At 39.5% G+C, this 57,671-nt stretch carries 44 protein-coding genes and 1 tRNA gene (2 of these 45 running past the window's edge); 18 read left to right on the forward strand and 27 right to left on the reverse strand.

Annotated elements, in window-relative coordinates:
- The 11 genes from BLQ87_RS26600 to BLQ87_RS26650 form a co-directional block, all read right to left on the reverse strand.
- Nucleotides 1–11: the 5' end (the start) of a SusD/RagB family nutrient-binding outer membrane lipoprotein gene (locus BLQ87_RS26600; RefSeq protein WP_074611956.1), read on the reverse strand. It extends 1,702 nt beyond the left edge of the window; the window shows 11 of its 1,713 coding nt (coding positions 1–11); its start codon is at nt 9–11; its stop codon lies off the left edge, out of view.
- A gap of 30 nt (nt 12–41) precedes the next feature.
- Nucleotides 42–3,341, reverse strand: a complete 3,300-nt coding sequence (locus BLQ87_RS26605) for a SusC/RagA family TonB-linked outer membrane protein (RefSeq protein ID WP_074611957.1) — start codon at nt 3,339–3,341, stop codon at nt 42–44.
- A gap of 124 nt (nt 3,342–3,465) precedes the next feature.
- Entirely contained in the window at nt 3,466–4,677 is a 1,212-nt protein-coding gene (locus BLQ87_RS26610) for an ROK family protein (RefSeq protein WP_245723937.1), read from the reverse strand.
- Between the two features lie 500 nt (nt 4,678–5,177).
- On the reverse strand, nt 5,178–6,740 hold the full coding sequence (locus tag BLQ87_RS26615) for a SusD/RagB family nutrient-binding outer membrane lipoprotein (RefSeq protein ID WP_216857865.1): 1,563 nt from the start codon (nt 6,738–6,740) through the stop codon (nt 5,178–5,180).
- Nucleotides 6,741–6,799: 59 nt separating this feature from the next.
- Complete coding sequence (locus tag BLQ87_RS26620) at nt 6,800–10,129, reverse strand: SusC/RagA family TonB-linked outer membrane protein (protein ID WP_074611959.1); 3,330 nt, start codon at nt 10,127–10,129, stop codon at nt 6,800–6,802.
- A gap of 103 nt (nt 10,130–10,232) precedes the next feature.
- The gene (locus BLQ87_RS26625) at nt 10,233–11,441 is read right to left on the reverse strand and encodes an ROK family protein (protein ID WP_074611960.1); all 1,209 of its coding nucleotides are present in this window, start codon (nt 11,439–11,441) and stop codon (nt 10,233–10,235) included.
- A 196-nt stretch (nt 11,442–11,637) separates the two neighbouring features.
- Nucleotides 11,638–12,834 (reverse strand): signal peptidase I, encoded by a 1,197-nt coding sequence (gene lepB / locus BLQ87_RS26630; protein WP_074611961.1) that lies wholly within the window; start codon nt 12,832–12,834, stop codon nt 11,638–11,640.
- A gap of 5 nt (nt 12,835–12,839) precedes the next feature.
- Complete coding sequence (gene dapB, locus BLQ87_RS26635) at nt 12,840–13,580, reverse strand: 4-hydroxy-tetrahydrodipicolinate reductase (RefSeq protein WP_074611962.1); 741 nt, start codon at nt 13,578–13,580, stop codon at nt 12,840–12,842.
- Between the two features lie 45 nt (nt 13,581–13,625).
- Nucleotides 13,626–14,255 (reverse strand): DUF5683 domain-containing protein, encoded by a 630-nt coding sequence (locus tag BLQ87_RS26640; protein WP_074611963.1) that lies wholly within the window; start codon nt 14,253–14,255, stop codon nt 13,626–13,628.
- On the reverse strand, nt 14,255–15,175 hold the full coding sequence (locus tag BLQ87_RS26645) for a ParB/RepB/Spo0J family partition protein (protein ID WP_074611964.1): 921 nt from the start codon (nt 15,173–15,175) through the stop codon (nt 14,255–14,257). The genes BLQ87_RS26640 and BLQ87_RS26645 overlap by 1 nt, the downstream gene beginning before the upstream one ends.
- Before the next feature lie 10 nt (nt 15,176–15,185).
- Entirely contained in the window at nt 15,186–15,989 is an 804-nt protein-coding gene (locus BLQ87_RS26650) for a ParA family protein (protein ID WP_074611965.1), read from the reverse strand.
- Between the two features lie 183 nt (nt 15,990–16,172).
- On the opposite strand from BLQ87_RS26650, the gene BLQ87_RS26655 reads away from it, so the two are divergent.
- Nucleotides 16,173–16,694: an NADPH-dependent FMN reductase gene (locus BLQ87_RS26655; protein WP_074611966.1), complete on the forward strand. Its 522-nt coding sequence runs from the start codon at nt 16,173–16,175 to the stop codon at nt 16,692–16,694.
- A 6-nt stretch (nt 16,695–16,700) separates the two neighbouring features.
- On the opposite strand, the gene BLQ87_RS26660 is transcribed toward BLQ87_RS26655, so the two are convergent.
- The gene (locus BLQ87_RS26660) at nt 16,701–17,156 is read right to left on the reverse strand and encodes a hypothetical protein (protein ID WP_074611967.1); all 456 of its coding nucleotides are present in this window, start codon (nt 17,154–17,156) and stop codon (nt 16,701–16,703) included.
- 144 nt (nt 17,157–17,300) lie between these two features.
- Between BLQ87_RS26660 and BLQ87_RS26665 the strand changes: the two genes are divergently transcribed.
- Complete coding sequence (locus BLQ87_RS26665; RefSeq protein WP_317048296.1) at nt 17,301–18,833, forward strand: ABC transporter substrate-binding protein; 1,533 nt, start codon at nt 17,301–17,303, stop codon at nt 18,831–18,833.
- 59 nt (nt 18,834–18,892) lie between these two features.
- On the opposite strand, the gene BLQ87_RS26670 is transcribed toward BLQ87_RS26665, so the two are convergent.
- The 6 genes from BLQ87_RS26670 to BLQ87_RS26695 form a co-directional block, all read right to left on the reverse strand.
- Complete coding sequence (locus tag BLQ87_RS26670; protein WP_074612013.1) at nt 18,893–21,334, reverse strand: TonB-dependent receptor; 2,442 nt, start codon at nt 21,332–21,334, stop codon at nt 18,893–18,895.
- Nucleotides 21,335–21,507: 173 nt separating this feature from the next.
- Nucleotides 21,508–23,880, reverse strand: a complete 2,373-nt coding sequence (locus BLQ87_RS26675) for a glycoside hydrolase family 3 N-terminal domain-containing protein (protein ID WP_074611969.1) — start codon at nt 23,878–23,880, stop codon at nt 21,508–21,510.
- 4 nt (nt 23,881–23,884) lie between these two features.
- Nucleotides 23,885–25,315: an alpha-L-fucosidase gene (locus tag BLQ87_RS26680; protein ID WP_074611970.1), complete on the reverse strand. Its 1,431-nt coding sequence runs from the start codon at nt 25,313–25,315 to the stop codon at nt 23,885–23,887.
- 262 nt (nt 25,316–25,577) lie between these two features.
- Nucleotides 25,578–28,385, reverse strand: a complete 2,808-nt coding sequence (leuS, locus tag BLQ87_RS26685) for a leucine--tRNA ligase (protein ID WP_074611971.1) — start codon at nt 28,383–28,385, stop codon at nt 25,578–25,580.
- A 63-nt stretch (nt 28,386–28,448) separates the two neighbouring features.
- Entirely contained in the window at nt 28,449–29,726 is a 1,278-nt protein-coding gene (locus BLQ87_RS26690) for a chloride channel protein (RefSeq protein ID WP_074611972.1), read from the reverse strand.
- Between the two features lie 106 nt (nt 29,727–29,832).
- Nucleotides 29,833–30,249, reverse strand: coding sequence for a hypothetical protein (locus BLQ87_RS26695; protein ID WP_074611973.1), 417 nt, complete (start codon nt 30,247–30,249; stop codon nt 29,833–29,835).
- 309 nt (nt 30,250–30,558) lie between these two features.
- Here BLQ87_RS26695 and BLQ87_RS26700 point away from each other — a divergent pair, with 309 nt between their 5' ends.
- The 9 genes from BLQ87_RS26700 to BLQ87_RS26740 all read left to right on the forward strand — a co-directional run bounded on the left by BLQ87_RS26700 (nt 30,559) and on the right by BLQ87_RS26740 (nt 39,062).
- A complete protein-coding gene (locus tag BLQ87_RS26700; protein WP_074611974.1) occupies nt 30,559–31,437 on the forward strand; it encodes a cell division protein FtsX in 879 nt (292 codons plus the stop codon).
- The gene (locus BLQ87_RS26705; protein WP_074611975.1) at nt 31,437–31,661 is read left to right on the forward strand and encodes a DUF3098 domain-containing protein; all 225 of its coding nucleotides are present in this window, start codon (nt 31,437–31,439) and stop codon (nt 31,659–31,661) included. The genes BLQ87_RS26700 and BLQ87_RS26705 overlap by 1 nt, the downstream gene beginning before the upstream one ends.
- A 7-nt stretch (nt 31,662–31,668) precedes the next feature.
- Nucleotides 31,669–32,463 (forward strand): undecaprenyl-diphosphate phosphatase, encoded by a 795-nt coding sequence (locus BLQ87_RS26710; RefSeq protein WP_074611976.1) that lies wholly within the window; start codon nt 31,669–31,671, stop codon nt 32,461–32,463.
- A 77-nt stretch (nt 32,464–32,540) separates the two neighbouring features.
- Nucleotides 32,541–33,290 (forward strand): tRNA pseudouridine(55) synthase TruB, encoded by a 750-nt coding sequence (truB, locus tag BLQ87_RS26715; protein ID WP_074611977.1) that lies wholly within the window; start codon nt 32,541–32,543, stop codon nt 33,288–33,290.
- Nucleotides 33,291–33,295: 5 nt separating this feature from the next.
- The gene (locus BLQ87_RS26720; RefSeq protein WP_074611978.1) at nt 33,296–34,162 is read left to right on the forward strand and encodes a YitT family protein; all 867 of its coding nucleotides are present in this window, start codon (nt 33,296–33,298) and stop codon (nt 34,160–34,162) included.
- Between the two features lie 110 nt (nt 34,163–34,272).
- Nucleotides 34,273–35,208: a bifunctional riboflavin kinase/FAD synthetase gene (locus BLQ87_RS26725; RefSeq protein ID WP_074611979.1), complete on the forward strand. Its 936-nt coding sequence runs from the start codon at nt 34,273–34,275 to the stop codon at nt 35,206–35,208.
- A 59-nt stretch (nt 35,209–35,267) separates the two neighbouring features.
- Nucleotides 35,268–35,630 (forward strand): hypothetical protein, encoded by a 363-nt coding sequence (locus tag BLQ87_RS26730; protein ID WP_074611980.1) that lies wholly within the window; start codon nt 35,268–35,270, stop codon nt 35,628–35,630.
- Between the two features lie 58 nt (nt 35,631–35,688).
- Complete coding sequence (locus tag BLQ87_RS26735) at nt 35,689–37,914, forward strand: cation:proton antiporter domain-containing protein (protein ID WP_074611981.1); 2,226 nt, start codon at nt 35,689–35,691, stop codon at nt 37,912–37,914.
- Nucleotides 37,915–38,024: 110 nt separating this feature from the next.
- Nucleotides 38,025–39,062: a DUF2157 domain-containing protein gene (locus BLQ87_RS26740; protein WP_074611982.1), complete on the forward strand. Its 1,038-nt coding sequence runs from the start codon at nt 38,025–38,027 to the stop codon at nt 39,060–39,062.
- Between the two features lie 5 nt (nt 39,063–39,067).
- Here the strand turns inward: BLQ87_RS26740 and BLQ87_RS26745 are convergent, their stop codons facing one another.
- The gene (locus BLQ87_RS26745) at nt 39,068–39,688 is read right to left on the reverse strand and encodes a lysine transporter LysE (protein WP_074611983.1); all 621 of its coding nucleotides are present in this window, start codon (nt 39,686–39,688) and stop codon (nt 39,068–39,070) included.
- Nucleotides 39,689–39,702: 14 nt separating this feature from the next.
- Entirely contained in the window at nt 39,703–42,504 is a 2,802-nt protein-coding gene (gene uvrA / locus BLQ87_RS26750; RefSeq protein WP_074611984.1) for an excinuclease ABC subunit UvrA, read from the reverse strand.
- 258 nt (nt 42,505–42,762) lie between these two features.
- Here uvrA and BLQ87_RS26755 point away from each other — a divergent pair, with 258 nt between their 5' ends.
- From BLQ87_RS26755 to recA, 4 genes are all read left to right on the forward strand, one after another.
- Entirely contained in the window at nt 42,763–43,338 is a 576-nt protein-coding gene (locus BLQ87_RS26755) for an RNA polymerase sigma factor (RefSeq protein ID WP_074611985.1), read from the forward strand.
- Between the two features lie 101 nt (nt 43,339–43,439).
- The gene (locus tag BLQ87_RS26760) at nt 43,440–43,631 is read left to right on the forward strand and encodes a hypothetical protein (protein ID WP_074611986.1); all 192 of its coding nucleotides are present in this window, start codon (nt 43,440–43,442) and stop codon (nt 43,629–43,631) included.
- A gap of 152 nt (nt 43,632–43,783) precedes the next feature.
- Nucleotides 43,784–44,452, forward strand: coding sequence for an endonuclease III (nth, locus tag BLQ87_RS26765; RefSeq protein ID WP_074611987.1), 669 nt, complete (start codon nt 43,784–43,786; stop codon nt 44,450–44,452).
- A gap of 131 nt (nt 44,453–44,583) precedes the next feature.
- Nucleotides 44,584–45,597, forward strand: a complete 1,014-nt coding sequence (gene recA / locus BLQ87_RS26770) for a recombinase RecA (RefSeq protein WP_074611988.1) — start codon at nt 44,584–44,586, stop codon at nt 45,595–45,597.
- Between the two features lie 79 nt (nt 45,598–45,676).
- Here recA and BLQ87_RS26775 read toward each other — a convergent pair whose 3' ends face one another.
- Nucleotides 45,677–45,856 (reverse strand): hypothetical protein, encoded by a 180-nt coding sequence (locus tag BLQ87_RS26775; RefSeq protein WP_074611989.1) that lies wholly within the window; start codon nt 45,854–45,856, stop codon nt 45,677–45,679.
- A gap of 17 nt (nt 45,857–45,873) precedes the next feature.
- On the reverse strand, nt 45,874–46,875 hold the full coding sequence (gene tsaD / locus BLQ87_RS26780; protein WP_074611990.1) for a tRNA (adenosine(37)-N6)-threonylcarbamoyltransferase complex transferase subunit TsaD: 1,002 nt from the start codon (nt 46,873–46,875) through the stop codon (nt 45,874–45,876).
- Between the two features lie 116 nt (nt 46,876–46,991).
- On the opposite strand from tsaD, the gene BLQ87_RS26785 reads away from it, so the two are divergent.
- Nucleotides 46,992–51,374 (forward strand): translocation/assembly module TamB domain-containing protein, encoded by a 4,383-nt coding sequence (locus BLQ87_RS26785; protein ID WP_245723938.1) that lies wholly within the window; start codon nt 46,992–46,994, stop codon nt 51,372–51,374.
- Nucleotides 51,375–51,383: 9 nt separating this feature from the next.
- Here the strand turns inward: BLQ87_RS26785 and BLQ87_RS26790 are convergent, their stop codons facing one another.
- From BLQ87_RS26790 to BLQ87_RS26800, 3 genes are all read right to left on the reverse strand, one after another.
- Complete coding sequence (locus BLQ87_RS26790) at nt 51,384–52,595, reverse strand: bifunctional 3,4-dihydroxy-2-butanone-4-phosphate synthase/GTP cyclohydrolase II (RefSeq protein WP_074611992.1); 1,212 nt, start codon at nt 52,593–52,595, stop codon at nt 51,384–51,386.
- 158 nt (nt 52,596–52,753) lie between these two features.
- Nucleotides 52,754–54,193: an LptF/LptG family permease gene (locus BLQ87_RS26795; protein WP_074611993.1), complete on the reverse strand. Its 1,440-nt coding sequence runs from the start codon at nt 54,191–54,193 to the stop codon at nt 52,754–52,756.
- Between the two features lie 30 nt (nt 54,194–54,223).
- The gene (locus tag BLQ87_RS26800) at nt 54,224–54,604 is read right to left on the reverse strand and encodes an START-like domain-containing protein (RefSeq protein ID WP_073229621.1); all 381 of its coding nucleotides are present in this window, start codon (nt 54,602–54,604) and stop codon (nt 54,224–54,226) included.
- Between the two features lie 105 nt (nt 54,605–54,709).
- On the opposite strand from BLQ87_RS26800, the gene BLQ87_RS26805 reads away from it, so the two are divergent.
- Nucleotides 54,710–54,783 (forward strand) — tRNA-Met (locus BLQ87_RS26805).
- A 441-nt stretch (nt 54,784–55,224) separates the two neighbouring features.
- On the opposite strand, the gene BLQ87_RS26810 is transcribed toward BLQ87_RS26805, so the two are convergent.
- Nucleotides 55,225–55,767: a hypothetical protein gene (locus BLQ87_RS26810; RefSeq protein ID WP_143010559.1), complete on the reverse strand. Its 543-nt coding sequence runs from the start codon at nt 55,765–55,767 to the stop codon at nt 55,225–55,227.
- A 242-nt stretch (nt 55,768–56,009) separates the two neighbouring features.
- Between BLQ87_RS26810 and BLQ87_RS26815 the strand changes: the two genes are divergently transcribed.
- Nucleotides 56,010–56,966, forward strand: a complete 957-nt coding sequence (locus tag BLQ87_RS26815; RefSeq protein ID WP_074611995.1) for a hypothetical protein — start codon at nt 56,010–56,012, stop codon at nt 56,964–56,966.
- Between the two features lie 9 nt (nt 56,967–56,975).
- On the opposite strand, the gene BLQ87_RS26820 is transcribed toward BLQ87_RS26815, so the two are convergent.
- Nucleotides 56,976–57,671 carry the 3' end of a S8 family peptidase gene (locus BLQ87_RS26820; protein WP_074611996.1) on the reverse strand. 1,068 nt of this gene lie beyond the right edge of the window, so only the last 696 of its 1,764 coding nucleotides appear in the window; its start codon lies off the right edge, out of view; it ends in the stop codon at nt 56,976–56,978.

Genomic DNA, 57,671 nt, shown 5'->3' on the forward strand with positions numbered 1-57,671 from the left:
TTTATTTTCATTTTAATTTCTTTAAAATCTCGATTCAGTTACTATAAACTTCCTTTAATTGATAATGCGAACGTACGTGTATATGGAGCTCCTCCATATTCGGCAAAAGCACCGGCACTATTTGTGAATAGTCCCTCAGGGTTAATGTGATCAGGAAGGCTATTGTAGATATAGGTCAGGTTTCTGGCAATAAAGTTCAGACTCAGTCTGTTGAACCTGATTTTTTCAGCAAATTTCTTTGGCAAACTATAACCTACAGAAACTTCTCTTAAAGCTACCCATGAGTTTTCAAAAGTAGAATATTCCCTGATTCCAGTCCCCCATTGCGTTAACCTTGCATAGTGAACACGCGCACTCACCGGCTCGATTAGTCCTTTGGCAACCGCATCAGCAAAAGTTGTACCGCCCACGTTTACATTCTTGATTATTGTATTAGCGGCGAATACTCCTTCAGGAATGACACCATCATTAAATACATTACCCTGTGCGTCTTTTCTTGGCACACCACCATGATCCGCAGAACGGCCAAACAGAGAGCTTTTGAATGCGCCATAGTTAGTACCGTATTGATGTGAACCAGAAGCCATCAGACCACCAACTTTTGCATCAACCTGGAATCCTATATTAAAATCTTTAATTTTGAAGTTGTTGATCGTACTGATCGTGAAACGTTCCATCATAGAACCCAGGTTTTTATTTCCCTGACCTGCATCACCATTTCTCCAGTAACTGCCATTTGCTTTTAAAAGCTTTTGTCCATTAAGTGGATCATTAGCATCTTTACCCTGATAGCTAGCATAGCCATATCCAGTGTAAATACTTCCATATTCTTCTCCCGCTATCGCAACAGATTGCATATCATCTCCAAAAGCTCTTCCAAGCGTATAAGTTGTTACCCCTGGAGCAAGGCTGATAATTTTATTTTTATTACGTGCAAAGTTAACCGTTGAATTCCATTCGAAATTTCTGGTTCTGATTGGCGTAGCATTGATCAGGATTTCTATCCCCTGGTTTTGGATATTTCCAGCATTAATCACCCGTTTCTCCACCCCACTTGTTGAAGGCAGATCCAAAAGCAGCACCTGGTTGTAAGTGTTTTTCTTATAGAAGGAAGCGTCGATACCGATGCGGTCGTCCAGGAACCGTAATTCTGTCCCGATTTCAAATTCTTTCGTTAGCTCATTTTTAAGTTTTTCATTACCCAGCGTAAAAGACTCATATCCATATCTTGGCATCTGAATGCCATCCTTATCTGTGTAGACATCGATAAGGGTATATTTACCTTTACTTGTCTGATAAGGAGCAATGCCCAATCCGGTGTGACCATAATTTGCTCTAATTTTACCATAAGAAAGGAATCCGAAGGCAGGATTATTTTTCAAGGATTCAGTGAACAAATACGCCAGACCAACAGAAGGGTACAGATAAGAATAATCGCCTGATCCATTAGGATAAGTCAACGTAGAAGACCAGTCATTACGAATACTAACATTCAGCGTCAACATATTCTTATAGCTAATATCTCCAAATGCATAAATTGCATCGGTGCGTTGGCTTCCATCTAATCCTAAGGTCGTAATTGGAGTATTTACAGAATTAGCCATAAAAAACTTTCCAGGATCTTTTAGTCCACCGTCACTTTTAGTCGAAGTGCTATTTTTACCAAAATCCCTCACGGTCTCCGCACCAATTGAGAAGTTAAAATCCAGGTTATCACTGATCTTTTTTGAAGCATTCAGCAATGCCTGTAATCTCGTACTTTTCTGGTTGGACTGGCCAAGAACATAAGAACCGCCCTTAAAACCAGCTTCATTTCCTATATTTTTAGTTTCATTAACTGTATTGATCTGATTCATCGTTCCTCTCACAACAGCGTTTAACCAGGGGGTTATCGTAGCCGTTACATCAATATTTCCTCTCAGATTATTTTCTTTTTGCCTGTTACTTTGGGTATTCATATTGAACCATAAAGAAGATAAGTTATAAGGATCCTCCGTTCCCCTTAGCTGACCACCAATTGCATTGTCCACATACCTGTTCTTCCAATAGTTGGTGTCATAACTTCTTGGTTTTCCATAAACCAAGGCAAATATCGGGTTAGAATCATTACTCTGATTGATTGGATTTAAGGTATTACTCGTCGTATAATTTACACCCGCATCAACAGTAAATATTTTTCCCAGTTTCTGAGAACCTCTGAAGTCAATTGCATCACGGCTAAACTTGTTATTTGGCAAAATTCCTTTGTTCGTCATATTTGTATAGGAAACCCTGAAATTTGCATTGTCAGTTGCCCCTTGAAATGCGAGATTGGAATTGCTATAAACACCGTTTTTATACGCGTCAAGAATGTTATTTGGCTGAGCGTTCCAATCGATGATACGTCCATCCATGTCCCGGACTTTGCTGCCATCAAATTTCGGCCCGAAGCTCCAGATATAATTTGCTTTATCGATGTTTTGCATTCCATTTGCATCTTTAGCAAAGGTTGGATTGATACCAGCTCCGAACTCATTCTGCAAATCGAAAACACGATAAACTTCCTCTATCGTTTGAGTATGACCAAAAGAGATTCCTAATCCCTGTCCTGCTTTTCCCTTTTTTGAAGTAATCAAAAGTACACCATTCTGGGCTTTTGAACCATACAATGAACTCGCTGCAGCACCTTTTAAGACGGTAATACTTTCGTAATCATCAGCATTCAGGTTTTTCATGATATTTCCAAAATCCTGCGGCTCGTTACCATAAGAGTCGGCCCCTGTTACACCAGGTTGAATAAGTACTCCATCAATAACGATCAAGGGTTGTGTATTATTCCCTAATGAAGAATTACCCCGGATTCTCATCCTGGAAGAGGACTGAGCACCACCAGCACCCTGGCTAATTACCAAACCAGCAACTTTACCATTCAGTGCATTCACAAGATTTGGTTCATTGGAACGTGTCAGGTCCTCTCCTTTAATCTCCTGAGTGGCATAACTCAGCTTTCTGGCTTGTTTTTTGACCCCAAATCCAGTAGTCACGACAACTTCATTCAATGTCTGATTATCCTCTTGTAATACGACATTGATACTTTTTTTATCACCTACAGTGATTTCTTGCACAAGATACCCAACGAGAGAGATCCTTAAAACACTTGAAGGGCTCACCAATAAGGAAAAATCTCCGTTTCCGTTAGTCGCGGTCCCCTTCTTGGTCCCCTTTTCATTGATGGAAACACCTGGCAATGCTTGTCCCCGGTTATCTTTTACATTTCCGGTAAAAGATTGTTGTGCATAAGAGCTTATCGCAGTGGAAGTCAGCAATAATATCCAAAAGCACCGTAAGTAAATTTGTTTCATTTTTTTTGATTTAATGGTTAAAATTCCAGTCAGTTATTGGCTAATGTTTAAAATATAAAAGGTTTTAGCTAAGCATAAAATCCACATCACAAATACATGTTTATCAAATACTTATCGTAATAATTTATTTAAAATCACAATTTTCCATGACTAATGTAGCGGCTCCCAAAAGGCCTGCTTCTGTGGAAATCTCGGAAACTTGAATGTCTGTATATTCCGCAAGTCTGGGAATACAGAATTCATTGATTGCCTGTTGGACGGGTGCCATAATTATTTTACTGGCGATAGCGGCTCTGCCACTTAGTACGATTAATTTCGGATTGATGATATGAATTAGAGTCGCGAGGCCTTTTCCGATAAGGAAAGCCGCATCAGACAGAATAGAGACTGCGAGTGGATCTCCCCCTTTTGCGGCATCGAGAAAATGATCTCCAGGTAACTTGCGCTCATCTAAGAACAACTGCTCCAGGCTTGAATTTACTCCTGAAGCAATCTGAGCTTTAGCACGCTCTACTAACACGAGGATAGAAGTGTCGACTTCCAGACACCCCCTTTTTCCGCAAGCACATAATTTATTGCTTTCAGACAACGGAATATGGCTGAACTCACCAGCATAGCCACTATGTCCTCTGAACAAGCTTCCGTTAATCACCATTCCCAATCCGATACCCCAGCCTATGTTAACGACCATGACATCTTTAATTCCTTTACCTGCACCGAATTTCAACTCTGCCAATGCAATAATACTGGAGTCGTTGTCTATAAAAACAGGGATTCCAAGTGCTTTGGTCAAGTGATTTCGTAAGTTACCGTCTCCTTCTACCTTGAAAAAAGTATGGTTGATTCCGAAATCTGCATTTACAAATCCGGGCATACCTATTCCTATCCCCAGGATATTATCAATAGGAATACCGGAATTGGAAATATAATTCTTTAAGAATTGTATCAGTATTTTAGTCGCGTTAGGATATTCACTAAGCGATAGTTTCATAATTTCCGGTGCCAACTGTACCTGATTTAGTAAATCATAAATGACAACCTGGGTAACCAGCTGATCCATTGATACTGCAACAATATATCGTTGTTTTTTTTTATTTAATAGAAAAGTAAGTGCTCTTCGTCCTCCGGTGGAAGGAGCAAGGCCAGACTCAAGTACATATCCCTCCGCTACCAAATCGTTTACTGTCGTAGCAACTAAAGGAAGACTCTTATGGGTTAATTTACTTAACTCCGTAAAAGTAAGCATATTATTGTAATACAGACACTTAATCACCTCCTTACGGAGCTGATGGTATTTTTTCTTCGTCGCAGTCACAAGATCGGGTTTGTCCCTCAAACTTAAAATATTTTTTTGATAAATACGATTGACTTATTAATTTAATTTTTAAGTAAAGGAGAAAAATAAAATCATTTACATGCTAAAATTAAGATTAATGGCTGTTAAAAAAAATAAAAAATGACACAAATACCTGATTTAAAGCAAATTTAACATTATACCGTCTTCTTATATCCACTTCAGAAATCATCACAATGTATATCAATATAAAACAGACTTTTTAAGTCAGTTTAAGTTTAGGCATCCTCTTAAATTACTTTATGATCAAGGATAATACAAAAATAATAAGAAATCATCTACACAAATGAAATGTTCAATATTCCGCAAACAGCGAGATGATATGATCGGTCTATTACATCGCACATTAGCCCAAAACGTAAAGAACCCCGGAGGGTATCCTCCGGGGTTCTTTACGTTTAATGATTTTCATCTTTTTTTATCAAAAATCATACAGGAGCAAAAGGGTTCTAATTTCGCCGTTAGTTCATGACTGCCTCCCTTTAGTCAATATCCCAAAATAACTTTGTCTGTAGATTATCCTTAGCCGCAACAGCCTGATAGTTTGTACTATTAAAGGCAATTTCACTTGAAGGATAGATCCATCTATTTGGAGGAAGTTTTTGTTGACTTGAGTTATCCGGAGAGAAAACCAATGCAGGGAAATTTAACCTACGAATTTCCGACCAGCTTTCAAGGGGTTCAACGACACTATAATGTAGCCATTTTTCCGTCCCGATTAATGCTAATTTACCTGCTGTTGAAGCAGCCGAATTCCACATCACTGCAGGATTAGAAATATAGCTGTTTACTTCCAGAACAGTAGTCAGTGTCAATGGCGGGACGGCTCCATCTTTACTTAAGGTCCTTAGCCAGTAATAATAATCTATAGATTGTCTAATCCCTTTTTCATAGGAAGCCTTAGCTTGTCCGTCATTGCCTAATTTCGTATAATACTCTGCCAGCTGATAATTTACTTCCGCAGCTGTAATCAGAATCCCTGGAAAAAACTCATTTCTACTTAATGTAGACCTATTATAAATGGCCAATATACCTGCATTAATTGCATTTGTTTGTGTAGCTGCATCAAGACTCTGGTCAAGACCTGTATAAGTACCACCTGCATTTGCCCCAGGTTCAAACATAGCTCTTAACCTAGGATCAGACGAAGCTTTCATGCGATCAATCATAACCTTTCCGGCAATATTCCCATTCCAGTCTTCCAGACCTGTCTTAAATCCTTTAGCATTAATGTCACTACCCAGATCATAAACTTTTAACATCACATTATCCGCATTTTCCGCTACCAGAGGATATTTAGATTGATCTGAAAGAATGGAACTGATCTCCTGACTTGCACGTGCCTGAAATTTAGGTGTTCCAGAAACTCTTGTCAGCATACGTAAACGCAGAGAATTACAGTATTTTTTCCAAAGAGTCATGTCACCCTTATTGATTAGATCCTGAGTCTTAAAACCAGTAAGAATAGCAGGCTTCACTGTGGTAACCGAGAGCTCATCTGCAATTTTCTTAAGGTCATCTAACATAGCGGTATAAATATCCTCTGCACTTTGATATTTTGCATAAGAAGCACCATAATTTCCATTATTAGTGCTCAACTTACCAGCATCTGCCCAAGGGATATCACCATGTAAGTCGACCACCTTTTGGGTATGATCATAAAAATATATAGATGCAGCCATCATATAGATGCGTTTGTCAGCTTGCTCTTCTGGAGTTAACTTTGAGTATACTTTTTCCAACTCACGAAACTGAGCCAGGAAATTGTAATAGTTATTCCATCTGTCTGTTATAGCAGCTCCACCAGGAGCATATTGTCCCAATGAGTTTGCCCAGCCCACAGCTTGCGTATAATGATTTACAGAGGTACGCAATACTACAAAGTAATTCCAATAACTAGGTACTACATATTCCCTATTGGTATAAATAATACCTGAAAATTGCTTTTCTACAGTCGTACTCTCAATTGTTGAAGGATCTGAATAGGCATCTTCAAAACTCGATTTCTTACAAGAGACAACAAGTATCGCTGAGATAACTGTCATCGTTATTAATGATAATATCTTTTTCATGTCAATTTTTTTTTTAAACTTTTACTAATAAATTAAAAGTTAGCGCGCAGCATTACGCCAAAAGTCCTCGTTGCAGGATTGGAGCCCGCATTATTAACTGTCTGGTCCCATCTTGAGCCAGAAGTCATCTGCTCAGGATCCAAGTCTTTAAGCGTTCTGTACAAGAAGAACAGGTTCCTTCCAAAGGCAGAAATCTGCAATTTTTTAGCGCCTATTTTACTTGAAAGGGATGTTGGCAAGCTATATCCCAGCGAAATCTCTCTCATCTTTATATATGAATTTTTCTTTACGTATAATTCATACCTTGATGAACTGTATTGAGGACCTCCCCAGTTATAAGTATTCCAATAATAATAAGCCTGGGAGATTACATTAGTATTTGGTGAACCATCAGCCGTTACTCCATCCATTACCATACCATCATGATAAACTTTTTGACCAGTCGGACCTTTATCGGCATTAGTTAGTATTCCTTTACCTGAAGCATCTAAATAATAGGCAAGCCCCCCGTGTTCAGCATCCATATTAGTTAAACTCTCCTCTAATAAGCCTCGGCTAATCATCCAGTTAATTCCAGTCGGCATAACATGCCCTCCAAACCGGAAGTCAAGCAACACATCTAATGAGAAATTTTTATAGACAAAATTATTAATAAAACCACCAACAATTTTAGGCATTGCATTACCGGCTTTTATCATCTTATTTGCATCCAGCTGGTAGAGTCCATCAGCTCCAACAATTTTTGCCCCTGAATTATCTGTAGCAACAGGGTGCACATAGATGTCTCCCATAGGCTGGCCTACAATTGATTTCAACTGCGCTGCATTACCATCATAATCCACATGTAACAGCTCATTTGAACCGTTTGCCAGTTTTTCAACTACGTTCTTATTTTTGGAGAAGTTAATTCCAGTATTCCAGGTAAAACTTGAAGATTTGATTGGAACTCCTGTTATACCAACTTCAAGTCCTTTATTCCTTAATGTACCCACATTTGCAAGTAGGGTACTGGCACCGGAAGTATAAGGTAATGTAAGACTAAGTATTTGATTCTTGATCTGCGCATTGTAATAAGAAATATCTAATCCTAAACGGCCACTTAAAAACTTCGCTTCTAAACCAAATTCATATTCCGTCTTGCGTTCCGGCTCAATAAGCTCATTACCATATCCTGATGGGATAATCGTATAAAGGACAGAATTAGTTGGTCCCTGTGCCCCTAAAGTATTCTGAGTATAGGCGACATTTGCTTGATATATGGATGGGTAATTACCAACAATTCCCCAGGAAGCCCTTAATCTACCATAGTTCAAAAAAGAAGGCATTTTAAATGCTTCGGAGAATACGAAACTCGAATTTACTGAAGGATAAACGAAGCTATTGTGTTCAGGGTTCATGGTAGAGGTTCTGTCCCTGCGCACTGTTCCTTCAACAAAAAAGTAATCCTTATAGTTGGTACTCAAAGTTCCTATAAGTGCGTCTTTCACAAGTTTATTACGATAATTGAGACCTTGATTACCTCCAATGGTATTAACAGAAGCTTTTAAATCATACCAATTCTCAACACTTAATCCTCCATTTGTTTCTCTCTGTATTGAAGTCGTTAATTCTCTTGTTGCAGTAAGCCCTCCCAATACACTCACTTTAAAATCAGGTGATATTTGTTTCGAATAGGTTAGTAAAGCATCACCATAAAGAATTCTACTATTATAATTTGAAAGGCCAAATGAACCGGTATTCTCGAAAGCCAATGGCTTGGTATTAGGGTTAGCACTCTCAATCTTTCTAGTAGTGATATCAGTAGAAAGTCTGGTTCTCAATTTCAAGTCATCAATGATTGACCAGGTGTTGGTTAAACTACCAATCACACGGTCACTGAATTCATTTTCCTGATTTTCTCTTACATTCCAGATATAGTCGGCAACATCTGCTTTAAATCCAGGGTAGATTATATTTTCTCCTGGAGTCAGACTTTCAGTTCCGGCACCCGTCACAAACTTATAGCCACGACTTGTTTTGTAACGTGCATAGTACCAGTCAGGATTATCAAACCTGCCGATCATTCCTGTAAAATTATTGATCATTCTGTCTACCATAAACGGACGGTTATGCGTATACTGATTAATATAATTAACCAATAGATCCGTGGTAAATTTCTTTCCCAATTTAAAAGAGGTATTCAGGTTAGCAATATTCTTTTCATTTTTAGCGCCGTAGCTCACACCTTCATTGTCTTGTCTTGTTAATGAAAAACGAACATTAGCATTTTCTGTCGCATGTGACACTGCGACATTTATGTTAGAATTTTTTGCTGTCTGAAAGAATTTGGCATAATTGTCCTTTTGTGCTTCATAAGGTCTGATTTGACCATCCCAAGCCAATGTAGGCTTCCCATCAAATTTAGGTCCGAAATTTATGGAAAAATTGCCTACACCTCTTGTCTCCTTAATTCCATCACCATCTAAATCCTGGTATAAAAACCCTTCATCATCCTGACCGCTGTTAGAAATGTAGTTATGAATCCCAGGCCCTCTTACATCCTGATACCTTGGTAAATAAGCAACTTTATCATTTGAGTAATTTGCATTAAAATCGATATTAAATCCTTGAGTCCCTTTACCACTCTTAGTAGTGATTAATACCACTCCGTTAACCGCTTCGGAACCATACAAAGCAGCAGCCGAAGCACCTTTCAAGATAGATAGACTTTCAATGTCTTCAGGATTAATATCCAGCAAGCCATTACCTCTCATGCGTTGATCACCCCAATAATTGTTATTATTGAATTCCCCATCTCTGATTGGGACACCATCCAATACAATAAGAGGTTGCGTCTTCCCTGTTATCGAATTGACTCCTCTGATATTGATATTGACACCGCTAGTTGCACCACCGGTAGCCGAAGCGATACGAACTCCTGGAGCCTTACCATACAATGCAGATGCAAAGTTCGTAGCTCCAGCCTTTGTAATGTCCTTTGCGGACACAGTATTTACGGAGTATCCCAAGGATTTAGCTTCACGCTTTACACCAAGCGCCGTCACCACCACTTCGCTTAATGCATTAGCATCTTCCGCCATTGTTACATTTAAAATAGATTTTTGTCCTACAGTAATTTCCTGTATTACCAGTCCAATAGCGGAAAAAGTTAATACCGCACCTGGTTTCACTGAGATAGAAAACCTTCCGCTACCATCAGTAGCTGTCCCATTTTTACTGCCCCTTTCAATAACACTAACACCAGGGATGGGCTGCCCTGATTTCTCAGTTACCGTTCCGGTAACTTTTTGCTGCGCATAAGCGGATATTGTTATTACGCTTAATAACAAAACTGCCATACACTTTAAGTACATGTGTTTCATCTTCGATAAATTTAATTTGTTAGAATTTAGGTTAATTGTTTAGTGCTGAATTAATCTTTAAAAGGTTTTAGCTTATCCCTATACTAAAACACTCCTTTACATTTTAGTTAAAATTACAATTCTCTACTACCAGTGTTGCTGCGCCTAAAAGACCTGACTCAGCGGCTAGTTCGGAGACTTTAATATCCGTATGTTCTGCAAGTCGGGGAATACAAAACTCATGAATAGCCTGCTGTATAGGTGCCATGAGGATTTTACCCGCAGCAGCGCCCCTACCACCTAGAACAATAAGTTTTGGATTGATGATATGAATTAAAGTGGCCAGGCCCTTTCCAATCAGAAAAGCGGCGTCAGCAAGTATAGAAGCAGCTAAAGGATCCCCCGCTTTAGCTGCATCAAGAAAATGATCCCCAGGTAATTTACTGTTATCCTGAAACAAATGCTCCAAGCTTGAGCTCACCCCTGCCGCAATCTGAGTTTTAGCTCTTTCTACCAATACCAATAAAGAGGTATCGACTTCAAGACAACCCCGTTTACCGCAAGAGCAGAGCTTATTACTTTGAGACAACGGGATATGGCTAAACTCGCCGGCATACCCGCTATGTCCTCTGAACAAACTTCCATTAATAACCATTCCCAAACCGATCCCCCAACCGATATTTACTACCATTACGTCTTTAAGGCCCTTCCCTGCGCCAAATTTCAATTCCGCCAATGCGATAATACTGGAGTCATTGTCGATAAATACAGGCAATCCAAGCTCCTTACTTAAATATTTTTTTAGATTTCCATCTCCCTTTACTTTAAAAAAGGTGTGGTTTATACCATCTTCTGCATTGACAAACCCTGGCATCCCAATCCCTACGCCCAATATTTGTCCGGCTGAGATACCTGACCTGGCGATGTAATCCTGCAGAAAAGTGATTAAAATTAAGGTGACCTCCGGATCGTCCTTTAACGTCAGCTTTAAGAGCGCCGGCTCTGTCTGTACCTGGTTTAACAAATCGTAGATTACAACCTGTGTCACCAATTGATCCATAGCAACCGCAACGATATACTTTGGCTTCTGCTTGTTTAATAAAAAGGTAAGTGCCCGACGCCCACCGGTAGATGGGGCCAAACCATGCTCCAAAATATATCCATCATCGACCAAGTCATTAACGGCACTGGTAATTAAAGGTAAACTCTTATGTGTACGGTGACTTAACTCAGTAAGTGTTAACATCTTACTGTAGTACAAATGTTTGATCACATCTGTCCTTAGTTGCTGATATTTTTTGATGCTGGCGGTCAAAGTTTGAGGTTTTGTCATATCAAACTTAAAATATTTTTACGAATTACAAGCATACTTTTTAAATTATTTTTTAAGTACAAGATACTTAAGCAACAATAAAATAAGATTTATACCTCGTAATAAGCTAGAAATGCAATTTTAAGGCTAAAATATTGAGACAAAAAAAAGCGGATGATGCAACCGCATCATCCGCTTTTAACCTGACAATTAGAGATTAATGTATTCCTTTAAGCAATCTATTCCATCTGATTTTACTAAAGAAAGACCCGTTTGTATCATAACTCATCCAGATGAATAAAGCTTTCCCAACAATATGATCTTCAGGAACGAAGCCCCAATAGCGTGAATCCGCTGATTTATGGCGATTATCTCCCATCATCCAATAGTAATTCATTTTAAAAGTATAACTATCAGCAGGAACGCCGTTTATCAACCAGCCTTTACCTGATTTTTCTACTTTATTTCCTTCATAAATACGAATACTTCTTTCATAAAGTGGCATAGTAGCGCTATCCAGCTTCACTGTCCATCCTCTCTTAGGAAGAATGATCGGACCAAAATTATCTACATTCCAGTTTCTGTTTGGATCATAAGGAAAAATATCCCCATCCCTTTTCTGATCAACTTCTGTCAATTCTTTTACCGATTGAACAAAATCCAGCTTGCGAACTTTTTCCATCATCGGTTCTGTACCAGTAAACTGATAAGAATTCTGACTCATTGGGGAAATCTCTTCAGAAACATTAAAGCCCATATCTTCAAAAACGCTAAAATTAACATCCTGAGTTTTAAACACCACTTCGTAACCGATTTGTCCGGTATTTTTCAACTTCTCTGGTTTTCCATTTAGGTAAACCAATCCGTTTTTCATACTTACGGTATCACCTGCTATTCCGATGCATCGTTTAATGTAATTCTCTCTTTTATCCACCGGGCGACTCACAATGGTAAATTGACTGTTTACCTGCTTCCAACCCAGCGATCTAACCATCTGATAGTAATCCTGATCCTGATATTCCAGTGCTACTGTATCTCCCTGAGGGTAGTTGAATACCACAACATCATTTCTTTTAATATCAGATAATCCAGGCAACCGGCGGTATTTCCATTCCACACCATCCCAATAAGCTTTTGTACCGGTGATCGGCATGGTATGGTGTGCAAAAGGAAAAGCAATTGGAGTCATAGGAATTCTCGCTCCATAATTCACTTTACTGACAAACAAAAAGTCGCCCACCAATAATGACCGCTCCATAGAAGCAGTTGGAATGGTATAGGCTTCAATAAAAAACACCCTGATGATCGTGGCAGCTATTACGGCAAATAAGATGGCGTCAAACCACTCGCGGCTTTTAGTTTTTTTCTTTCTTGGCTTGGCATCATTATTCTTTTGCCAGAATTTCCAATTCATAATCTCTATTTAAAATTAAATATATCGGCTATGTTATAAAAGCCTTGTTTATTTTGCAACCACTCCGCTGCAACTATAGCACCCAAAGCAAAACCTGCACGACTATGTGCAGTATGTTTCAATTCAATATCATCCACCTCAGAACTATACACTACTGTATGTGTTCCAGGAACATTCTCAATCCGGTGTGATTCGATCAATACCTGTTCTTTTTTAATGACATCCTCAAAAGGACTTCCGACCAATTCATTCACCCATTCAGTCTTTCCATCCAGTTCTTCAATGATTCCTTCCGCAATTGTCATTGCAGTTCCACTTGGAGAATCCAGTTTTTGTGTGTGGTGAATTTCCTCCACCTGCACATCGTAAGCAGGGAAATTACTCATCAGTTTTGCCAACACTTTATTGACATGAAAAAAGATATTCACCCCTATGCTAAAGTTTGATCCATATAGCAAGGTATTGTTACTGCTTAAGCATTCGTTTTTTACTTCCTGTAATTGTCCGTACCAACCTGTAGTTCCTACAACAATTGGAAGGTTAGCCTCAAAACAGGCATAAATATTACTTATAGCTGCATCAGGAGCACTAAAGTCTATGGCGACATCAGCCTTAGACAGATTGGACTTATTCAGATCGTCCAGGTTATCTGCATTAATTTTTAAAACCACTTCGTGACCTCTTTCCAGTGCAAAACGTTCAATAATTTGCCCCATTTTGCCATAACCCAATAATGCTACTTTCATCGTTGCTTTTATTTGTATTTTCGTCTTTATTTTATAAAATATGCCTTAAAAACTAAGGGTAACCTTTAATCCAGGCGCCGGGGTATTTAAGCCGTACATCGTACTGGTGTTCATATTGATCATGGTTGGCGAAAATTTAACCGCCACGTCTCCTACATCAAAATATTTTAACCTTGCATCAATATAGGCTTCTACAACATTTAGAATGTATAAGCCAACAAAAGAGAAGATAATGATTTGTTTATTTCTCTTATACAGATCTTTGGCAGTGACCAATCCTTGTTCTTCAACTGACTTATAAAGTGGATTCTCTCGCTGACCCGAATTATCCAACCGGAAATTCAGTTCCTTCAGAACATCATGATAACTTTTATTATTGTCTATAAAAGAAATGGTGAGTAACGTTGCACCGGTATAAATTCCGGCTACTTTCAAACCTCTATAGAAGGTAAATCCATTCCTGACCTGCCCAAGACCGGGCAGCATTGCAGAACGGATCATTGCCCGCCGACCGGCAATTTTACCAGGATTTACATATTTTGGTTTTAAGGTATCAACCTTTTTTTCAACAGGCTTTAAAGCTGTGCTGTCTTTCTTATTGACCAATACTTCCTGCGATTTAGCAGCAAATGAACTGAGAAACAATAACACCGACAACAGAAAAAACTTTGACATTACCAATCCAATAATTCTAAAATTCTGCTCAGGTCATCTTCAGACATAAAAGGAATTTCAATTGCACCTTTACCATTCTCTCCTACTTTGAGTTTCACTTTCGTCGCAAATTTAGAAGCCAGGTCCCTTTGTAATTTCTGATATTCGAAAGACACCCCTTTAGGTTGTCGCTGAAACTTAGATTTTACTTCAACACTGTTAATGCTTCTTACTAATTCTTCCACCTTTCTAACGGAAAGGCCTTTATCAATAATTTCCTGATGGATAAAAAGCTGCTTATCGACTTCTTCAACGTTAATCAATGCACGGGCATGTCCCATAGAAATCTTCTGATCGCGGATAGAAATCTGAATTACAGGTGGCAATTTCAGCAAACGAAGGTAATTGGTTACCGTAGTCCGGTTTTTACCTACACGTTCTCCTAACTGCTCCTGTTTTAAATTACACTCCTCCAACATTCTTTGAAAACTCAGGGCTACTTCGATTGCATTCAGGTTTTCACGCTGGATATTTTCGATAAGCGCCATTTCCAGCATTTGCTGATCATTGGCACTACGTACATAAGCGGGAATTTCAGTTAAACCTGCCAATTTGGATGCGCGTAATCTTCGCTCACCTGAGATCAGCTGATATCTGTTTCCAGTCTGTTTCCTCACCGTAATTGGCTGAATCAGTCCCTGAATTTTGATGGATTCTGAAAGTTCAATTAAAGCAACCTGATCAAACTCCGTGCGCGGCTGGAAAGGGTTGGTATCAATATCAGAGATCTTGATATTTCCAATAGCACTATTATTGCCGGTTTCCTGCCTGGTTTCGCTTACAGGGTTAACTCCATTTTTCGGTGGATTGACCGAGTCGCTGTCATCTAAAAGCGCACTCAACCCTTTACCTAAACCTGTTTTTCGCTGAAAAGATGTCATTAAGATAATTTTATATAATTGCTGTATTTACATCCTGCACTTCTTTAACCAATCCATTTTTTCGGACGATTTCCCGCGCCAGGTTCAGATAGTTTATTGCCCCTTTACAATTTGCATCGTGCATAATTACAGAGATTCCATAACTAGGTGCCTCACTCAGGCGGGTATTTCTTTGGATGATCGTTTCAAATACCAGGTCTTGAAAATGCGTTCTCACTTCTTCTACCACCTGGTTTGACAAACGTAAACGAACATCGTACATCGTCAGTAAGATACCTTCAATTTCCAGTTCAGTATTTAAACGGTTTTGAACAATTTTAATTGTATTCAATAATTTCCCCAGTCCTTCAAGAGCAAAATACTCACACTGAACAGGGATAATCACCGAATCCGCAGCAGTAAGCGCATTAATGGTAATTAAACCCAGAGAGGGTGAGCAATCAATGATGATAAAATCATACTGATCTTTAATTTTCTCCAGAACGGCCTTCATTTTATATTCCCTGTTGTTGAGATTGATCATCTCAATCTCCGCACCGACCAGATCGATGTGAGCAGGCAAAAGATCTAAATTGGGGGTTTCAGTTTTCTGTATGGCATCCATCGGTTCGATATCATTGATGATACACTCGTAGATGCTGTTTTTTATACTTCTTGGGTCAAAGCCAATGCCAGAGGTAGAGTTCGCCTGAGGATCTGCGTCAACCAATAAAGTCCTGTATTCCAGTACGGCTAAACTTGCGGCTAAGTTTATAGATGAAGTTGTTTTACCTACACCACCTTTTTGATTTGCCAATGCAATAATTTTACTCATTTATCTTTTTAATAATTACCAATTATTTACTGAAGGCTTGCTGTTTACTTGATTTAAGTCTATAAAAAATGCTATTTTTGTATTGATTCAGGCACATTTTAATGATTAGCTAAGATACAAACAATTTGACACATACGGCATATAGGTCATAAGTGTTTTACACATCTTATTAACAATTTATACATGGTAACTATCATCTCAGGAACAAACAGACCTGGAAGTAATACGCTGAAAGTAGCAAAATATTATCAGAAAGTTCTGTCAGAAAAAGGGTTAGAAGCAAATATATTTAGTCTGGAACAGTTACCCGAGACCTTAATTTCTTCCGATTTGTATGGAAAAAGAAGCCAAGCATTTGAGCCTATCCAGGAACTTATGACCAAAACAAGTAAATTTTTATTCATCATTCCAGAGTATAATGGTAGTTTCCCTGGAGTGCTGAAAACTTTTATTGATGCCTGTCAGTTTCCGGAGAGTTTCTATGATAAAAAGGCTGCTTTGGTAGGCATTTCTTCCGGCAAATACGGCAACATCAGAGGAATTGACCATTTTGGCGGAGTCTGCAGTTATCTTCACCTGAATGTATTGCCTTTAAGGATTCATGTTTCCGCCATAAAAATGGAACTAAATGAACTGGAAGACTTTTTCAAAGAAGACACGCTAAAGTTCACGAATCAGCAAATGGATAAATTTATCGCGTTCTAAAATGCGTTAAACTCCAAAGCTGTTCCAGTTTTTCCCTTCGTTTCCAAAAACAAAATACCCTGGATATAACATTTCCGCAATATCTTCCAGTAAAGCGACAAATTCCTGAGGCTCTTTAGCTGCCGTGGCCTGGTCACCTAAGAGGTAAACTCTGTTATACTCCACCGCTGGCCATTCTTTAGTCAGGAGGGAAGGTAAAAGCCCCATCATCTCCAGCATGCTCGCATCCTTTTCTGCGTAAATCAAAACCCTTGCCTGGTTAACATCCTCCTGTAAAACGCCCCCTGCATCGTTAATAATCCCTTCAAAATCTCGGTTTACATGATTTTCCGTATCCAGACAAGCAACAGTTACTGGCTCCATAAATTTTATTTTATGTTGAATAAGATCCACACGCTCCTGAAGTTCTTCACTTAACACTTCATTCTCCACCTTATTTATAACTGCTTTTAAAAAAGACATATTGATTTATTTATTACTTTGTGCAAAATTAGTATTCCTACACTGATGCATCGTATTATAACACATTTTTTTTGCGGATTATTACTTCTGGGCATTATATCTTGTACACACAGCACTTCTGATAAAGAGAAAAAAGTGTTTAACATGAATCTTGATCAAAACCTGACCTCTCTTGATCCTGCATTTGCAAGGAATCAGAATGCGCTCTGGATGGTTAACCAGATTTTTAATGGACTGGTACAGATAGACAGCAATTTAAACACGCTTCCCTGCATTGCAAAAAGCTGGAAAATATCTGATGATGGCCTGGATTATACCTTTAACCTCAGAACCGATGTGTATTTTCACGACGATTCTACTTTTCCTAACGGAAAGGGAAGAAAAGTAATCGCTTCGGATTTTGTTTATAGTTTCAACCGATTGATAGATCCTAAAGTAGCCTCTTCAGGCAGCTGGATCTTTAGTGATAAAGTAAAAGACATCCACAATTTTATCGCGATAAACGATACCACCTTTCACATCAGACTAACCAAGCCGTTCCCTCCATTTCTAAGTTTACTGACGGCACAATATTGCTCTGTAGTCCCGAAAGAAGTGGTAAATCATTACGGAAAGGATTTCCGCAGCCATCCGATAGGCACTGGTCCTTTCAAATTCAGGTACTGGAAAGAAGATGAGATCCTGGTTATGGTAAAAAATGAAAAGTACTGGGAGAAAGAGGCGGGCCAGACTTTGCCCTACCTGGATGCAGTAAAGGTCACCTTCATCAGTGATAAGCAAAGCGCGTTCATGAATTTTATCAAAAAAGAACTTGATTTCTTTGATAAAGTTGACGGAAGTTACCGTGACGACATCTTAACCAAAAGCGGGAATATGACCAGCAAATACAAGGGCAAATTCAAGCTTCGGAAGGGCGCTTACCTTTGTACTGAATACGCAGGATTTTTAGTAGACACATCGAAATCTATTGCTAAAAACTCTCCATTAAAATATAAAAAAGTAAGGCAGGCAATTAACTATGCCATCGACAAGCCTAAGCTGATTAAATACCTTAGAAACAGTATAGGAATTCCCGCGACTTCAGGTTTTATTCCTCAGGGGATGCCTGGTTTTGACAGCACCGCGGTAAAAGGTTATCACTATAACCCGGATAAGGCAGCAAGATTACTGGTCGAAGCTGGATTTCCAAATGGAAAAGGTATGTCACAGATTACCCTGAGTACTTCCACAACTTATAAGGATCTGATGGAGTTTATTCAGGGAGAGCTGAATGCGATTGGAATAAAGGTAAAAGTTGACGTCAGCCCGAATGCGAGTCTAAGGGACATGATGTCCAAAAATGCAGTAAACTTCTTCCGGGGCTCCTGGATTGCGGATTATGGTGATGCCGAGAACTATCTTGCGATGTTTTACTCCAAGAATAAAGTTCCTGATGGCCCCAACTACACCGGTTATTTCAATAAAGATTTCGATCGCTTATTTGAAAGCAGTTATTATGAAAATGATCCAAAAAAACGGTTCCTTCTAAATCAAAAAATGGATAGAATGGTGATCGAATATGCGAATATTGTCCCTATATTATATGATCAATCCATTGTTATGACCCAAAATAACATCAGCGGATATCCGCTAAACCCATTAAATCTAATGATCCTGAAAAAGGTAAAGAAGAAATAAAAAAAGCCTTCCCGATATAGATGGAAAGGCCTTTGTCAATACTTTAGAGAGGTCGTTCTTTAGTTCTGAACACCTCCCATTCCACCTTGATCTTCTTTCTTCAAATCGTCATTCTTAACACCTTTCTTAGGCTGGGTGAATTTCAATTTACCGAAGTTATAGCTCAGGTTGATTCCGAAGGAACGCAATGGGTAATGAATGTTTGTTTTTTGCTCGTAGGTGTCCCCCTGAGCGTTCTTCCCGTTATTTACGGTATTGATCACCAGGTCACGGCTAAATGGATTCAACACGTTCAAGCCAATTGTAGCCTTTTTCTTCCAGATTTCTTTCTTCAATGCTCCGCCGTAAAAATACATTGCATCCGTTTTCCCCTGAAATGTACGACGTGGAGAATTAATGACTCCCCAGATCTCCGTATTCCAGCCACCTGGGAAAGCATAGGCAGAACGGGCAAATGCGGTATAATTCAGAAATGTACCCGTATTTACTGTATTGGTTGAACTGCTATTGTTTACATTATAAGTATTTAAACCAATATTTGCCATTAAAGTCCATTTTGGCTTGGGATTGTAACTACCAAAAATATTCATCCCATAGGACTCACTCCTTCCAACATTGGTATAACTGGTCAGAAATACTTGCGGCGCTCCCGGAACAACAGGAAGAGGAGTCACAATACTTTCAATTACATTTTTTGTTGAGCGGTAGAATACGGAAGCATTGATTACTGATCCCTTGATAAAAGTAGAGTATCCCATTTCTATGTTATCGCTTAATTCAGGATTCAAATCAGGGTTACCTCTCAGGATATTAAACTGATCACTTTTGTTTTCAAATGGATTTAAATAGAACAAACTCGGACGCTGAATCCTTCTGTTATAGCTAACTTTAATCGTACTCGCTCCTTTTAAGGATTGAGAGAGGATCAAACTTGGGAATAAGTTAAAATAGTCATTATTGAATTTTGCTCCAACACCAGATAATCCATTGATCTTTGTGTATTCTGTTCTTAACCCTGCTTTAGCTGTAATTTTTTTGGTCAATTTAAAACCAAGTACTCCATAAGCAGATGCAACATTCTGATCATAATCGAAATCCTGTGCAGCATTACCATAGTTACTGATGATATTTCTGAAGATTCCTTTTACACCTGTTTCAAGTGTGGTTGTCTTGCTAAATGGATAAGTGTAATCCGTCTGTACGGTATACTCATTATTCTTTCCTGTATTTGAGCCGATGTCTAAAAAGTCTGGCCGTCCGTCACTAACCGTTTTATTGGAATAATCACTGGTATTTCTTCCTGTGGACAACTGAGCGGAAACACTAAACTCCTCTCCCTCTTTTTTACTTGTTTTCCTATAATCTACGCTCCAGTCCAGATTATTAAAACCCATATCCATATCTCTGGTTATAAAAGCAGATGTTTTGTTCACCAGATTGGTACTAGTGGTCGTCCCCGGGCCTCCGTTAGAGAACCTATTGATTTTCAAATTGGTGCTGATGTTATGGTAATTATTAAAATCATAATCTATTCCCGCACTACCGTTGTATCCTACTCTTGACCATTTAGAATATCCATCCTGTCCCAAACTTGTCCCTCCTCCTGCCTGTAAGGCAACCACATTTGAAGAGACTACTTTTGAATTTTGAGGATAAGCATGATTTACGCCCAGACTCCCCGTTAAAGACAAACGTCCAGTTTTGGCATTTAAGTTAAAAGCACCGTTGTTTGAACGGGTACCAACCGAAGTATTTACGCTTCCACTGGTACCTTCCGCACTTTTCTTTTTAGTAATGATATTGACAATCCCCCCTGAACCTTCTGCGTCATATTTTGCAGAAGGACTGGTAATCACCTCCACACTTTTGATCTGTTCTGCAGGAATCATTTTAAGTGCATCCGCGACACTATTCGCCATTGTTCCTGAGGGCTTACCATTGATCAGCACTCTTACTGCGCTTCCTCTCATTTGAAGGTTACCATTTACGTCAACAGACAACATTGGCACTTTACGCATTACATCGGTAGCATCTCCACCGGCATTAGTAATATCCTGTTCTGCATTATAGACCAACTTATCCACTTTATTTTCAATCAAGGCTTTTTGCCCGCTGATTTCAACTTCGTTCAGGTTACTCGCTGTTGGACTCAGGTAAATGGTTCCTACATTTAAATCAGGCCTTTCAGGCGTGGTTTTCACCACGATGATTTTCGTTTTATAGCCCATGAAACCGATAGAGAGCTTATATTCTTCAGGGCTGATATTTGATAAGCTCAGCTTTCCACGCTCGTCAGTTACCGCTCCGTTTACAGACTTATTATCTTTACTTTTCATCAGGGATACCGTCGCATAATCGATTGGCTTTTTACTTACAGAATCCAGAATTACTGCAGTAATCTTACCTGTAACCATTTTTTTTACCGGCCCTCCCATTGGAAATTGCGCCTTCACCCCCAGCATCAGGATTAAACCAACAAATAATAGTATAGATTTTTTCATAATAGTTTTCATTTCTTCAATTAGTCTAAGCAAGGTAAATTTTGTTACATATTTAGACTATAGATTTTTGGCTTCGTGCAATTATTTGACGGCGAACTGCTCTTTTTGATCGGTGAAAGGCGTTGCATAACTTTTCGTAAAAAAATCGATACAAACTATCCATATCCCTGATTCTACTGAACCGTAAAATCTCCTTTCAGCCGGACATCATCAGATGAGCTACCCAACATTAAAGTAAAGTCTCCTGGCTCGAGGACCCAATTCATCTGTGGGTTAAACAATTTCAAATCTTCAGCGTTCAATTCAAACTCAAGCTCTTTTTGTGCTCCGGATTTTAAAGAGAAGCGTTTGAATTTCTTCAACTGTTTCACCGGCGTCACTACAGAACTCACTTTATCTACCAAATAAAGCTGAGTCACCTCATCGCCATCTCTTTCTCCAGTATTCTTCACATTCAATTTTACTTTAACCAATAAGTTATCCTGTGCTCCCGAAACCACGATACTCAAATTGCTATACTCAAAAGTGCTATAGCTTAAGCCATATCCAAAAGGGTATAATGGCCGGTCATCAACTTCTACATAGCTATGATTTGCGGGTTTCTTAAGGTTGTAATATACCGGGAGCTGTCCCACTGATTTTGGAATAGAAATGGGTAATCTTCCAGAAGGATTATAAACGCCGAATAAGACATCAGCGATCGCATTTCCGCCCTCCTGACCAGGATACCAGGCATCAACAATGGCATCCACATGATCTGCAGCCCAGTTCAGGTTTAAAGGCCGCCCTTTGATCAGTACCAGTACAACAGGAGTTCCCGTCTTTACTATTCGCTGAAGCAGCTCCATTTGCCTACCCATCAGATCCAGTGTCGAACGATCAAACCCTTCCCCGCTTTCCATGTCACTTACAGCAGCATCAGTAACCTTAACCTGTGCCGCACCAGTATTCAGGTATTCCGTTTTAAAATCTCTCGCACTTGATCCGCCCAAAACGACAATCGCGACTTCCGCGTTCTTCGCCAACTCAACTGCTTCGTCTATACCAGCTGAGGCTGTATCTCTAATGGCGCAACCTTTAACATAGTCAACTTGTACTCCCTTTCCTACCTGTGCTTTAATGCCTTCCAAAACAGTCACTACTGCATTTTCATCCTGAGGGGCAGTATAATCACCCAACTGGTTATATATATTATCTGCATTAGGCCCGATCACAGCAATCCTCTTGAGCTTATTGCTTAGCGGAAGGGTATTACCCTTGTTTTTTAGTAAGACCAGAGATGCACTCGCCACCTCTCTCGCCAACGCCACATGCGCCTCATTCCTCACTGTTTTTGCCGCCTTCAGAACATCCACATAGGGATTCTCGAAAAGCCCCATCTCAAATTTAATGCGGAGTACCCTTGCCACCGCTGTGTCCAAAACACTTTCCGCCACCTGTCCTTTGCGAAAGGCATCTACCAGGGCTGGCCCGTAACCATAACCACTCAGATCAGCATCCAACCCGGCGTTGATCGCCATCGCCGCTCCCTCTGTTGCATTTGCAGCTACGTGATGACTGCTAACCAAACCAGATATGCTTCCTAAATCGGAAACTACAAAACCGTTAAAGCCCCATTGTTTTCTTAAAACATCAGTAAGGAGATAGTAATTTGCGGAACAAGGAATTCCATCAATAGAGTTATAGGCCGTCATCACTGACTGTGCCCCTGCTTTTACCGCTGCTTTGAATGGCGGCAAATAAGATTGAAATAATTCTCGTGTTCCGACTGCTACACTTCCTCCATTGTGTCCCCCTTCAGGAACGCCATAAGCGGTAAAATGCTTCAGCGTAGCCGCGATATTCATTCCGCTTTTTAAACCATTTCCCTGAAAGCCTTTCACCATGGCTTCCCCCATTCTGCTATTGAGCACCGGATCTTCTCCATAAGTTTCTTCCACCCTGGACCATCGTGGTTCGCGGGCAAGATCAAGAACCGGACCATAGCCGATATGCGCTCCCTGAAGACGTGCTTCCAGTGCTATGGCAGCAGCCATCTCCTGAATCAAATCAGGATTCCATGTGCTACTTTGACCTATAGAAGTGGGGAAAACTGTCGTCCCGATGGCCATATGACCATGTGGACATTCTTCTGCCAGTAATATTGGAATATTTAGCCTGCTGTTTTCTATGGCATATTTTTGAATGGCATTGGTGGCTTTCGCCGCAAGTCCCGGAGTCAATCCGGTTAGTAACGTCTTTTTCGTCCAGGGATCAGCCCTCAATGTCGCCCATAACATTCCGGTATGTTGCGTCGCTAATGCTTTTTTAAACTGATCGCTAACCACAACGGTACTTCCGTCTTTACTGTACATATCCCAGCCGAGCAATACCGAAACCTGGCCTACCTTCTCTTCAAGGCTCATTCTGCCAAGAAGATCTTTAATTCTTAATGCCGTCGGAACTTTTACATCCTTATAGACCGGCTTTTTCTGCGCAAACCCGGATTCATAGCAGGTTATTGCCAGGGCTACAAAGAGTAGCCCTATTCTGGAAAGTTTCTTCATGTGTCTAAGGTCTGGTAGAAAAAGAAAATGCAAGTGCGGGTAACCCTGCCGGAATGTTTTTTGGCAGGAAGACTTTGATGGTGTCATTCTCTTTTACCCATTTTACATTTTCACCGGTTTGTAAAAATTTAACCTTACTTCCTTTTATAGGTGCATTACCAGTCCAGGAAATAATAGATGGTAAAGATTCGCCTTCTTTTACACAAACCAACGCATATTTCGTTTTGGCATCTTTGCTCTGTGTAAACCAGGTATTGCCATTGTGATAATCTTTAGTGATTCTCGTTTCATAAATTGCCTTGCCATTTTTGCTGACCCAGGCTCCGATTTCTCCCAAACGGTTAACAACCTCATCGGGCATCGTACCATCTGGTTTCGGCCCTACACCAAGCAACAGACTCCCTCCTTTGGCAGTAATTTCGATCAGGGAATGAATGACAGTTGCAGCAGACTTGTACTGATCATTTGTAACAAACCCCCAGGCACCGCCCAGTGTCATACAACTTTCCCAGGGATGATTCAGTTGTTGCTCAGGAATCCGTTGCTCAGGAGTTTGATAATTTTCATAAGGACCATGGACGGTCCGGTCTACGATTAGCAATCCAGGTTGTGCCTTACGACCCATTTCTGCAATCTTCGGCATGTCAATGTCTTGACTCCAGGCTGGGATTGCAGCTCCCCAGGCCCGCACCTCATCGTTTACTGTTTCCAATGGCCGCACCCATCCTCCGTCAAGCCAAAGGATATCAACTGAACCGTAATTGTTCATCAGTTCAGAGATCTGGTTAAAGGTCTGAGTTTTGAATTTATTCCATCTCCATGGATTCTTTTTAATGTCGTAATTATTATTACGATCTGCAGTCGCATATTTAGACCACCAATAGTATTGGGAATGCCAGTCTGGTTTAGAGAAATAAGCACCGATCATAAAGTCCTGCTTTCTAAAGGCATCAAAAACAAATTTTGCAGCGTCGGCTTTTGGATTTCCTTTAAAAGGACCATTGGAAATTTTGAAGTCACTCTCTTTTGTATCAAACATATTGAAACCATCATGGTGTTTTGTGGTAAACACCAGATATTTCATACCTGCAGATTTACCTGCTTTTGCCCATTGATCAGGATTAAAGTTGACCGGATTAAATTTCTCACTTAAGCCCCAATACCATTTCTTATAATCTTCATAAGCAATGGTACTGTCTCTGGAGATCCAGTCTTCCGAACATAGATTCCAGGACTCCATGATTCCGGGGACTGCATATAATCCCCAGTGGATAATCATTCCAAATTTCTGGTCTTGCCATTTTTCGAGTTTGTTCTTCACTAGAGGGTCTGAAGGCCATTCGTAGGTGCTGGATTGGCCATGTACATTGGGTTGGCCAAAAGCAGTCATTTTTAACAATAAAATGATTGCAATAAGTAAGATAGGTTTATTCATTTTGTGTGGTTGTATCGGGTTTAAGATTGACTACCGGAAAATTTCGGCTTAATAACGATTGAGATATCGCATTCAGATAAACCCTTTTAGTTATTCATTACTAAGCTGTCCGGGAAACAAAAGTCCTAAGATATGTAAATTTATTATACATCTGAACAATCAAAACAGCCTCACTGAATGGATAAATTTATCCAGGTAAAAGAAAAGCTCCGAACAAATTGTCCGAAGCTTTTCTATATATCAAAAGGATTTGTTTTTAAGCTTAAATTACAATATTTACGATACGGCCTTTCACGACAATTACTTTTTTAGGTGTTTTTCCTTCCAGATATTTTTGAACCTGCTCATCAGCCAAAACTGTTTCTTCAATTTCTTTAGGCTCCAGGGTCAGGCTTAAGTTCAGGTTTAAACGGGTTTTACCATTAACCGATATCGGATAACTAAATTCATCTTCTACCATATAAGCAGGGTTGAACTCAGGGTATTTTACGTATGATAAGCTACCTGCCTCATGTCCCAGATTCACCCAAAGCTCTTCACAAATGTGAGGAGCATATGGCGACAACACGATCACAAGATCTTCCAATACCTGACGGTTTTTACATTTCAGGTCTGTCAGTTCATTCACTGCAATCATAAAGCTGGAAACAGAAGTATTAAAGGAGAACCTTTCCACATCATCCTGCACCTTTTTAATGATTTTATGTAAAGCTTTCAATTCCGCTTTTGAGGGTACCGAATCGCTAACATTAAATATCCACTCTTCATTATGGAACAAACGCCAGAATTTACGAAGGAACTTAAACACACCTTCGATTCCATTGGTATTCCAAGGTTTACTCTGCTCCAATGGTCCCAGAAACATTTCATACATCCTTAAAGTATCGGCGCCATAGCTGGAGATCAACACATCTGGGTTCACTACATTAAACTTAGACTTAGACATCTTCTCTACTTCCACTCCACAAATGTATTTTCCATTTTCCAGGATAAATTCTGCATCTGCAAATTCAGGTCTGAAAACTTTAAACTTTTCGATGTTTAAGATTTCATTCTCCACGATGTTTACATCAACATGTAGTGCTGATGTTTTATATTCTTTCCTCAGTCCGTAAGAAACTAAGGTATTTGTCCCTCTTCCTTCTTCGTCTACGACACGGTATACAAAATTACTCCTGCCCTGGATCATTCCCTGATTGATCAATTTCTTGAATGGCTCCTCCTCAGTTACATGACCAAGGTCTTTCAGGAATTTATTCCAGAAACGGCTATACAACAAATGTCCGGTCGCATGTTCTGCACCACCGATATATAGATCGACATCTTTCCAGTATTCAATCGCCTCTTTAGAAGCAAAAGCAGATTTGTTTTTCGCATCCATATAACGATACCAATACCAGCTTGACCCTGCCCAGCCCGGCATAGTGCTCAACTCATATTCATATTGGTTATCATAACTCCAGTCTTCGGCTCTTCCCAATGGTGGTTCACCGCTTTCTGTAGGCAGGTATTTGTCAATTTCAGGAAGCATCAAAGGCAATTCCTCCTCATTGATCAGGTATGGCAATCCATCTTTAAAATATACCGGAATTGGCTCTCCCCAATAACGTTGGCGTCCAAAAATGGCATCACGCATGCGGTAATTCACTTTCGCTTTACCCACTTCCTGCTCTTCCAACCAGGCATTTAAAGTTTGTGTTGCTTCTGCATAGTTCATTCCGTTAATGAAACCAGAATTAATGTATTTACCTTCTTTCGTTGAATCCGCCTGGGTATCGATGTCTTTCTGACTATCCAGGATCTGTACGATCGGTAATTTGAAATTAGTTGCAAATAACCAGTCGCGCTGATCGCCACTAGGTACGCCCATAACGGCACCAGTTCCATATCCTGCCAATACATAATCAGCAATCCACAACTGGATTCGTTCTCCACTTACCGGATTAATCACATATGTTCCTGTGAAAGCACCAGAAACGGCTTTAACATCCGCCATGCGGTCGAGTTCAGACTTTTTCTTTGTTTGAGCAATATAATGATTCACCTCATCCAATTGTTCAGGTGTAGTCAAACCGATTACCAGTTCGTGTTCAGGAGCAAGTACCAGGTAAGAAACGCCGAATATCGTATCTACACGGGTGGTAAAGACTTCAATATAGTCCTGACCAAGCGCAGCTATCTTTTCAGAAGGCTCAATCTTAAAACGAACGCTGGCGCCAACACTTTTGCCAATCCAGTTACGTTGCATTTCTTTTACCGGCTCCGGCCAGTCTATTGTATTTAAGCCTTGCAGCAGACGTTCTGCATAAGCAGAAATCCTCATGCTCCATTGCATCATTTTCTTTTGCTCAACCGGATGGCCACCACGTTCTGAGTATCCGTCTTTTACCTCATCATTTGCCAATACCGTTCCCAATGCAGGACACCAGTTGACTGTACTTTCTCTTAAATAAGTTAACCGGTATTTTAGTAACTCTTCTTGTTTTTCTTCATGGGTCATTGTTGCCCAATCCGTCGGCAGAAAAGACTTTGTATCTTCATCACAAACGGCTTTTACATCTGCACTTCCTGAAGCATTAAATTTTTCCAACAGGCTGGTAATGTCTTCTGCACGATCCGTTTCCAAGTTATACCAGGAATTGAATAGCTGCATAAAGATCCATTGTGTCCATTTATAATATTCAGGATCACTCGTGCGCACTTCCTTAGACCAGTCGAATGAGAAACCGATCTGATCTAATTGTCTTCTGTAAGTATTGATGTTTACTTCTGTGGTAAGGGCCGGATGTTGTCCTGTTTGTATCGCATATTGCTCTGCCGGCAAACCGAATGAATCGTATCCCATTGGATGCAATACATTGTATCCTTTTAGTCTTTTATACCTTGTAAAGATATCAGAAGCAATATAACCTAGTGGGTGACCAACATGTAAACCTGCTCCGGAAGGGTAAGGAAACATATCCAGCACGTAAAACTTAGGTTTAGAAGATTGCTCTTCTGCTTTAAACGTTTGATTTTGAGCCCAAAACTCTTGCCACTTTTGTTCTATTTCTTTAAATTGATAATCCATTACAGCTATGCCTTATATATAGCGCGAAAATAAGGAAATAAAGGTTGGATTAGAAACCCTTTCTTAAATACCTAATTTACCGAACAAAAAATGGCGTGGTGATTTGTTTTCAGGAGCATTATAAATGCTATGATGGCCCGAGATCAGGAAAGCAACCACACAGGCAATACTCACATAAACCCAACAGGAAACACCAAACAACTCAAATGCCATTATACAACAGGCAAGTGGGGTCTTTGCAGCTCCGGCAAATACTGCGACAAATCCCATTCCGGCAAGTAACCCTACTGGGAGAGGCAGAAAAACAGATAGCGCGCTCCCCAATGTCGCACCGATAAAAAATAATGGCGTCACTTCTCCGCCTTTAAAGCCTGCCCCAAGTGTGATGGCAGTCAACAAAATTTTCAAAGCGAAATCTTCCGTTTGGGAAGCCTGACTAAAAGCGTCAACAATTACCGGAATCCCTAATCCAATATATCGATATGTTCCCAATAAAAGTACAAGGAGAAGCACGATTAAACCACCAATAAATGGTCGCACAGGTGGATAACTTAGCTTTTTGAAAGCAGTAGAAAATAAATGTGTAAGTCTGACGAATAAAATCGCAGCAATACTAAAAGCGAGTCCTGAGAGGATGCTGTAAACGATACCCAACAATGAAACTGAAGGTATGGTATTGATTTGGTAATGCGTATGCCCTACCCCCCAGACTTCCGTTACATGGGCGCCTATAAAAGCTGCCGACAAGGCTGGAAATATAGCCTTCCGGGGGATTCTACCAAGTAATAATACTTCAATCCCAAACACTGCTCCCGCCCAGGGCGTTCCAAAAACAGAAGCAAAGCCGGCACTCAGGCCTGCGATCAATAGAATGCTACGGTCGGCAGGATCCAACCCGAAAGGTTTATGCAATTGATCGGCAGTAGATGCCGCCATTTGTAAAGCCGTTCCCTCTCTGCCTGCCGATCCGCCAAATAGGTGAGTGATGATGGTACCCAATAAAACAAGCGGTGTCATTTTAAAGGGAATGACGTCTTTTGGATTATGAATCGTATCGAAGACCAGGTTATTTCCCCGCTCTACATTTTTTCCACGATGGTGATATAATAAGCCGACCAACAGTCCGGACAGGGGAAGGAAATAAAGAAGGTAAGGATGTCCTGTTCTAAAATCTGTGGCCAGGTTTAGTAAAGCCAGGAATAACGCAGAAAGCGTACCCGCAGCCATACCAACTATCAGGCTAATAATCGTCCATTTCAGGAGATAATGCAATATTGAATTCCTATTGAGAAATCCTGATGTAGACTTCAGAAAATTTAAATCTTTATTTCTTTTTACCATTGTAAAACCTGCAGCAGGAAGTAATAAATACAGGCTGATGGCAAATATAAAAAAAAGGCTGTCCTGAATGCTTTTGAAACATCAGAACAGCCTTCTTTCATTTGTTTTATTTGGTCAGGAAAAATTTCCTGGTTTCCGCCGGAGTAACACCATTTGACGTAGCTGTAAATTCCAGTTTATTATCTGTAAGCGTATTGATCACACAGTTGAACAATTTCCCTGAAAACGACAGGTTAATGTTTTCGAGACCAAAAACAACGTAATTCCCAAGTGCCCGCTCCTTACCATAATTGAATTCCATCTGATCATTTTCATCTCCTCTGAACTCCAAAAAATCCCCTGCAACTCCGGTGTAAGTTGTCGGAGGTGTTCCTGTAACTGTAGTTTCTACTTTGGCAACCTGCCATCTTCCTACAATTTTCGTTTTCAATGGTGCATCCGCTCCTGTTTCTTTTTTACATCCTGTTGTAATGCCAGCAATCATCATTAAGACCATGACAACTAAAGTAATTTGTTTTTTCATAGGTGATTTTTTAATAATTAGTTTTTGTTTTTAGTATCCCTTTTTCCTCAAATCAACCTCTGCTCCCCCCAGGATACTTGCGTTTTCACACAAAAATAACGCCCAAAATCCCTTTTTGGTACAAGAATGTTACAAAACTCTTACAGAAAGAAGATATTTTAGCGTGTCAAATTGAACTTAAAGCACCTTCAGCAAACTATTTCCAATGATAATGCGTTGTAGCTTTAAAGATTAAAAAAGCATAAAGGGCTATAAATTTAAATTAGTTGCTTATATTTTTTTATTTTCGCAAAACATAAAAACAAATACATGGAAGAATTTGAAGTTAGCGATGCTTCTAAGAAGACAAAAACCATTTATATTTCTACTATTTTCAGCATAGCATTGGTATTATTAATGTTGGGCATGTTGGGACTGATATTAGTACACGCTAAAAATCTTTCCAACTATGTTAAAGAAAATATTGTGTTGAACATTATTGTCGATGAAGGCGCAAAGGAAGCAGATGTGTTGGCTTTTCAGAAAGAGCTAAATGCCACGCCTTCTATTAAAACTACACAATATGTGAACAAAGAAATGGCAGCAAGAAACCTGACCACAGATTTGGGCGAGGACTTCGTGAACTTTCTAGGTTATAACCCCTTACTTTCAACCATCGATGTGTATTTAAAAGCGGACTATGCCAATAATAAAAGTATAGATACCCTAAAAGCTAATATCAGTAAGAACCCGGTGGTAAAAGAGGTCATTTATCAGAGTTCTTTAATTGATATGGTGAATAAGAACATCAATACCATTGGTCTGATCATTTTAGCCTTTGCAGCAATTTTATTGATCATTTCTATCGCATTGATCAACAACACCATTCGCCTTGCCATTTATTCGCAACGCTTCTTAATTAAGAGCATGCAGCTGGTAGGTGCTACCCGGAACTTTATCCGCAAACCTTTCATTTTACTTGCTGCTTTACATGGGCTGATCGCCGCCTTTATTGCCATCTTAATCCTTTTGGGAATCTTATATTATGCTCAAAGAGAGATTCCTGAAATCGTCATCTTAAGAAATTATACCGAATTTGGTATTGTTTTACTTGGCTTAGTCGGTGTTGGTATCTTTATTACGGCCATTAGTACTTCCTTTGCTGTCAGCAAATATTTACGTTTAAAAATTTACGACCTTTACAGATAATGATAGAGAAAAAACACACTCCTGTAAATCAGGAAAGCAAATCTGAACTTGTATTTACAAAAAAGAACTATCAATTGCTATTGATTAGCATTGCGATTGTTGTACTTGGCTTTATTCTAATGATGGGTACAACAGATATTTATGATTTCAGAAAGACCTTATTGGCACCAATGACCGTTCTATTTGGATTCGGCTTTGGGGTTTATGCGATTCTAAAAAAATAAAGCTTTAATGAATTATTTACAGGCCTTTATTCTCGCAATCATTGAGGGGATAACTGAATTTTTACCGGTCTCATCAACCGGCCACATGGTTATTGCAAGCGCAATTATGGGGATTGGAAAAGATGAGTTTGTGAAATTGTTTGAAATCGCAATTCAGCTGGGTGCAATCCTTGCTGTCGTGGTACTTTACTGGAAGAAGTTTTTTGATTTCAGTAAATGGCAATTTTATGTGAAACTGATTATCGCAGTAATTCCAGCGCTGGTTTTCGGAAAACTGTTAAATGACTTCATTGACGAAAAATTAGGCAATCCAATATTTATTGCCGTTGTTTTATTAGTAGGTGGTATTATTTTATTATTTATTGATAAAGTATTTACAAAACCAGAAGTTCATCATGAAGCAGAAATCAGTAATATGTCTGCGTTTAAGATTGGATGTTTCCAGGTTTTAGCGGTTGTATTTCCAGGGTTAAGCAGAAGTGCGGCCACCATTATCGGGGGAATGCAACAGAAATTAAGCAGACATGCTGCGGCTGAATTTTCTTTCTTTCTGGCCGTACCCACGATGTGTGCTGCAACAGGGTATAAACTCCTTAAAGGATACCATTTGCTAAATGCAGAGAACGTTAAACTCCTTCTTTTCGGTAACCTCATTGCCTTCATAGTTGCAATTATTGCGATCAAATCATTTATTGGATTTTTGTCTAAACATGGGTTCCGTGTTTTTGGCTGGTATAGAATAATCATAGGTGTGGTGATCCTTGCCTTATATTTTTCTGGTACCCCATTACATGTATCCTAACCCCATATTACTGACATCCAAACCTTAAGTTATCTTAAATCTTACAAAGAAAACGTATTAAAAAAGCGTGTACCGAAATGACAGAGAGTGAAAACATATTAAATACGAAAACCTTTCCGGACTTTAATTTTGCTGAAGGCGAATTATTACTCATCAACAAACCCTATAAATGGACCAGTTTTGATGTAGTAGGAAAAATTAGAAACTCCCTGAAACCACTGAAACTTAAAGTTGGGCATGCAGGGACTTTAGATCCTTTGGCTACAGGTCTTCTGATCCTCTGTACAGGTAAATTAACTAAACAAATTGATACTTTTCAAGCAGAAGAAAAAGAATATACAGGAACCATGATCCTCGGTGCTTCAACACCTTCCTTCGATATGGAAACTGTTGTTGATCAGGAATACCCTTTGGATGGCATTACGGAAGAATCCATCTATGCTGCTACGGCTCCTTTTACTGGTGATATCCAACAATACCCACCTGCCCATTCTGCTGTTAAGGTAAATGGAGAGCGGTTATACGTAAAAGCACGGCGTGGGGAAGAAACCGAACTACGTTTAAGGTTTGTATCCGTACCAACCTTTGAAATCACCAGGATTGCACTTCCTGAAATTGACTTCAGGATTGTTTGCAGCAAAGGAACCTATATCAGGTCATTAATTTCAGACTTTGGAAAGCACCTGAATAATGGCGCATACCTATCAAAATTAACCCGTACCCGCAGTGGAAATTTCCTTCTTGAAAATGCATTTGAAGTAACAGATTTAGTCAGCTATCTTCGCAATAAAAGAGAATCGTCAAATCCGGCTGGACCTCAATCTTAATTCATATGCAAAGCCACTTCAAAAGTAAAAATGCAAGGTCGGTAAAAGACTTCATTTTAATTACATGTGGCATTGTTTCAGCCTGTTTTGGCCTGAAAAGCTTTTTAATTCCAAATCATTTTATTGATGGAGGTGTTACTGGTATTTCACTACTGATCAGTAGCCTGACCGGATTAAAACTATCCTATCTGATCATTCTGATTAACATTCCTTTTATTATACTTGGATTTAAACAGATCGGTAAAGGCTTTGCCATTAAGACCGCCATTGCTATTTTAGCACTTGCGGTGTTCTTAATTGTATTGCCATTTAAACCGGTTACCGACGTCCCCCTGTTAATTGCCTTTTTTGGTGGATTTTTCCTCGGGGGAGGGATTGGCCTGGCCATGCGTGGTGGTTGCGTTATTGACGGAACAGAGGTACTGGCCCTTTACATCAGTAGAAAAAGCATGCTTACGGTAGGTAATATCATCCTGATATTAAACATCATTATTTTTTCTTTTGCGGCCATTTTTCTTGGCGTAGAAACTGCGATGTATGCGATACTAACTTACCTCTCCGCTTCCAATACCATAGACTTTGTGGTGAATGGACTGGAGCAGTATACCGGAGTAACCATTATCTCTGATAAAAATGCTGAAATTAAAGAATACATTATTGAAACGATGAAGCGTGGCGTCACGATCTACAAAGGAGAAGGTGGCTATGGCGTAAAGAAAGATATTGACATTTTATATACAGTATTGACCAAGCTGGAAATGGGGAAATTACAAACCGAAATCCGAAACATTGATCCGGATGCTTTTGTAGTCCAGCAACAAATTGCAGACATAAAGGGTGGAGTGGTATTAAAGCGCCAGTCCCTGCATTAGTCAAATTTTAAAACCGATAAGGTTAACGCTAAAAAAATTAACAACTCAAATCAATTGCTCATTTAAGTGGGGAAATGGTCTGGGTATATTTACGAAATATTGATTTTCTAATGAAAACATATCATCATTTTTCTGAGTTTAAAAAACTAGACAATGCCGTTGCTACCATAGGAACTTTTGACGGGGTTCATTTCGGACATCAGAAGATCATTAAACGGCTTTGTGAATTAGCGAAATCAACCGGAGGAGAAAGTGTCATCCTCACTTTTTTTCCTCATCCAAGGATGATCATCGATCCTGAAAACCAAGATTTGAAACTGATCAACACCGTTGCAGAGAAAATAGAAATTCTGGCGGAACTAGGCGTCGATCATTTGATTATTACTCCCTTTACCCGAGATTTTTCCAACCTCAGCCCTGCTGAATATATAAAAAACATCCTGGTAGATACTATTGGTATTAAACAACTGATTGTTGGCTACGACCACCGCTTTGGAAAAGACCGCAAAGGAGGAATGCAGGAACTGGAAATGTTTTCTAAACAGTTTGACTACCAAATTGAGGAAATTGCCAAGCAGGATGTCGATGATGTGGCTGTCAGTTCTACCAAGATCCGGAAAGCATTGCTCAATGGGGAAGTTGCTTTAGCAGCCAGCTATTTGGGCTATCACTTTTCTTTACATGGAAGAGTAATCAAAGGAGATAAAATTGGAAGAACAATCGGCTTTCCTACTGCAAATATCTTTCTTGAGGAAACCTATAAGCTCATCCCTTCAGATGGCATTTACGCGGTTACAGTAGATATGGGAACAGAATCATATAAAGGGATGGCTTATATCGGTCAAAGGCCAACCATCAATGGCATGACCAGAAATATTGAGGTCAACATTTTTGACTTCAATAAGGAGATCTATGGTCAGTATATCACCATGACTTTCCTTGAATTTCTGCGGCATGACGTCAAATTTACCGGATTGGAAGCACTGAAAATTCAGCTACAAAAAGACAAAGAAGATACCCTCAGCTATTTCAGCAAAATAGGTTAAACCACATTTAAATGCCTTTTTTCTCTAAAAAAAGGCATTTTTTTGTTATATTTACCTCAATGAGGTTTTTATTATCTGCCATTCTTTTCTTTTTCAGTCAGGTAATTTCCTTACAAAATGTACAGGGAAAGGGAGTCGATACGGTCAGCCCTTACGTTAGTAAATCCAATTTCAATACCAAGAAGTTTTATTTCAATCCGCCATCGAAAGCCCGGACTTCCTTAAAAAAAGCTTTTTTAGAGGACCTCACCTTCATCAGCCATGCAACGAACAAACAGGGAAGTAATCCCTGGTTCTTTCTGCGTGGTCCCGAAAGAGCACCATACGTTCCACTTATACTGATCCGGTATTATCAGGTATTCCAAAACTTTGGATATGCTTATATATTCGACTTCTTGTATCCTAAACATGTTTTCTGGTAGTTATAAATAATCGAAGTCCGATGAACACAATTTTATAACTTTAAAAAACACATTTTCTATGATACATTTACCCGTATTAATCACTGATTTAGGTTTAATACTTGCCGCTGCCGGGATTACCACATTATTATTTAAAAGAATAAAACAACCATTAGTTCTAGGCTATATTCTTGCCGGATTACTGGTTGGTCCTCATATCAAATTTATTCCAACTGTAACAGACAACGCAAGTATCCATATCTGGGCAGAGATTGGGGTTATCTTTTTACTATTCAGCCTGGGTCTGGAATTCAGTTTCAAAAAACTCGTTAAAGTAGGCGGTTCGGCCTCCATCACCGCAATTGTAGAGGTCGTATTTATGCTCTTGATCGGCTTCGTCGCCGGCTTAGCCATGGGCTGGTCTACAATGGACAGCATCTTTCTCGGCGGGATTCTTTCCGTTTCCTCTACTACAATTATTATCAGAGCTTTTGAAGAACTGGGCGTAAAGCATAAAAAGTTTGCCGGACTGGTTTTCGGCGTACTCATCGTTGAAGATCTTGTAGCCATCTTATTGCTGGTATTACTATCCACCCTTGCCGTGAGTCAGCAGTTTGCCGGTGCCGACATGCTGATTTCGATTCTTAAGCTTTGCTTCTTCCTCGTTTTATGGTTCATTGGGGGAATATTCCTGGTTCCAACCTTCTTAAAAGCAACAAAAAAACTCATGAATGATGAGACCATGCTGATCGTATCCATCGCTTTATGTTTGCTAATGGTATTACTGGCTGTAAAAGTTGGATTTTCCCCTGCCTTGGGTGCCTTTATTATGGGTTCGATATTAGCAGAAACTACTCAGGCTGAACGGATCGAACATCTGACAAAATCTGTTAAGGACCTCTTTGCCGCTATCTTCTTTGTTTCCGTCGGAATGATGATCAATCCGAGCATTTTAATCGATTATGCTATTCCTATCCTTGTCATTACAATCGCAACCGTCTTAGGTAAATTCCTAAGTTCCGGAATGGGTGCATTATTATCTGGCCAACCCTTAAAAACATCAGTTCAGACAGGCTTAAGTTTGGCACAAATCGGAGAGTTCTCTTTTATCATCGCAACACTTGGTCTAACGTTAAAAGTAACCAGCGACTTCCTCTACCCTATTGCTGTAGCCGTATCTGCCATTACCACCTTTACCACCCCATATTTAATTAAGGCCTCAGAACCCTTTTACCTCTTCCTGGAACGCACATTACCAAAACGATGGGTAGAGGCCATCAATAGATACAGTTCCAGCACAGCTGGCATTACGACACTTAGCGATTGGAAGATTCTATTAAAGTCTTATACATTTAATACGATCATCCACTCTGTGATCATTATTGCGATCGTCTTTCTGGGTTCAAGGTACCTACAACCATTTATCACCAAAAACATCATCAACGGGAATAATGGAATTATTATCAGCTTAATCCTTACCTTAATTTTCATGACTCCTTTTTTATGGGCACTGGCTATCAGAAAAATAGAAAAGAAGGCCTATTCTCATTTATGGTTAAATAAGAAATATACCCGTGGACCGTTGGTGGCACTGGAGGTTTTACGGATTTCACTGGCACTTTTCTTTGTTGGTTTCCTCATCTATCAGTTCTACAGTACCTGGATCGCAGTAGTCATTGCCATTGCCCTGATGATTGTGGGAATGTTCATATTCTCCAGAAAACTACAGGGATTCTACAACAAGATGGAAAGCCGCTTCCTGCTTAACCTCAATGCGCGTGAAGCCCAGAATGCCCAACCAGAAATATTGCCCTGGGATACTCACCTTGCTGAATTAGTTGTTGCCCCGGAATCCCCACTTGTTGGAAAAACGCTTATAGAACTTTCTGTAAGAGAAAAGTATGGCGTAAATATCGCACTAATAGAACGTGGAAAAATCATGATTCCCACTCCGGGACGGGATGAAAGATTGTATCCAAACGATAAGGTATTAGTGATCGGTACAGACAATCAGCTGGCTGCAATCAAGGAATTGTTTGAAGGTGCTAAGGAGGAAATCCCCGAAGAATCCAGCTTCCCTAAAAAAGACATGACGCTTCAAAAGATCGTTATCAACAGTAGCTCTCCGGTTTATTTACAAAGTATCCGCAGTTCCGGTATCCGGGAAAAAACTCAGGGGCTCGTAGTAGGAATTGAACGAAGAGGGGAACGTATCCTGAATCCGGACTCTAATCTTATTTTTGAGAACGAGGATGTGGTATGGATCGTAGGTAATAGTAAAAAAGTACCCGATCTATTGAAATAATTCCAGAAAAATATCTAATCTTACTATCGCAATGGAACCCTGCCAACAAGCTTGCCGGCAGGGTTTTATCTACAAACAAATATAAACCAACCACCACCAGCCAACGAAAAATGAAGATAGATTCGGAAAAGAGTGAATTTTTAGACGAAATGCTCGAGCATTGGCAGGAAGAAAAATTACTTACCGAAGCAGATGTTCAACGCTTACGCGGGAGCTATGAAACTAAGAATTTCGACTGGCGAAGGTTGGCTCAATACTCTTTCTGGATCGCAATGGCTTGCGGTGTAATTTCTCTTGGCGCTTTACTCATAGACGATACCATTTTAAAATACCTGGAACGACTTTATGACACCTCCGATGGAGTAATCAGTATTCTGTCGATATCTGCTGCAGCCTATCTTTTTTACCTGAGCTTCAAAAGAAAGCAAACCAAATCACATCAGGTCTTCAGTAATGAGGCATTGATATTTACAGCAGTGATGCTCACCGCCAACGCCATCGCCTATCTGGGTAAAGCTATTGGCACCGGCAGCAGTCATTTTTCTTTACTACTGCTCCTTGCTGTGGTCATCTATGGCATTCTGGCTTATGTCTTCAAGTCAAGGTTGATTTGGGTTTTCGCTTTGATTTCCCTTGGCGCCTGGTTTGGAACAGAAACTGGCTATCTGTCGAGATGGAACTGGTATTTCGCCGGGATGAATTATCCTTTACGCTTTGTATGTTTTGGAGCAGTGCTCACTGGATTGTCTTTCTTTATGAAAAGAAATAAAAAGGTGGCTCACTTTTTTCCCGTAACCTATATCAGTGGAATGGCCTACTTATTTGTATCACTCTGGCTGCTCTCAGTATTTGGGAATTTTGGCACCTTAGAGGCTTGGTACGGGGTAAGGCAAATCAGCTTGTTCTACTGGGCCATTATCTCTGCAACAGCCTGCATCATCAGCATCTTTGTAGGCCTAAAATACCGGGATGATATTGCCAGGGAATTCGGAATTACCTTTCTCTTCATCAACCTTTACACCCGTTATTTCGAATATTTCTGGGACAACTGGCACAAAGCACTTTTCTTCTGCGTTCTTGCAGCCTCCTTCTGGATTATCGGACGAAGAGCCGAAAAAATCTGGAATGTAGAGTTTCTAAAGAAATAATCTGCCTATTTAATAACGTGGACGTAAACGATTTTACAGATGTGATAGCCTGACAAAGCGAAAAACAACAGTGCAATCCCTTTATTCACCAGATAACTGCTCAGCGCAAATTTTTCCTGTATATACTGGGCAAACCGGGCAAAACCATATAAAGCCACAGCTGCCCCAATACCTGAACCAATGCTGAAGATCGTCAGAGAAAGATAGCCAATATCTATCCACTCATGGGAAATCAGGTAAGTACCTACAAATAGCCAGTAAGGGATTTGCATGGGATTAATTACGCCCAAAAGCATTCCATATCTGATGCTGTCTTTTTTAGAATAATCTGCTTTTGGCATTTCTTTCCTGGATCTCCAGGTGATAAAGCCTAAAATACCAAACATCAGCACCATGATCACATCAATGATATCTCCCAATTTGATTTCACTGGAAAGCCATTGCACAAAACGCATCACGCCAAAAGTGAAAAGTATCTCGATCGCCGAGAAGGCGCCTATAAAATATAGTGCCTGTCTGATTCCCCTGGTGATGGTAATCTGAACCACAGTAAGGTTAATATTTCCCGGAGGGATATATCCCACCATATTCAGTATTACCCCTAAAAAGAGTGTTAAAAAAAGCATTTGCGAAGATACAATTATTTCATGTGTGCAGTTAAATACTTCGCAGTATAAGAAGAATTTGAAGAGACCAGGTCTTCTGGTGTTCCTTCAAAAACGACATTACCGCCTTTATCTCCTCCCTCAGGCCCGATATCAATGATCCAGTCCGCAGATTTTATCATATCCATATTGTGCTCAATTACCAAAATCGTATTGCCCTGTTCAATCAAAGTATTCAGCGCAATCAGTAATTTCTTAATATCGTGGAAATGTAAACCTGTAGTAGGCTCATCAAAAATAAACATTGTTTTGCTGGCGTTATTCCCTTTGATCAGAAACGAGGCCAGTTTAATCCGTTGTGCTTCTCCGCCAGATAAAGTATTGGAAGACTGACCAAGATGTACGTAGCCCAAACCAACATCTACCAATGGCTGGAGCTTAGCCATGATCTTAGGTTCCCCCTTAAAGAAGTCGACCGCCTCATCAATAGTTAAATCGAGAATATCTGCGACGTTTTTATCGTGATAGGTGATGTCCAGAACCTGCTGCTTAAACCGCCTTCCTCCACATGCTTCACATGGAAGATAAATATCTGCCATAAACTGCATTTCAATCTTCACTTCCCCCTCGCCCTGACAAACATCACATCGGCCACCCTCTACATTGAAGGAGAATGCGGCAGGCTTCAATCCGGCAGCCTTTGCACCAGGCAAAGCTGAGAAGAGTGCCCTCACGTCATCCCATGCCTTCACATAAGTCACAGGGTTAGATCTCGAAGATCTTCCTATCGGATTTTGATCCACCATTTCTACCTGATTTACCAGATCGTAGTTTCCATAGATTCCGTCGTAAGCTCCAGTTTGTTCTCCCGCATAATTGCCGATTGCTTTTTGCAAAGCAGGATAAAGAATTTTCTTGATTAAGCTGGTTTTTCCACTTCCGGAAACACCACTCACTACTGTGAATACGCCCAAAGGGAATTTCACATCAATATTTTTAAGGTTATTTTCTCTGGCTCCCTTAATGAGCACATGGTCTTTCCATCCCCTTCTTTTAGTCGGTATCGCAATCTTCTCTGCTCCCGAAAGGTAACGTCCGGTGAGGCTTTTTTTGTCTTTTATAATTTGATCATAAGTGCCGCTGAATACCAGGTTACCTCCATGTGTTCCAGCCTCCGGACCAATATCAATAATATGATCAGCAGCCTTCATCATCTCCTCTTCATGCTCCACAACAAGTACAGTGTTTCCTACATTACGAAGCGAAAGCAACACCTCTATCAGCTTATTAGTATCTCTTGGATGTAAGCCGATACTTGGTTCATCCAACACGTATACAGAACCAACAAGACTACTCCCCAGGGAAGTCGCCAGATTAATTCTTTGCGATTCTCCACCAGATAAAGTATTGGAAAGCCTGTTTAACGTCAGATATCCCAATCCTACATTGTTAAGATACAATACCCTGTTGACGATCTCAGCAAGCAATCTTTTCGCAATTTTCTCATCATTTGGAGAAAGCTTCAGATGATCAAAAAAATCCAGTATCGTCGCCAATGGCATCAATACCACATCTATGATTGATTTATCGTTGATCTTCACGTAAGAAGCGTCTTTACGAAGTCTGGAACCTTTACAATCCGGACAAACGGTTTTTCCACGATATCTGGACAACATCACCCGATATTGAATCTTGAAGGTCTGCTCTTCCAGTTCTTTGAAAAAAGCATCTAAGCCTTCAAAATATTTATTCCCCGTCCAGATCAGTCTTTGTTCTTTCTCCGTCAGATCGTTATAAGGGCGATGAATAGGGAAATTAAACTTATCCGCATTTTTGATGAGCTTGTTTAGCCATTCCCGCATCTTTTCCCCACGCCATGGTGCAATGGCATTATCATACAAACTTTTACTCTTATCCGGAACAACCAGATCTTCATCTATTCCAATTACATTTCCATACCCTTCACATCTCTTACATGCTCCATAAGGGTTGTTAAAACTGAAGAAGTTTGGAGTAGGTTCGTCAAAACGGATCTCATCCAATTCAAAACGATCACAGAAATGAGTTGACTTCCCTTCCTGCTCTACATATAGATCACCCTTACCCTCAAAAAATGCGGTTTGCACAGAATCCGCGATACGGCTCAATGTTTCTTCCTCATTGTTCACCACAATTCTGTCGATTAAAATCCTTACGGTATCCGCATCGGCCAGCTCAAAGTCAACGAAAGACTCATCTTCCAGAATATTTTCAATCTTCAGAATCTCCTCCTTATAGAAAATCCGAAGAAATCCCTTCTGAAGTAAAACCGCCAGTTCTTCCTTTATAGACCTGTTATTATGAGGAAATAAAGGACAGAAGATCGTCACCACGCTTTCTGGTTCGAGGCCCGAAATGAAATCCACCACGGTACTTACGGTATCCTTCTTAACGATCTTTCCCGATACCGGAGAGTAGGTTTTTCCTATTCTGGAGAATAAAAGCTTCAGATAATCATAAATCTCTGTAGAGGTTCCTACCGTGGATCTTGGATTAGAGGTAATCACCTTTTGTTCTATGGCAATAGCTGGTGCAATTCCTTTGATATAATCTACATCCGGCTTATTCATTCTTCCCATAAACTGTCTCGCATAGGACGACAAACTTTCTACATAGCGTCGCTGACCTTCGGCATATAAAGTGTCAAAAGCTAAAGAAGATTTGCCGGATCCCGACATTCCGGTGATGACTACCAGTTTATTTTTGGGAATTGCAACATCTATATTCTTCAGATTATGGACTCTGGCACCTTTTATGATTATATGTTTATGTGGATCTTTATTGATTTCGTTATTCATTGACTTCTGGATAGAATAGTGCTAATATAACCCAAAAAATGCAATATTACCGTTTTTGGGAGGATGCAAAAATAAGGCTCTCAGCGCAGTTTTAATTTTTTTTAACACTTTTTATATTGTATTGTAATAAAAAAATGCTTCTTTTGGGGATTCAACAGACAAACTAAACCACTAACTAACAGGAGAAAGATATCGAAAAAAACATCTACTAAGTATTTTATAGCAATTAGCAGGGAACTTTTTAGTACGGATACTCCTATGAAATTAGAATTATATAGTGACCAAGACTTGGTGAAGTTATATCTTACCGGTGATGAATCGGTTTTGGAAGAACTTCTGAGAAGACATAAGTCGAAAATATACACATCTATCTATTTATTAGTAAAGGATCAATACCTCGCAGAGGATATTTTCCAGGATGCATTTATAAAAGTCATCAATACGCTCAGATCAGGGCGTTACAATGAGGAGGGTAAATTTTTACCTTGGGTGATGCGGATTGCGCACAATCTGGTGATTGATTATTTCAGGCGTGAGAAACGTGCCCCGATTATCACCAGTGCCGACGGAACAGACATCTTTAACCTCCTTCAGATCCATGAAGAAAGTGCGGAAGAAAAAATGCTGAGAGAACAAACTCATTTTGACCTTCGTGCAATGATTCATTTATTGCCGGATGATCAGAAGGAAGTGTTAATCATGCGTCATTATGCTGACCTCAGTTTTAAAGAAATCGCAGAGCTGACCGACGTGAGTATAAACACAGCATTGGGAAGAATGCGTTACGCTTTAAGCAACCTTCGCAAGATGATGAAAGTGAAAGAAATCTCCTGATTTTTAGTTGGATAAAATGTCCACAAAAAATTGTAGTTTAGGTTAAAATAAATTTATAACAATAACGTTTACATTAGTAAACATATATTTTATTATTGCTTATGATGGAAACCTCTACTTCACTTAACAGACTAAATTGCACACAGCCAAAGCAGGAAAAACCTGCAGTTGATGCAGTTATAGAACTCGATATGATGTTCTATGACCACATCAGGCCGCAACTGGACCGCTTAACAAGAAATCCTTCCGATGAAACCATCGAGAAAATTTTAGCCTACTCCAGAGCGAAGTAATTTAAAAACGAATTGAAGCTGCCTCCAAAAGGCAGCTTTTTTATGCCCTTATTTTCCAGCTAACTTCCGATAATTCAGACCTTAGCACTTCTTTTCTTTTTTTACTGCCGTTTTTTTTAACCTTGTGTTAGTTCTTCTCTTTATATTTGCTCATGCTCAAAAAAGACAGATACAAACTTTTTGTTGCCCACTTTTCTGCAAAACAGCCTGATGCTGAAACAGAATTACATTACAATAACCCATATCAATTATTAGTTGCAGTGATCTTGTCTGCACAGTGTACAGACAAGCGCATTAATCAGGTCACTCCAGCCTTGTTTCAACGTTTTCCAAATGCAAAAGCATTGGCTGATGTTACACCCGATATTGTTTTCGATTATATCAGAAGCGTAAGCTATCCCAATAATAAAGCTAAGCACCTGGTTGGAATGGCAAAAATGCTGTTGAATGACTTCAATAACGAAGTACCTTCTGATATAGACCAGTTACAAAAGATGCCGGGCGTTGGCCGGAAAACAGCAAATGTTATTGCTTCAGTAATTTATAATGCTCCTGCAATGGCCGTAGATACCCATGTATTCCGGGTCTCCAGAAGAATCGGTTTATCTTCTGGAAAAACACCTTTGGCAGTCGAGAAAGAATTGGTAAAGAACCTTCCCAAGGAGACGATTCATGTGGCACACCATTGGCTGATCCTTCATGGCCGCTATGTTTGCCTGGCCAGATCGCCGAAATGCAGCATTTGCGAAATAACCAATATTTGTAAATATTTTCAACAAAATAATAAAATAACTAAAATAATTAGCGAAAAACAGGACTAGTCAAAAAAAATACTTTTATTTCTTGCATTAGAATAAACATTAGCTATATTTGCTAATATAATTAGCATGTAAGTAGAAGTTATTGATTCTTCCAACGGTAATATTTTATCTTACTCCCAGAATTTAATAATATGAGCGTAAACGCAGACAAATTAAAAGCATTACAACTTACTTTAGATAAGTTAGAGAAATCGTATGGTAAAGGTACCGTTATGAAACTAGGTGATAATGCTGTAGAGCCTATTGAATCGATTTCTACAGGATCAATTAGTTTAGATATTGCCTTAGGCATTGGTGGTGTTCCAAAAGGAAGAGTGATCGAAATATACGGTCCTGAATCCTCTGGTAAAACGACCTTGGCTACTCATATTATTGCAGAAGCACAAAAACAAGGCGGAATTGCAGCATTCATCGATGCGGAACATGCTTTCGATAAAAATTATGCAAAAAAACTGGGTGTTGATGTCGATAACTTATTAATATCTCAACCAGATAATGGAGAACAGGCACTGGAAATTGCAGACAATCTGATCAGATCAGGAGCCATAGACGTGATTGTTATTGACTCTGTTGCGGCACTTGTTCCTAAAGCAGAGATTGAAGGTGAAATGGGTGATTCCAAAATGGGATTACAAGCCCGCTTAATGTCACAGGCCCTTCGTAAGTTAACAGGAACCATTGCTAAAACAGGATGTTGCTGTATCTTCATCAACCAGTTGCGTGAAAAAATTGGTGTGATGTTTGGAAACCCTGAAACAACAACCGGTGGTAATGCATTGAAATTCTATGCTTCCGTACGTTTGGATATTCGTAGAACCTCTCAGATTAAAGATTCTGATGAAGTTTCAGGAAACAGAGTAAAAGTGAAAATTGTAAAGAATAAAGTTGCCCCTCCATTCCGAATTGCAGAATTCGACATTATGTTTGGTGAAGGTATTTCAAAAACCGGAGAGATCATCGATTTAGGTGTAGATTTCAACATCATCAAAAAAGCAGGTTCATGGTTCTCTTATGGAGAGACTAAACTTGGTCAGGGAAGAGATGCCGTTAAACAATTGTTATTGGATAACCCAGAACTTTCTGAGGAAATTGAAGCTAAAATCAGAGCTGAAGTAACTGGCGAAAAATTAGAAGAAAGAGCTTAATTCTTATTCTTAATATACGAAAAGGCCGGCTTTGTAATTACAAAGCCGGCCTTTTCGTATATTTTTAAATTTTTATTTATTACATCTTCATATATTTCGCATCTACATAGATGGCCACAATAACTGCTACTATAATTGCAGCAAGCAATACGGCTAACCCAAGATAATTTCGCTTTTTATCCTGTTTGATCAACCAAACGATAAAAATGATAAAAGGAATCAGCATTAAACCGAAAAAAATAAAACTCGTTGCACTCATAATTCGCTGTTATTATATTAAAAATTCATCCTGGATATCGGAGCAACATCCTGTTCCACAAAGTCTCCGTTTAAATACTTCTGATATCCCGCAATAGCAATCATTGCCGCATTATCCGTACAATATTCAAAAGCAGGGATATATACGTTCCAGCCAGACTCCTCTGCCCTTTTCTGCAACGCTTCCCTCAGCCCACTATTGGCCGAAACTCCACCGGCAATCGCAATTTCTTTAATTCCATACTGTTTCGCTGCCTTTCTCAACTTATTGAGCAGAATATGTACTATGCTATATTGAACAGAAGCACAAATATCATTCAAATGTTCCGATATAAAGTCAGGATTTTCCTTTTCTTGCTTTCTGATGAAATATAATATCGCAGTCTTCAATCCGCTAAAACTATAGTTCAGATCTTTGATCTGTGGTTCCGGGAACTTAAATGCCAATGGATTTCCAAGTTTCGCATGTTTGTCGATCAACGGACCACCAGGATAAGGGAGATTGAGGATTTTGGCCGTTTTATCAAAAGCCTCTCCCGCTGCGTCATCCAGCGTTTCTCCAACGATCTCCATATCGAAGTAATCCTTCACCAGGACAATCTGTGTATGTCCTCCGGAAACAGTCAGGCATAAAAAAGGGAAAGCAGGCTTCGGTTCATCAATAAAATGAGCCAAAATATGTGCATGCATATGATTTACAGCCACCAAAGGCAAATCCAGTGCCAAGGCAAAAGACTTCGCAAAAGAAACCCCAACCAACAAAGAACCTAATAAACCCGGTCCCCGGGTAAAAGCAACCGCATTTAGCTCCTTTTTGTCTACATTAGCGTCTATTAAGGCCTGTTGTATCACAGGCACTATATTTTGTTGGTGTACCCTCGAAGCTAGTTCAGGAATTACACCACCATAATTTTCATGAATTGTTTGGTTTGCAATAACATTGGCAGTAATTTTGCCGTTGTTACAGATAGCAACCGAAGTTTCATCACAAGAAGATTCAATAGCGAGTATTACTGGCACAATGATTATAATTAAGCTACAAAACTATTAAAAAACTATTAAAAATACTTCTTTGGTTTGTTGCATCAGTGTTATTACTAGTTGCGATCCTGTTATTCGCGCTTCAATTCAAGCCCGTGCAGACTTTTGTAGCAAAAAAAGCAGCAGCGTATTTATCAAAAGAGCTCAATACCACCATCTCCTTAACCGGAATATATATCAAACCATTCAAATCTGTTGTTCTTGAAAATCTGCTCGTCCTCGACCAACAGAAAGATACGCTTTTGAATACACCCAAACTTCTGGTAGATATCAATCAGCTTTCGTTGGAGAAGAGAATTATCGATGTGAATACCGTTCAGTTAAATGACGGCATTTTTTTTCTCAAATCTTATAAAGACGAATCAACCAATCTTGATTTCATTATTGACTACTTCGATTCCGGTACAACGACGGTAAAGAAGAAGAAGAAACCTTACAAAATCACTTTTGACCGTATCATCCTTAACAACATCAATTTCAAGTATAAAAACCTTAAAATTGATACGGTCATGAAAGGGGTGAATTTCGAAGATGTCCACCTGAGCAATTTAAATGGAATCTTCGAGAAACTCAATACGACCGATCATATCATCCAGGCAGACATTAAAAACCTGACTTTTAAAGAGAAAAGTGGCTTTTACCTCAAAAATTTAACGGCCTTTACCACCGTCGACACCAACAAAATTGAGCTTCAAAAATTGTTATTGGAAACAAACCATAGCACGCTTAAGGATTATTTCAAAATGAGCTTTAATAAGTTCAGGGATTTTAATGATTATGTGAATAAAATCAGAATGAAGGCTAATTTTAAAGATAGCCATATTGATTCCCGTGATGTATCATTCTTCACTTCCGAACTGGATCAGATGAATTTAAACCTGGATGTTGATGGACAGATTACTGGTCTGGTGAATAACCTCAGGGCTAAAAAATTAGCTATAAAAGCGGGAAAAGCAACCCATATCAAAGGAGATTTCACCCTCAAAGGGCTACCTGTTCTAAAAGAAACCTTCATGGATCTCAAGATTGAGATGGCAGGAACCAATAAAAAAGACCTCGACCAATTATTAACAAGTATTACCGGAAAAAAAGCAAAGACCATACCTGAGGTCGTTTCCAAATTTGGAAATGTAAACTTTAATGGCTCCTTTACCGGTTTTCAAAATGATTTTATTGCCTATGGGGAATTCAAAACCCAGCTGGGACGCGTAGTTTCCGACGTAAACATGAAAATCGATAAGAAAGGAACGCCTTCCTATTCCGGAAATGTAAAGACATACGACTTCAATCTGGGTAATCTGGTCGACGAAAAAACTCTTGGAAGAATTACGGCCTCTTTAAATGTGAAAGGCCGTGGCACAGAAATCAAAAGTCTTTACGAAAAGCTAAATGGTGACATTGATTACATTGATTTCAACAACTACAGGTACACAAATGTCAACATTGATGGAACTTTTGAAAAAAAGTATTTTGATGGAAATTTAAAAATAGATGATAAAAATCTGAAGCTCAACTTCGACGGTGGAGTAAATTTAAATGGCAAACTTCCTCAATTCAACTTCAAAGCCGACATTAAAAAAGCAAGGCTGAGGGCACTTAAATTATACAAAGATTCTCTCCAGGTAGATGCCACATTCAGTACGAACTTTTCCGGGACCAATCTGGACAATATTCAGGGAAATCTATTAGTCCAACACGTACAACTTAACAACGTAAAAGGAATTTATCATATTGATTCCATACAACTAAATGCCAGTGGTATCGGAAGGGATAGAAGCCTAACGATCAATTCCGACATCTTAGATGCCAGTATAAAGGGTCAGTATGACTTGAATACATTACCCTCCTATTTCAAGACACTCGCCAAAACCTATATCCCTTCACTAAAAGCAGAAATCATCAACTATAAGGAGCAGATTTTCCAGTTTAATTTAAAAATTAAAAAGTTTGAGCCTGTGGCCCAGCTCCTTGTTCCGGGACTGGAAATCGAAGATCAGGCCATTTTCATTGGAAACTTTGACTCCCAAAAGAAGACGGCAACGGTAAATGGCTTTGTAAAAAAACTCAAGTATGATGGAATTGTAGTCAACAATATTATTGTCGACGAGAATACATCCCTCAATCAGCTTCAAGCCATCATCACCTCAGACCGCGTAGATATAAATGACAGTTTATATATCAAAAATGTCAATATTTCAAATATTCTCCGCAACGACAGTCTGACCTTAAACGTTAAACTTGCCAACTCTGACGATGCCAACTCACTTGATTTGAATGGTCTTGTTGAATTTGCTACCGACACTGTAGGGCGGATTACCATCCTTCCCTCCATACTAAAAATCAATAATGAAGACTGGAAAATTCAGGAAAAAGTAAGGATTAGTTTTCATGATGGCAAAACACAAATCAACAACTTCGACCTGAGCAACGGCCATCAGCTACTCAAAATCAATGGGATTCTTTCCAAAGATCCCGACGACCTGATTCTGGTTGGCTTCGAAAAATTTGACCTGGAAACTTTAAATCCTTTCGTTAAAGGTCTTGGTGTCAAACTATCCGGGCATCTCAACGGAGAGACAAAGCTCTATCAGGTACTAAAATCACCCAAAATTTCTGACAACATTACCATAGATTCCCTCAGGTTCAATGACACTTACATTGGAAGTTTAACAGATACTTCTTCTTATCATAAAGCCAACAATGTGGCCAACATTTACACCACCATTATTGCGCGTGATAAGGAAACATTGAGAGCGAGAGGAAGCCTTGATCTCGGAAAAAAAGAAATAGACGTCCATGTAAAGCTGGATGAGACAGAGCTGGCTGTTCTGGAACCTTTTGTAAAAAAACTCGTTTCCAAGTTAAAAGGCAATATCTCGGCGGATCTGACTGTCAAAGGTCCTTTCGAAAAACCAGAAATTAATGGAGAAGTAGCATTTGACAAAGGGAAAATGACCATCAATTATCTTCAGACAGCCTATACGCTAGATGATCAGGTGGTGATTGACAATAGTGTCATCAGAATCCATGACCTTAAATTAATTGATGTAGACAATAACCAGGCAGTGGCAAATGGATCCGTCGACCTGAACAATATTGACAATCCAACAATTGATGTCGTTGTGAAGGCTAAAAACTTCATGGCACTCAACACAACCGAAAAGGACAATCCTGTTTACTATGGGCAGGCCTATGGAACCGGAACATTTATATTCAAGGGGCCTACCAACCGGATGTTCATTGATATTGATGCAAAAACGGAGAAAGGAACCGTATTTAACCTTCCGTTAAATAGTTCTGAAACAGTTTCGAGTAAGGATTTCATCACATTCGTAAGTAAGGACACCACTAAAACAGTGAAAAAGCAAACCAGTTTTGATGGGCTTACCATGAATCTGAAACTGGATGTGGATGCGAACAGTGTAGCCAATATCTTCACCACTCTTGGAAACCTTAGTGGAAGAGGAAATGCAACTGACCTTACTTTAAAAATCAATAGCCTGGGTGATTTCGACATGTCGGGAGATTATATCATTGAAAATGGTAGCTTCGATTTCACCGCACAGGAGGTGATCAATAAGAAATTCAATATCAGACAGGGTGGAACGATCCGGTGGACAGGCAACCCTACCGCTGCCCAAATACAATTGAAGGCGATATACGCGCTTAGAACAAGCCTGAGAGACCTCTATACTGCTGCTAACAGAGATCCGGGCAGTAGTAAAGATGAGCGGGTACTAACCGAAGTTGAAATGGGACTCTCGGGGCTATTGTTAAAACCTGATATTAAACTGGATATCTTCTTCCCATCAAACCCCGCAATTAAGGAAGAAATGCAGGCCTATTTCAACGATTCCAATAACCTTAATTTACAGGCATTGAGCTTAATCATCAGAAGAAGCTTTGCTCCGGGCACAGGAAACGAGGATTTAGGAAAGCAACTAACCAATGGGGTAACGAGTACAGCAACAGAGCTGTTATTTAATCAGCTGAACAATGTGCTTTCTTCATTAAATCTGGATTTTGTGGACTTCAATGTTCGCTCGTTAACGGAAGCCAATGCCTCGTTCAGACTGTTTAATGACCGTGTTATCCTGAATGCCGGAATTGTAAACAGAGGCAGTACGAATGATTTATCGCTTTCAGGTTTCACAAGAAATAATGTAGGGGGTGAAGTAGAGATTCTTGGTCTAATCAAAAAGGATGGGACTTTGATCGGTAAAGTATCCAATAAACCACCCACACAACAAACCATCTTTACGACTTCCGGCATCAACCAGAATAACAATGTGACCTCGTTAGGGCTGGTTTATACCCAACAGTTTGATAGCTTCAGGGAATTCCTCCAGAAAATAACCGGGAAGTACAAAAGGGATCAAAAGAAAAAAGCCCAGCATGGAGAAATCCCCAAAACCAGGCAGTTAATTAACAAAGAGGCCATTCTTAACGAACAGCAAAAGAATAACCCTAAGAAATAGGCTTTCTTTTTATCCCTTCATGATCTGATGTCCCATTTTATCACGTTTGGTTCTCAGGTATTGTTCATTGTGAACATTGCTTTCAATTTCGATAGAGATATTCTCTAAAATTTCCAGTCCATATCCAATCAGACCGGCGCGTTTTGTCGGGTTATTAGACATCAATCTCATTTTAGAAATCCCCTGAGCCCTTAATATCTGAGCACCTACTCCATAATCTCTCTCATCACCTTTAAAGCCCAGTTTAATATTGGCTTCAACGGTATCTAAACCTGCATCCTGAAGATTATAAGAACGTAATTTATTCACCAGTCCAATACCCCGACCTTCCTGGTTCATATATACAATAAGACCTTTACCTTCTTTATCGATCATTTCCATTGCCTTATGCAACTGCGGGCCGCAATCACAACGGCAGGAGCCGAAAATATCACCAGTCACACAAGAACTGTGTACCCTTACCATCACCGGCTCATCCGGAAGCCATTCCCCTTTGCGGATCGCCAGGTGGGTTGCTCCGGTATCCAGCTGCGTATAAGCCGTCATTTTAAAATCTCCCCAATCTGTAGGAAGATTAACGGTTACTTCTTCTTGTATCAAACTTTCTTTGCTCAACCGATAAGCAATCAGATCCTTTATAGAAACAATTTTCAATTGATGCTGAGCTGCAATTTTAATCAAATCAGGCAATCTGGCCATCTCTCCATCATCTTTCATGATTTCGACTAAAACCCCTGCAGGTTCCATTCCAGCCAATCTGGCTAAATCTACAGAAGCTTCCGTATGTCCGGATCTTCTTAAAACGCCTCCATCTTTGGACCTTAGTGGAAAAATATGTCCAGGTCTACCTAATTCGGCAGGATCGATATTAGGGTTAATTAACGCCTGAATAGTTTTAGACCTGTCAGAGGCCGAGATTCCGGTAGTACATCCGTAACCAATTAAATCAACAGAAACGGTAAAGTTTGTTTCATAAGCTGCAGTGTTCTTTCCAACCATCAGCTCTAACCCAAGTTCATCACAACGCTGTTCCGTTAAGGCAGCACAGATCAGCCCCCTGCCATAAGTGGCCATAAAGTTAATCACTTCAGGCGTCGCATTTGCAGCAGCGGTCAGGAAGTCGCCTTCATTTTCTCTATCCTCATCATCAACAACAATAACTACTTTACCAGCTTGTATTTCAGCAATAGCTTCTTCTATTGCATTTAGTTTGATTTCCATTTTTTGAAATATATCGATAAACAAACACTAGGATCAGCTGCTTGTTCAGCTATTAAGATTTAAGTACAAAGTTACAACCTTCCCACTCAAATCCATGTGTTCAAATATCATAAATAAGTAAGGAATAATTGTCAATATCAGCCCTGCTTCTTAACTGATTAAAGCTTTGCCGGCAGGTTCTTTTTTTTCTTTTTAAATAGGCTTACCAGCAGTTGCTTAAGGTTATTCACATCAAATAAGGCAGAGTCTACTGTTGCTTTATAAGTAAGGAAAGCTCCTACGGGAGATAAGATAATGATCGCCAGCCAGGGTCCGAAAAACGGGGCAAGCGTACCTGTTATAGCCGATTTCTCCGCAACAGTGGCAATAATATGATAAATCAAAAAGAAAACAATGGCCATCACTACAGGCAAACCCAAGCCCCCTTTTCTAATGATTGCTCCTAATGGGGCTCCAATGAAAAATAGAAGAAGACAAGATGCTGCGAGTGTAAACTTTTTCTGGTATTCGATCTGAACTTTTATGATATTTCTTACCCTATCGCCATAATCTGCCATTCGGCCCGAAGTTGTTTGTTTGATCGAGTTTGCCTGATCTAAGGCACTTTGGATGATGCTTAGTTTTTGGTTTACCGGCAATAGGCTCAGTACAGGCTTATTGATCACTTTTTCAGCCGCTTTAACCTTAGTATAACCTTTCACATAGTTATTCTGTTTAAAGTAACTCGAAACCGTCATCGCTGCAAATTTATTCACACTATCCAGCTCTTTACTTAAAGAGTCTTCTTTTTTAACAAGCCCTTTAAGATTGAGCATTTGGGTATTGTTTCTAAAGCCCTGCTCATCTGTCCTGTTCATCTTAAAACTGGAAATGTCAAATTTTTGATCTGTTTCTTTAAACCTCATCCTGGTGAACTGCTGTCTGGGGTTGTAAGATGAATTCTGTCCACTGGATTCTTCATATCGGACTCCATTCTTCAGCTTCAAAAGAAGGTTCTTCTCATCACTGGCCATTTTTCCTTCTTTAGCAATAATGATCTTCGCAATCCCATTATTACTGGTATGGTCATAGATCATAACCCCTTCAAGCGAAACTCCGTCTGAGCCTTTCTTATCCACCCTGATTGAATACCCCGGAATACTATTATTGAACACCCCTTCTTTAATCAGAAAGGATAATTTTTTATTTCTGATATCCCAGAGTAGAGAGCCGAACTTTAAATTGGCCTTTGGCAACATCACATCCGAGAATAAAAAAGAGCCAATTGCAATGAAGCCGATCAGGACCAGCAATGGCATCATTGCTTTTTGCAGTGATACCCCCGCCGATTTTATGGCCACCAACTCATAGTTTTCCCCTAAAGTCCCAAAGGTCATAATGGAGGACAGCAAAATAGAAAGTGGCAGGGCCATGGAAACATTTGCAGCCGAAGCATAATACATCAGTTCCAGGATCACATACCATTCAAAGCCCTTCCCTATTAAATCATCCACGTATTTAAACAGGAAAAACATCAACAAGATGAACATCACAATAAAAAATGTGACGAAGAAGGGCCTAATAAATGCTTTGAGCAGTAGTAAATGAATCTTTTTCAATATACAAAGGTAATCAAAGCAAGCGAAAAACTATGCGCCAAGTACACTATGCAAATAGGTAATCTGATTATCCCAAATCAGCGTACGTTCGGCAAGTGTATCTTCAGTAGCAAAATCTGTAATGGATAAAGCTACATCATTTGTTAATTCGTCCTGAACGATTTCCATCTCAAAATAACAATGAGGTTCATCATCAATCCATTTAAACTTTACCAGTTTATTCTCTTTAATACTTAAAAGCTTCGCTTTCTGTATTTCGTCATCCCATGTAAATGTATACAGCTGATCACGGAAAATCACATCATCAGCAAACCATTGAGATAAGCCATTAGGCTCACTAATGAAGCTAAACAAAATACGTGGAGACGACCTCAATTCATATTCTAACGTAAACTTTTTCTTTTCTGACATCGATGGATCCTTATATTTTGAACTATTAGACTATTTTTTTTAATATTTATTTCTAAAGAAAAGTAATTTATTCTATATTTGCAACTCTTTAGAAAAAAGACGCCCGGCGGGGTAGCTCAGATGGTTAGAGCGCAGGATTCATAACCCTGAGGTCGGCAGTTCGATCCTGCTCCCCGCTACTTGTTAAAAGCTCATCTTCGGATGGGCTTTTTTATGTTTAAACCACTTTATAATCAACGACTTACAACATAACCCTACAAGCAGCTGCCCAATCCAAATACCACACCACCCTTATACGTTTCCCTAAGAAGTCACCTCAAAGCTCAAACATTTGGCACATTTAATGGCGCAGATTTCCTGCATCCATATTCCTTATCAAACGATGATGCCCCGAATAATTCCCCTCTTTTTAATCCCGTTCCGAACATTTTACAGAAAAAATCACAGTTTCAATATACAATTTTTAAACTGTTCTTCTAAAAATAGTAAAATTGATCATAAAGGCCGGATTACCATTCCCGGTAAAAAAGATCAGCGGAATAGCTGAGGAGTTTTGAGTCAGGCCACATAAACCCTGAGCAGTTTATCACTACCTGAAGATAGATCGGGAATATCGGATTTTATATTTTAATCTTTACTTTTTTAAATTCTCCGTTTTCATCCTCTTCCCATTGATTTTCCCCAATTAAATAATAACCACCTCTTTCTTTGACTATTCGATTCTCAAAATCCTGACTTTCTGATATAAACGCTTTGGTTTTAGCGATTTCATTCCATTTTCTGCCTTTAAATGACCAAACAGAAATATTATTCCAGTAACCTTCCCTGGTTCTGGAAAAAATTATTATTTCATTTGCTTTGTCATTATTCAAATCTTCAGTTTGAGCGATAAAAACTCCCAAACTTTGATCAAAACTTATTTTGGGAATGCCATCTGTAAATTCAATTTTTATAAAACAATTATTTTCTCCACATTCAATTTCATCGGTTTCTATATTTCGTATAAAACTTATAAATGCAGTATCACCCTTCTTGTCATCATTGACATCACCAACAAAAAAATTTCTATTTTCTATTTCAATTTTTGTTTGAACAGTTTCTTTCGCTTTTTTAGTTTCACAACCAAAAATCACTAAAAGGAAAAGTAAAAATCTATATTTCATATCAAATTTCATTTTTTATATCGTTCCGCTAAACCGACGACTAACGCATTTATATCCCAGGCATTTTGAAAATAAGTGCCCTAAACAAGCTAGTTTTATTTTATGGCTAGCTATTTTGTGAGGGGCTAAATTAATATTTTCTTAGGCAGATATTCATTATTTATGTACAGAAGCTTCTATAGTGTACTTTTACAGGATAGAAATGAACCTTCTTTTTGTAACTCGTGCCCCAAACCATATTTATGAAATCAATATTATTTTTTTTACTATTAACGTCTACATTCCTCAATACCTCTTATGCACAAAACGACGATGAGTATCTAAAAAAGACTACCATCAGCTACACCATATTAGAGGCCCGCAATCTCATTATTTCCGGGCCTTTTGACGCGCAAAAAGCGCTGTTAAAATTATTCCCAGGTAAATATTACAACATTACAAAAAAGTCCGGATATCAAAATGAATTAATCAATTGGGACATCAAAACACCTAACAGGAAATCTTATACCGATGTAAATGGAGAGCAGGGAGACCTGCTATTCCCATTTGAAAGAGGTGTAGCCACCCGCTTAATGAATGTGATGGACTTCAAAGACTCCACAGGATTACAATATAAAGTCATCAGCTTTAATCATTCCGAATATGATGAGGAAGGGCTTCAGACCTCTAGATTTACAGGTGGACTATTAGGGTTGGCCAAGTTTGCTTTAACAAAAGAAGGATGGAAATTAAGAATATTTCAACCAGCTATTGGCGGTTATGGAGCATTTTCAAATTGTCCTACTCCCAAGCCATTATTGATTGGGGAAGATCAATATGCTTTTATGATTGAACACCTGAATGGCGGGGGTGGCGGCCCCTTTTATGGCGCGTTATTTCTCATTGCCGGGAGCAATGGTACCTACCAGCAAATTATGTCCTCATATGGCGTAAAAAAGACAACGGGAGCAGATGAAGAGCAGCCTGCGTCCTGGTCAAGTGAGTACTCAGTTCCTCTAAGTAAGAAGAAATACTTCCGGGATATCATCGTAACAACTAAGGGAAGCTATACTTCAACAGATCGTGAAGGTCTTCCTGAATCAGTTTCTGCTAAGATCAAGCCAGGCAAAAAAGGAAAGTATACCATTACAACGCGATATATCTACAAAGGCAGCAAAGGATATGAAGCTCAACTCCCTGCTACTATTGTTGTAAATTAGGCCGGAGCGTTATTTCTTTTTAGAATAGGTCGCTGCCAATTTTAAGGCTTCATAAGCATTCACAATACCTCCACTGACACAAAGTTCAGAGAATACCGCTCTGGTGTTCTCTCCTCTTTCATTGGTTAATTTCACCTTCTGTACAACTTTAGTAACTGATTTCATAATGATTTCCCGTATTTGCGGAGCGGTTAATTCCGGATAATAGCTTAAAATCAACGCAGCCAGTCCGGAAACAACCGGAGCAGCCATACTTGTACCATCCAATTCTTCATATTTAGAACCAGGCACAGTAGAATTAATCATGAATCCCGGAGCAAAAACATCAACATTGTACTTTCCATAGTTTGAGAAAGAGGCTTTCAACGTGGCATCATTCTTATAAGCGCTTGCGCCTACTTCGATCCAGTTTGTAGCGTGAGGGAGTTTAAATTTAGCGGAATCAAGAGCTGGCTTTACATTCGTACGTACACCTGGGCGTCCCATTCCCTGATTTTGCATCTGGCTATTCAAAGGTCTGAACGGTATGGGTTTTGGTGCCGACTCTTCCATTTTTTTCTTATGCGCGATTGCTTCAGGGCTATCATAATATTTATTAGGATAGTTCTCCTCCAAATCAACGTTTAAGTTATCATTACCAGCAGCATGAACCAATAACACCCCCTTTTCTTCCGCATACTTTACGGCTTCATCTACAACCTCTTT

The organism is Pedobacter steynii, from assembly GCF_900103665.1.
GTDB lineage: Bacteria > Bacteroidota > Bacteroidia > Sphingobacteriales > Sphingobacteriaceae > Pedobacter > Pedobacter steynii.

What these genes read in the sequence shown, in the direction of transcription:
- BLQ87_RS26710 (WP_074611976.1), top strand. Translation starts at nt 31,669, where the DNA reads ATGAATTATTTACAGGCCTTTATTCTCGCAATCATTGAGGGGATAACT.
- BLQ87_RS26735 (WP_074611981.1), top strand. Translation starts at nt 35,689, where the DNA reads ATGATACATTTACCCGTATTAATCACTGATTTAGGTTTAATACTTGCC.
- BLQ87_RS26755 (WP_074611985.1), top strand. Translation starts at nt 42,763, where the DNA reads ATGAAATTAGAATTATATAGTGACCAAGACTTGGTGAAGTTATATCTT.
- leuS (WP_074611971.1), bottom strand. Translation starts at nt 28,385, where the DNA reads ATGGATTATCAATTTAAAGAAATAGAACAAAAGTGGCAAGAGTTTTGG.
- BLQ87_RS26665 (WP_317048296.1), top strand. Translation starts at nt 17,301, where the DNA reads ATGAATCTTGATCAAAACCTGACCTCTCTTGATCCTGCATTTGCAAGG.
- BLQ87_RS26760 (WP_074611986.1), top strand. Translation starts at nt 43,440, where the DNA reads ATGATGGAAACCTCTACTTCACTTAACAGACTAAATTGCACACAGCCA.
- BLQ87_RS26705 (WP_074611975.1), top strand. Translation starts at nt 31,437, where the DNA reads ATGATAGAGAAAAAACACACTCCTGTAAATCAGGAAAGCAAATCTGAA.
- BLQ87_RS26815 (WP_074611995.1), top strand. Translation starts at nt 56,010, where the DNA reads ATGAAATCAATATTATTTTTTTTACTATTAACGTCTACATTCCTCAAT.
- lepB (WP_074611961.1), bottom strand. Translation starts at nt 12,834, where the DNA reads ATGAATTGGAAATTCTGGCAAAAGAATAATGATGCCAAGCCAAGAAAG.
- BLQ87_RS26730 (WP_074611980.1), top strand. Translation starts at nt 35,268, where the DNA reads ATGAGGTTTTTATTATCTGCCATTCTTTTCTTTTTCAGTCAGGTAATT.
- BLQ87_RS26615 (WP_216857865.1), bottom strand. Translation starts at nt 6,740, where the DNA reads ATGACAGTTATCTCAGCGATACTTGTTGTCTCTTGTAAGAAATCGAGT.
- BLQ87_RS26700 (WP_074611974.1), top strand. Translation starts at nt 30,559, where the DNA reads ATGGAAGAATTTGAAGTTAGCGATGCTTCTAAGAAGACAAAAACCATT.
- BLQ87_RS26690 (WP_074611972.1), bottom strand. Translation starts at nt 29,726, where the DNA reads ATGGTAAAAAGAAATAAAGATTTAAATTTTCTGAAGTCTACATCAGGA.
- BLQ87_RS26645 (WP_074611964.1), bottom strand. Translation starts at nt 15,175, where the DNA reads ATGACATCTTTTCAGCGAAAAACAGGTTTAGGTAAAGGGTTGAGTGCG.
- BLQ87_RS26625 (WP_074611960.1), bottom strand. Translation starts at nt 11,441, where the DNA reads ATGACAAAACCTCAAACTTTGACCGCCAGCATCAAAAAATATCAGCAA.
- nth (WP_074611987.1), top strand. Translation starts at nt 43,784, where the DNA reads ATGCTCAAAAAAGACAGATACAAACTTTTTGTTGCCCACTTTTCTGCA.
- BLQ87_RS26640 (WP_074611963.1), bottom strand. Translation starts at nt 14,255, where the DNA reads ATGTCAAAGTTTTTTCTGTTGTCGGTGTTATTGTTTCTCAGTTCATTT.
- BLQ87_RS26675 (WP_074611969.1), bottom strand. Translation starts at nt 23,880, where the DNA reads ATGAAGAAACTTTCCAGAATAGGGCTACTCTTTGTAGCCCTGGCAATA.
- BLQ87_RS26725 (WP_074611979.1), top strand. Translation starts at nt 34,273, where the DNA reads ATGAAAACATATCATCATTTTTCTGAGTTTAAAAAACTAGACAATGCC.
- BLQ87_RS26720 (WP_074611978.1), top strand. Translation starts at nt 33,296, where the DNA reads ATGCAAAGCCACTTCAAAAGTAAAAATGCAAGGTCGGTAAAAGACTTC.
- BLQ87_RS26745 (WP_074611983.1), bottom strand. Translation starts at nt 39,688, where the DNA reads ATGCTTTTTTTAACACTCTTTTTAGGGGTAATACTGAATATGGTGGGA.
- BLQ87_RS26810 (WP_143010559.1), bottom strand. Translation starts at nt 55,767, where the DNA reads ATGAAATATAGATTTTTACTTTTCCTTTTAGTGATTTTTGGTTGTGAA.
- BLQ87_RS26660 (WP_074611967.1), bottom strand. Translation starts at nt 17,156, where the DNA reads ATGTCTTTTTTAAAAGCAGTTATAAATAAGGTGGAGAATGAAGTGTTA.
- BLQ87_RS26680 (WP_074611970.1), bottom strand. Translation starts at nt 25,315, where the DNA reads ATGAATAAACCTATCTTACTTATTGCAATCATTTTATTGTTAAAAATG.
- BLQ87_RS26650 (WP_074611965.1), bottom strand. Translation starts at nt 15,989, where the DNA reads ATGAGTAAAATTATTGCATTGGCAAATCAAAAAGGTGGTGTAGGTAAA.
- recA (WP_074611988.1), top strand. Translation starts at nt 44,584, where the DNA reads ATGAGCGTAAACGCAGACAAATTAAAAGCATTACAACTTACTTTAGAT.
- BLQ87_RS26620 (WP_074611959.1), bottom strand. Translation starts at nt 10,129, where the DNA reads ATGAAACACATGTACTTAAAGTGTATGGCAGTTTTGTTATTAAGCGTA.
- truB (WP_074611977.1), top strand. Translation starts at nt 32,541, where the DNA reads ATGACAGAGAGTGAAAACATATTAAATACGAAAACCTTTCCGGACTTT.
- BLQ87_RS26670 (WP_074612013.1), bottom strand. Translation starts at nt 21,334, where the DNA reads ATGAAAAAATCTATACTATTATTTGTTGGTTTAATCCTGATGCTGGGG.
- BLQ87_RS26775 (WP_074611989.1), bottom strand. Translation starts at nt 45,856, where the DNA reads ATGAGTGCAACGAGTTTTATTTTTTTCGGTTTAATGCTGATTCCTTTT.
- uvrA (WP_074611984.1), bottom strand. Translation starts at nt 42,504, where the DNA reads ATGAATAACGAAATCAATAAAGATCCACATAAACATATAATCATAAAA.
- BLQ87_RS26605 (WP_074611957.1), bottom strand. Translation starts at nt 3,341, where the DNA reads ATGAAACAAATTTACTTACGGTGCTTTTGGATATTATTGCTGACTTCC.
- BLQ87_RS26740 (WP_074611982.1), top strand. Translation starts at nt 38,025, where the DNA reads ATGAAGATAGATTCGGAAAAGAGTGAATTTTTAGACGAAATGCTCGAG.
- BLQ87_RS26655 (WP_074611966.1), top strand. Translation starts at nt 16,173, where the DNA reads ATGGTAACTATCATCTCAGGAACAAACAGACCTGGAAGTAATACGCTG.
- dapB (WP_074611962.1), bottom strand. Translation starts at nt 13,580, where the DNA reads ATGAAAGTAGCATTATTGGGTTATGGCAAAATGGGGCAAATTATTGAA.
- BLQ87_RS26695 (WP_074611973.1), bottom strand. Translation starts at nt 30,249, where the DNA reads ATGAAAAAACAAATTACTTTAGTTGTCATGGTCTTAATGATGATTGCT.
- BLQ87_RS26790 (WP_074611992.1), bottom strand. Translation starts at nt 52,595, where the DNA reads ATGGAAATCAAACTAAATGCAATAGAAGAAGCTATTGCTGAAATACAA.
- BLQ87_RS26800 (WP_073229621.1), bottom strand. Translation starts at nt 54,604, where the DNA reads ATGTCAGAAAAGAAAAAGTTTACGTTAGAATATGAATTGAGGTCGTCT.